This is a genomic window from Brevundimonas sp. (assembly GCF_032017145.1).
GTDB lineage: Bacteria > Pseudomonadota > Alphaproteobacteria > Caulobacterales > Caulobacteraceae > Brevundimonas.
In genome coordinates, this window is record NZ_DALZQC010000017.1 from 1 (window position 1) to 41312 (window position 41312).

Here is a 41312-nt window from a genome sequence, read left to right on the forward strand (position 1 = left end):
CCGGGACAACCTGGGCCACGGCGCCGGACGCGGCGCCCAGGGCCGCGACAGTCGCAACGGCTGCCAGAAGCCTGCGGTTCAGGGGACGGGAGGAACGCATTGATCTCTATCCTTGGGTTGACGGGGACCGAGGCGGCCACGCCCCTCGGCAAGGCCTCTGCTCTCGCCCTGTCCGAAGGCGCCGCTGCGACCCCGACGTATCGGCGTGTATCCAGATCGCCGTGAATTGTGTCGGCATGTGTCGATGCGATGGGCGACAAGAATCGACATGAAAAACTCCGCGACAGACGCATCGCGAAGCGCCACACAGAAGCGATGACCCCGTCCGCCACCCTTCTGGTCGTCGATGACGATCGCGACATTCGCAGCCTGCTGGCGGAACGGCTGGAAGGCGAAGGCTACGGCGTAGTCCAGGCCGCCGATGGCAAGGCCATGCGGCGCGCCCTGTCGGACCAGGCCGTAGATTTGGTGATCTTGGACCTCAACCTTCCAGGCGAGGACGGCTTGACCCTGTGTCGTGACCTGCGAGCAAGCTCGGCCGTTCCAGTCATCATGCTGACCGCGCGCGGCGAGGCTATCGACCGGATCGTGGGACTGGAGATGGGGGCCGACGATTATCTGGCCAAGCCGTTCGAGCCGCGCGAACTCTTGGCGCGCATCCGCAGCGTTCTGCGACGCACCCGGGCGCTGCCGGCCAATCTGGCGCCCACGACGCAAACCCGCGTCCAGTTCGCCGGCTGGACCCTGGACCGCGAACGGCGCCTGCTGAGCGCGGCCGACGCGCGTTTGGTCAGCCTGTCCAGCACCGAGTTCGATCTTCTGGACGCCCTGGCCGCCCATGCCGGGCGGGTGCTGAGCCGGGAGCAGCTTCGCGCCCTGGCCGCCGCGCCCGATGCCGACGACCGCGCCATCGACCTGAGGGTCAGCCGTCTGCGGCACAAGCTGGGCGACGACGCCCGCTCGCCCGAACTGATCAAGACGGTGCGCAATTTCGGCTATATGCTCGCTGCGACGGTTTCGAACTCTGACGCGGCGGCCGAGGGATGACGCGCGACACCCTGGCGCGCCGGATCTTCCTGATCCTGCTGATCGGGGCCGCCCTGTCGGCGGCGGCGGCGCTTTGGCTGTCCGACAGCCTCTACCGCCAGCGACAGGCCGACCATGATCGCATCCAGGCGGCGGCACGCATCGCCGCCGCACTTCCCGTTCTGATGACCGGCGCCGACTTCAAGGGCGTGGCGCGCGCGGCCGATGGGTTGGTTCCAGGCCCTGCTGACGTCGCCCTTACGCGACGATTGGCCGACACCTTGGGCCAAGGCCAAGCCGTGGCCTATCAGGCGGGGGCGGCTGACTGCGTGCCGCCCCCGCCTACTCACCTGCCCGGCCGAGCGCCGCCAGGACCGCCCCCTCCCCCGCCTGCCGCACAGCGGAATGGGGCGACCGCACAGCGTCCGTCGCCCATCGGACCCGCCGCGCAGAACTGCCGATTGGTCGTTGCTCAGACGTCTGAAGGGTCGATGGCCGTCACCATCGCCTTGCCGCCGCCTCCCGCGCCCCTGGCCGCCGACCGACTGGGACTGGTGTTTCTAGGCGTGATGGCCTTGGCCGCCGCTCTTCTGGCCTGGATCGCCGCCCGACTGGCGGTTCATCCCCTGCGCAGTCTCAGCACGGCCGCAGCGGCGCTCGGCGCCGACCTGGACCGCCCGCCGCTGCCCCTCGCCGGCCCTCAGGAATTACGCGATGCGGCCGCCGCCTTCAACACCATGCAGACGCGCCTAAAGGCCGCGCTTTCCGACCGCACGCGAATGCTGGCCGCCATCACCCACGATCTTCAGACGCCCCTGACCCGAATGCGCCTCAGGCTCGACAAGGTGACGGACGCCGACCTGCGCGCCCGGCTGCTCGCCGATTTCGCCGCCACTCAGGTCCTCATCCGCGAGGGGCTGGACCTGGCCCGCGAGGTGGAGACGAGCGAGCCCATCGGCCAGGTCGATCTGCCCTCCCTGGTGTCCGCCCTGGTGGAGGACATGGCCGACGCCGGCCTGCCCGTTCGCGTGACTGAAACCTGCGCCGCCGTCGCGCCGTCCCGGCCTCAGGCGCTTCGTCGCGCCCTGGGCAACCTCATCGACAACGCCGTCCAGCACGGCGGGTCGGCGGATGTCGCCCTGATCCGTGGACCGAATGGCGCCATCGCCATCACCGTGCGCGATCACGGCCCCGGCGTGCCCGAGGATCAGCTGAACGCCGTGCTGGAGCCCTTCCATCGCCTGGACGCTTCGCGATCGCGCGACAGCGGCGGCGCGGGCCTCGGCCTCACCATCGCCCAGAGAATGGCGGCCCGCAGCGGCGCCACACTCACGCTGTCCAACCACCCCGACGGCGGCCTGGAAGCACGTCTTGTGTTTGCGGCGCCCACACCGCAGAACCATGTCTGACGACGGCCTGAAGGGGAAAAGCTTTCGTACCTCTGGAAAACCAAGGATCGGCTAGCCGCCGTAACCCCGGCCCCCGCCGCCGAAACCGCCGCGCGAGACGACGGTGGTGCGGCTCTGCACCCGCGTCGGGGCCTGGCGGGCGACGTCGCCATGCTCGCGCGCATTGGTCAGGGTCTTGCCGGTGCGATAGTCGCGGTAGGCGTAGCCACCGCCGTAGCCGTTGGACAACCGCCCCTCGCGGTCGCGATACAGCGGTCCGCCGCCGCGATAGCCGCCGCCGTTCAGCATCTGACCGACGATGAAGCCGGTCAGCAGCGGCGTGAAGAAGGAGCCGCCGTTATTATTCGGCTGGCACTGCGTCGGTCCCCACTGGCCCTCGCACTCCTCGCGGGTGGCGTAGCGCGGCGCGGTCTTGGCGGCCTCTTGTTGAGCCTTGGTCAAGGCGGCGTCGCATTCGTTGTCGGGAATGTCGTTGGCGGCCTTGCACTCGTCCAGCGACTGATAGGCCAGGGTCGGTTCGGGCTCGGGCGCCGGCACGCGCTGGGGCGAGCCGCAGGCGGCCAGCGAGAAGCTGGCGGTCGCCATCAGACTGCTGACGTGAAGCACGCGCGAGCGCTTCAGCTTGCGCATGGTGTCGGTTTTGGGAAGATCGGTCATGGCGGTCACGACGTCATGCAGGCGGCGTTGAGCAGGCCAACGCAAATGGAGATGGAGGCCAGATAGACGGCTGCAGCAATCTCGCCCGCCTCGATGCGGGCGACCAGGTTGCGAAAGGCCATGCGGCTGATGGTGACGAACACCCCGATCTGGATCACGCCGGCCAGCAAGGCCCAGGCGGCGAACTCCATCAGGCTGACGGTGTGCGAAAGGGCCGAGGCCAAAGGCAGGACGTAGCCGATCAGCGCGCCGCCCAGCGCGATGGCGGCGGCCGTGTTGCCTTCGCGGATCAGCGTATGCTCGTGATAGGGCGTGACCCACTGGTAGATCAGTTTGAAGGCCAGGGTGAAGGCACCGGCCATGGCGAAGGCGATCAGGAAGGCGATCGCCCCCTGCTGAAATACGAACCAGTCGAACATCGGTCTTGCCCCTCGGATTGCGCGGTCAGGCGCGGAACTCGGCCATTTCCAACGGAATGCCGATCATGATTTCATGCGTGGTGTCGCCGCCGTCAGGCTGCTGCTCCAGAGCCAGCATCAGTTCGCGGCCGCCGCCCAGTTCGCGCGCATACAACATGCAGGTCTGAAATATCTTGGCATAGGGCGTGGTCGCGGCGCGGTCGTCCCAGATCGTCTCCCATAGGGTGACGGGCGGCTGGATGGCGTCGCTCTCGGCGAACCAGAAGCGGGGATAGTCGGGCAACTCTTCGGCCGCGCCGTGAAACACCGGCGCCGACAGCCGGTCGCGCCAGATGCGGCGTTCGCGCTCGCCCGGCGGATAGGCTGAGGTCCACGGCACGAACAGGCTGAAGTCATAGCTTTCCAGACCCGCCTCGTCATCGCTCATGGCCTGAAGCATGACGTGGTCGTCGGTGTAGAAGCGATGCACGAACTGACCGCTGTGCAGACTGACCAAACCTTGCGCCGAGATGTCCAGCACGTCGCGATCCAGGGTGAAAGGCGTCTCTCCGCCCAGCCGGCGCCAGGCCAGCGGGTCCAGCGACACGGTGCGGCCCACTGTGATGTTGCGCACCGTCGCCAGCCGATTGGCGGGCGCGGCGTTCTCCGACGATCCGAAAAGCTTCTTGAACATGGGCGACTATCTAAGCCCGATCCACGCCGACGGCGAGCGGACAGCGACGATGCGACCGAATGAGGCGGTTCATGTCGCGACATGTCCGTCCTATCTTGCGCCAAGTCAAGCGTTCATGTTACGCGTTTCATGTAACGATATGCCGAACGACACATCGCCCTCTTCCGCCGCCACCGACCGCATCCGAGCGTGGCGACAGGCGCGCCGTGAGGCGGGCCTGGTGAAGCTGGAGCTTTGGGTGCCGGCCGCCGCCCGCGAGGACGTCAAGGCGGCCGTGCGCGCCATCGTCACAGATTCCACGCGCGGGCCGCAGCTTGCCCAACGCCCGCGCCGCCCCACTTCCGATTCCATCATCCCCGGAGACGACCATCAAATGGACGCCGTGATCGAGACCCCCTGGACCGTGCCGACCATCAAGGCGGCGCTGGACGGGTCCACCCTGTTGCGCGAGGGCGAAATGACCCTGCGCGTGGTTGAGGGCGCCGAGCCCGTTCTGTTGGCGACCATGCATGAGTACGGCGACCTGCCGGTCTATCTCAGCGTCGGCGGCGCCCAGATCGTCTGCTCCGTGCTGCTGTGGCCCGTGTCGGAACAGACCGACCGCCACGCCTTCAACGAGTTCCTGCTGAAGGCCCAGCGTGTGGTGCCCCTGTCCAACTTCGCCATCACCAACGTCGGCGGCGAGGATGTGTACGAATTGATGGGCGAACTCTCTTGCAAGACGACGCTGCAGACCATCCTGATCGAACTGCGCACCCTGGCCGAGAATGCGATCGACGCCACCGAACTGCGTGAAACCTTCGGCGCCGACGCCGCCTGATCCCGGAAGACCGACCATGTCCATGCTCAGAAAACTGTCCGCCCTGTTTCGGGGTTCGGCCCATGACGCGGCCCAGGGCGTCGTCGACGCCAACGCCCTGAAGATTCTCGACCAGGAAATCCGCGACGCCGACAATGCTCAAGGCAAGGCGCGCGACGACCTGGCCGGCCTGGTGGCGCGGCGCCGCATGGCCGAAAACGAGATGGCCAGCTTCCGCGACCAGATCGCCAAATACGAAAGCTCGGCCCGCACCGCCCTGGGGCAGGGAAAGACGGACCTGGCGCGCGAAGTCGCCGGCCGCATCGCCGAGCTGGAGGTCGAGATCACCAGCCGCGCCCCGCTGATCGAGGACATGAAGACGGCCGAGACGCGCCTGCGCACCGCCATCGCCTCGACGGACCAGAAGATCGAGACGCTTCGTCGCGAGATTGACATCGTCAAGGTCAACGATTCCGTCCAGCGCGCCCAGACCTCGGTGGCTTTGAATTCGGCCGGCACCCAGTCGCGCATCGGCTCGGCCGCCGACAGCCTGCAACGTATCAAGCAACGTCAGGCGATCCAGGAAGAGAAGCTGAACGCCAGCCAGGCGCTGGAAGATCGCCGCACCGGCGCCGACCTGGACGCAAAGCTGCGCGAGGCCGGCATACTGCCCGGTCATTCGTCGGCCGACGACGTCCTGGCCCGCCTCAGCCAGCCGGACGTGACGGTGATCACGCCGCGTATAGGCCAATCTGCGCCTGACAAAGACCCGGCCTGATCCATGGAGCGTCTGCGCTTCGATCCCCGCACAGATTGGGACGCCAAGGCCGAGGAGCTCGGTTTCACCTGGCGCCACACCGACGGCAAACCCTATTGGGACGAGACGGCGGCATACGCCTTCTCCTTGGCCGAGATCGAGGAGGGGATCGAGGCGCCGACCGAGGAACTGCACGGCCTGTGCGTGGAACTGGTCAACGAGGCCGTCCAGTCCGAACGGCTGATGGAGCAACTTGATATTCCCGAGACCATGCGGGACTATGTGGCCGACAGCTGGAAGCGGGGCGATCCCTCCCTCTATGGCCGGTTCGACTTCGCCTACGACGGCGCGGGTCCGGCCAAGCTGTACGAATACAACGCCGACACCCCCACCAGCATCTATGAGACGGCGGTGTTCCAGTGGTTGTGGCTGGAAGATCAGATCAAGGCCGGCGCCCTGCCGGCCGATGCGGATCAGTTCAACAGCCTGCATGAGAAGCTGGTCGATCGATTCCGCGCCATCTTCCCGACCAGCGGCTTCGTGCATTTCTCCTCGGACGCCGACTTCGTCGAGGACCGTCAGACGGTGCGCTTCCTCGAAGACCTGGCTCAGCAGGCCGGGCTGGAGCCCCAGTTCGTCGCCATCGACCAGATCGGCCTGAACGCAGACGGCCGGTTCGTGGATCACGACAACTGGATCATCCAGGCGCTGTTCAAACTGTATCCGTGGGAGCAGATGCTGCGCGACGAATACGCCGCGCCCCTGCCGACTGCGGACGTGACCGTGCTGGAGCCGGCGTGGAAGAGCATCCTGTCCAACAAGGCCATCCTGCCGCTGTTGTGGGAACGGCATGCGGGCCACCCCAACCTGCTGGAATCCTATTTCGAGGGCGATCCGGCCGAGAGCACGCTGGGGTCGTCCTATGTGCGCAAGCCGCTGTTTTCGCGCGAAGGCGACAATGTCGAACTGATCGACCAAGGCCAAAGCGCAGCCGAGGTCGTGGACGGCGGCTATGGCGAAGGCCGCTACATCCGCCAGGCCCTGCACAATCCGCCGAACTTCGACGGCAACCACGTGATCGTCGGGTCGTGGGTGGTCGGAACGGAACCGGCGGGAATCAGTCTGCGCGAGGATATCGGCCGCATCACCCGCAACACCTCCCGCTTCGTGCCGCACTTCATCCGGGGCTGAGGTCGAGCCGTCCGCAATAATGCGCTTTCGGGCCGGAAGGTCGATTTGTCCGCTTACGGCGCAGGCTCGTCTTGCGTCGCGGCTTCGGTCTGGACATAAGGGCGAAACCGCACACGCGGGCCGGCTTAGCTCAGTTGGTAGAGCGCCAGTTTTGTAAACTGGATGTCGCGGGTTCGATTCCTGCAGCCGGCACCACCCTCTGTCGACCAATGGGGGCGATGCCCGACACCACCAACAAGCTGGGCCACAAGATCGGCGCGCGCGGAGGCAGAACCCGCCAGGCGATCCTCGACGCGACGCGACGCCTGTTGAACGCGCGGCATTACGGCGAGATTCGCGTCGCCGACCTGGCGTCAGAAGCCGGCGTGTCTCCGTCGAATTTCTATACATATTTCAAAACGGTCGAAGAACCTGTTCTGGCCCTATGCGAAGTCGCGGCGGCCGATTTCCAGGGACTGGCGTCGCATTTTCAGGCCGATTGGCCGGGCGACAGGGCCTTCGTCATCGCCCGCGCCTTCATCCTGGACGTCATGGCGATCTGGCGCAGCCACGGCCAGGTCCTGCGGGTCGAACATATGCTGGCGGACAATGGCGACGCCGCCTTCGTGGAAAGCCGCGTGCGCCGTCTGCGTCGACTGCACCTGGCCATCGAGCGCCGGGTGGCCCAGGCCCATGCCAGCGGCCTGCATCCCAAGGACTACAACCCCCGCCTGGCCTCGTACCAGATCGCCTCCATCGCCGAATCGACGGCGGCCAGTTTCGATCTGCTGCGCCGCGCCGACACGCCGGAGGCCATTCTGGACACGGCGGCGATCATCGTCGTCAAGCTGACCACCGGGCGTTAAATCCCCAGCGGGCCGTAAAGCCAGGTCAGCCAGATCCCCGCCGCCAGGAAGACGCCGAACGGCAGCCTGTCCGTCGCGCTGACCGAGCGTCGCACCACCAGCATCGCGAACACCAGGCTGAGACCCACGGCGCAGGCCCACAGAAGAACGCTGGGCAGGCCGATCCAGCCGACCCAGGCCCCTGCCCCCGCGAACAGGAAGGGATCGCCGCCTCCCAGTCCCTGACGTTTGCGGACGACCTGATAGAGCCAGCCCGCCAACCACAGCCCGCCAAACCCCGCCCCCGCCCCGATCAGATGCGTCAGGGCGACATTCCAGCCCGCGCCCATGGCCACGATCAGGCCGGTCGCGATCAACGGCAGGGTCAGGATGTCGGGCAGCCAGAGGTTCTCGCCGTCCACAATGGCGATCAACAGCAACTGCCAGCCCAGAACCGCCGTCGCCGCCATAATGAACAGTGACGCGCCCCCGCCGACGGCCCACAGCGCCGCCCACACGCCGATGCCGCCCGCCGCCAATTCAATCAGCGGATAGCGCCTTGAAATCCGCGTGTCGCAGCGCGCGCAACGACCGCGCAAGGCCAGCCAACTGAACAGCGGGACCAACTCCCACGGGCGCAGCGGCTGGTCGCAGCCCCGGCATCGCGACCGGGCCATGACGATGTCCTCGTCACGCGGCAGGCGCACGCTGACGGCGGCGATGAAACTGCCGAAAATCAGGCCCAGGCCGCCCATGACGGCGGCGGCGATCACAGGGTTCATGAGGAGGTCCAGACGGTGGCGACCGCCTCGGCTTAACCGCCTCCGAGCGCCACCGCCACATGATAGGTCGCCAGCGACGCCAGATAGGCCAGACCGAACATGTAGCCGATCATGATCCAGGTCCATTTCAGCGAGTTGGTCTCGCGCCGCACCACGCCCAGGGTCGCCACGCACTGGGGCGCGAAGATATACCAGGCCAGGAAGGACAGGGCCGTGGCCAAGGACCAGTGGGTGGCGAGCGTGGAGGCCAGCAGGCCGGTCGCATTCTCCGCATCCGCGATGGCGTAGGTGGTGCCCAGCGCCGCCACCGCGACCTCGCGCGCCGCCATGCCGGGGATCAGGGCGATGACCATCTGCCAATTGAAGCCGATCGGCGCGAAAATCGGCTCCAGCGCCCGGCCCAACATGCCCGCGAACGAATAGTCGATGGCGGGCAGGGTCGCGTTCTCGGGCGGATAGGGGAAGGTCGCCAGCACCCACAGAATGACGACGGCCGGCAGGATGATCCGCCCCGCCCGGTTCAGGAATATCTTGGCCCGGAGCCACAGGTTGAACCCGACGCTTTTCAGGTCCGGGACCTTGTAGGTCGGCAGCTCCATCATGAACGGCTCGACCGCGCCGCGCCAGAACACCTTGCGGATCACCAGCGAGACCAGAAGCGCGCTGAGAATGCCCGCCGCATAGAGGCCAAACATCACCAGTCCTTGCAGATTGGCGAAGCCCCATACCCGCTCGTTCGGGATGAAGGCGGCGATGATCAGCGTATAGACCGGGATGCGCGCGGAGCAGGTCATCAGCGGCGCGACCAGGATGGTGGTCAGGCGGTCGCGCTTTGAATCGATCACCCGCGCCGCCATCACGCCGGGAATGGCGCAGGCGAAGCTGGACAACAGGGGAATGAAGGCGCGGCCGTGCAGGCCCGCCCCGCCCATGATCCTGTCCATCAGGAAGGCCGCGCGGGCCATGTAGCCGAAGTCCTCCAGCGCGATGATGAACAGGAACAGGATCAGGATCTGCGGCAGGAAGACCAGCACGCTGCCGACGCCGGAAATGATCCCGTCCACGATCAGGCTCTGCAACAGGCCGTCCGGCAGCACATTGCCCACCAGACCGCCCAACCAGCCGATGCCCGCCTCGATGCCGTCCATCAGGGGCGCGGCCCAGCTGAACACGGCCTGGAACATCACGAACAGCAGGGCCAGCAGGATCAGCAGGCCGCCGACCGGATGCAGCAGGACGGAATCGATCTCGCCGGTCAGGGTGTCGGGCCGCTCTGGCGGGCGGACGCAGGCCTTCATGATCCGCTCGGCCTCACGCGCCGCGCTGCGCAGTTCGGCGGCGTCGGGCGTATGCCAGGCGTTTTCGCCGAGCGCAGCGGCGTCGGCCTGAACCTCGACGGCGGCGATCAGATCGTCGACGCCGCGCTTTCGCGTGGCGACGGTGGTGATGATCGGCACGCCCAACTCGGCGCGCAGCGCCTCCAGATCGATCCGCAGGCCCTGACGCTGGGCGATGTCGTACATGTTCAGCGCCAGCACCATCGGACGGCCGACGGCCTTCAGTTCAAGAATCAGGCGCAGCACAAGACGCAGATTGGTGGCGTCGGCGACGCAGACCACCACGTCCGGCGGCGTCTCTCCGGCCAGGCGGCCCAGAACGGCGTCGCGCGTGACCTCCTCGTCCGGGCTGCGGGCGCGCAGGGAATAGGTGCCGGGCAGGTCCAGCACCGACATCGTGCGGCCCGACGTGGCGCGGATCAGCCCCTCCTTCCGCTCAACCGTGACCCCGGCGTAGTTGGCGACCTTCTGGTGCGCGCCGGTCAGGGCGTTGAACAAGGCGGTCTTGCCGCTGTTGGGATTGCCGACCAGGGCGACGCGGGCGGTCTTCAGGGCGACGTCCATCAGGCGATCCCCCGGTGATCGAGCCGGATGGTCAGGCTCTCGGCCTCATGCCGACGCAGGGCCACGCGCATGTCGTCCACCTTCATCGCGATGGGATCGCGACCGAACAGACCCTCGTGCAGCAGTTCGACCTGCGCCCCCTCGACAAAGCCCAGCTCAAGCAGGCGGCGCTCCAGCTCCACGGCCTCGTTCTGGTGATGACAATGGGCGCCCACCTGGACGATGACGCCGCGATCGCCGCGTCGGGCCTGGCTCAGCTTTATGGTTTCGGTCAAAGTCTACGCTCGCACGGGCGAGGCCGCTCCCCGACGGCTCCGCGTTTCTTTGACAGTGATTATCAGGTGCGGACACCCCGCGTCCAGCGGGACAGCTTGACCAATTGCCGCGCGCCCGGTTTGCGCTATCAGACGCTGGAACAGGAGCCGTCCATGTCCCGCCTCTCCCTCGCCGCCCCGCTTCTTCTGGCCCCGATGTTGGCCCTGGCCGCCTGCGGACAGGATGCGCCCTCCACCCCGGCCATGACCCCCGCCAAGCCGGTTCGTGTCCTGACAGAGGCCGAGAAGGCCAGTCTGCTGGCCGCCCTGCCGCCCCCCTACGACACCGGCGATCTGGAGAACGGGCGACGCGCCTTCGCCCGTTGCCGATCCTGCCACACCATAGGCGAGGGCGGCGCGGACATGGCCGGTCCGAATCTGTACGGCGTGTTCGGCAGGAAGGCGGGCGACCGGCCGCGCTACAACTACTCCAACGCCATGCGGACGGCGGATTTCACCTGGGATGCGGAAAAGCTGGATCACTGGCTCCAGAACCCGCGCACCTTCCTGCCGGGCAACAAGATGACCTTCCCCGGCCTGCCCGACGCCAAGGATCGCCGCGACGTCATCGCCTTCCTGAAGGTGGAGACGGGCTACAAGCCGGAGCCTGCGCCCGCCTCCTGATCGGTCAGGCCTCGGGGATCGGCTTTTCGCCGCCGTCCCGCATCTCCTGCGCCTCCCATTCCTCGATCTTGCGGGCGGTCCATTCGGGCGACTTGGTGAAGCGCGCCAGTACGCCATAGATCACCGGCACCACGAACAGGGTCAGGACGGTGGCGAAGATGGCGCCGGTGAAGATCACCACGCCGATGGTCTGACGGCTGCCGGCCCCCGCCCCCTGCCACAGCACCAGCGGCAGGGCGCCGAAGGCGGTGGCGATGGACGTCATGATGATCGGGCGCAGACGCAACGACGACGATTCGATGATCGCCTCGCGGATCGACCGCCCCTGGTCGCGCAGCTGGTTGGCGAACTCCACGATCAGAATGCCGTTCTTGGCCGCCACGCCGATCAGGATGATCAGGCCGATCTGGCTGTAGATGTTCAGGCTGGACCCCGCCATCAGCAGGCCGAACAGACCGCCCGCCGCCGCCAGCGGCACCGTCAGCATGATGACCGCCGGCGTGATCCAGCTTTCGAACTGGGCCGCCAGCACCAGGAAGACCAGAAGCAGCGCCAGGCCGAAGGCCGCGACGACCGCCCCGCCCGCTTCCTGCTGGTCACGCGCGGCGCCGCCCCACTGGACCACGACCCCGCCTTGCGGCTGTTTGGCCGCCTCAGCGCTCAGGAACTGCACGGCGTCGTCGATGGTCGTGCCGGGGTTCAGATCGGCCTGAAGCGTGATGGCGCGCTGGCGGTCCAGACGCCGACGATCCGGGGTATCGCCGCTGGTCTTGGTCGTGACCACCGCCGACAACGGCACCAGCTGCCCGCCGCCGGTCGCGACATAGAGGGCCTCCAGGTCCGAAACCTCGCGCCGGTTCTCGCGGTCGGTCTGCAGGATGACGTCATACTCCTGCCCGCCCTTGATGTAGGTCGTGGCGCGGCGAGAGCCGAACATGGTCTCCAGCGTCCGCCCGATGGACTGTGACGACACGCCCAGCGCCGCCGCCTTCTGCGGATCGACATCGACCAGCAGGCGGGGCGAGTTCGGCTCATAGTTCAGGCGCGGGCGCGAGAAACCGGGGTTGCCCTGGGCCGCGGTCAGTATGGGCTGAAGCCAGTTGTAGATCTGCTGATAATCGCTGCCCGTCGCGATCAGTTCGATGGAGTTGGAGTTGCCGCCGCCGCGCTGGAAGGCGCCGGGGGTCGAGGCGTTGACCTGGGCGTCGGTCTGGCCGCGCAGCTTGCCGTTCAGTTCCTGCGCGATCTGGGCGGCCGTGCGGTCGCGCTTGGACCAGTCGGCCAGGGTCAGCACCGCATTGCCCGAGTTGAAGCCGCTGCCGCCGAAGCCGGGCGCGGACACCAGATAGCTGTCGGCCTCGCCGCTCGTCTTGTATTCCGCCAGCAGCGGCTCCAGCCCCAGCATGATCTTGCGGGTGTAGTCGAAGCCCGCGCCTTCCGGTCCGGCGACGCGAACGGTGACGCGGCCGCGATCCTCGTCCGGCACCAGTTCGTTGGGCAGCAACAGGAAGATGCCCCCCGCCCCCGCCGCCACCAGAAGGATCAGGGCGCCCACGCCGATCACGGCGATCCGACGCCCCAGCAGCATGTCCAGCGAGCGCGAATAGGACGACTTCAGCCGATCCATGCCCCAGTCGACCCGGCGCGCGATCCAGCCGCCGGTCTGGGCGGGCTTCAGGATCTTGGACGCCAGCATCGGCGACAGGCTCAGCGCCAGGAAGGCCGAGAAGGCCACGGCCGCCGCAATGGCCGCCGCCAGCTCCACGAACAGACGCCCGACGTATCCCGGCAGGAACAGCAGGGGCGCGAACACCGACAAGAGCACGATGGTCGTGGCCACGACCGCAAAGAAGACCTGACGCGCCCCACGCTCGGCGGCGACCAGCGGCGGCTCGCCGTGATCCAGCCGCCGCTGGATGTTCTCGACCACCACGATGGCGTCGTCCACCACCAGGCCGATGGCCAGCACCAAGGCCAGCAGCGTCAGCAGGTTCAGCGAAAAGCCTAGGGGCGCCAGCACGATGAAAGTCGCCAGCAGGCAGATGGGCGCCACGATCGACGGGATCAGCGCCGCCCGCAGGCTGCCCAGGAAGATGAAGTTGACCAGGGCCACCAGGGCCATCGAAATGCCGATGGTGATCCACACCTCGTCGATGGCGTGAGAGGTGAAGACCGAGTTGTCAGAGCCGATCTCGATGGTCACGCCGGGCGGCAGGGTCGGCCGGATCTGGTCGATCATCTTGTGAACGCCGTCGGAGATGGCCAGGTCGTTCGACTGGGCCTGGCGCGTCACGGCCAGGCCGATCTGATCCATGCCGTTGCCCCGGAACAGACGACGATCCTCTTCCGGCGCCTCCTCGACCCGCGCGATGTCGCCCAGGCGCGTGACATAGGTTGGCTGGCCCTGGATGATGGCCGAGGAGCCGCTGCCCGTGCCGGTGGCGACCGAAGCCGAGGTCGAGGCCGAACCACGCGTGCCTATGGGCAGTTGGCGGAAGTCGTCCGGCCGGGCGTAGGTGCGCGCCACGCGCACGGTGTAGTTCTTGGCCGTGGATTCCAGCGATCCGGCCGGAAGCTCGACGTTCTGGTTGGTCAGGGCCGTCTCGACGTCGTTGACCGTCAGTCCACGCGCCGCCATGGCCGCCGAATCCAGCCAGATCCGCATCGAATAGCGCTGCTCGCCATAGATGTTCACCTGGGCCACGCCCGGCACCGTCGCCATCCGATCGACCAGATAGCGGTCGGCGTAGTCGGTCAGCTGCAGCCGGTTCATGCTGGTCGAGCGCAGGAAGACGATGATGATCGGCTGGCTGTCGGAATCGGCCTTGGCCACCTCGGGCGGGTCGGCCTGGTCCGGCAGGCGGCCGACCACGCGGCTGACCCGGTCGCGCACGTCGTTGGCGGCGTCGTCGATGTTGCGATCCAGCGAGAACTCGATGTTGACGCTGGAGCGGCCGTCGCGGCTGGTGGAGTTGATCCGCTCCACTCCCTGGATGCCGGCGATCTGCTGCTCGACCGGCTCGGTGATCCGGCTTTCGATGACCTCGGCCGAGGCGCCGGCGTAGCTGGTGTTGACCGAGACGATGGGCGGATCGACGTCGGGCAGTTCGCGCACCGGCAGGAAGAAGAAGGCCGCCGCGCCGATTACGCACAGCACGATGGCGGCGACGGCGGCGAAGACCGGCCGCCGGACCGAGACATCGGACAGCATCATTGGGCGGCGCCCGACTTGCGCTGCGCCCCGGCGACGCTGACGGGCGCGCCGGGCTGGATGCGGTTCAGGCCGGACCCCACGATCCGCTCGCCGGGCTCGACGCCCGACAGAATTTCGACGAAGCCGTTCTCGACCGCGCCGGTCTCGACCTCGACCCGTTGGGCGGTCGAACCGTTCTGGCCGGGCGCGATGCGATAGACGAAGGCGCCCGAGCCTTCATACTGCACCGCCGCTTCCGGGGCCGCCGCCGTCTGCCGCTGGCCCTGCTGAACCACGACGCGCAGCAGCATTCCGGGCCGGATGCGGCCGCCGGGATTGGGGAATTCGGCGCGAGCGGTGGCGGCGCGCGTCGCCTCGTTGACGCGCGTATCGATCAGGGCGATCCGCCCCTGGAACGGCGCATCGCCATAGGCGTCGGCCGTCGCGGTGATCGCAGCCCCGGGCTGCAACAGGTTCAGATAACGCTCCGGCAAGGGGAAATCGACTCGGATGGTCGAGGTGTCGTCCAGGGTCGCGATCACCGCCCCCGGATTGATCAGGGTGCCCGGGGTCACGGTCGTCAGGCCCATCCGGCCGGCGAACGGCGCGCGGATCACCCGGTCGCCACGGCGCGCCTGCGCCGCCTGCAGCGAGGCGCGCGCCGTCTCCAGACCCGTCTCGGCCTGCTCCAACATGACCTGAGGCGCCACGCCGCGATCCGCCAAGGCCTTGTAGCGGTCGTATTCGCGCTGGGCCTGATTGACGTTGGCGCGCGCCTCGATGATGGCGGCGTCCTCTTCACGCGCCTGCAGTTCGACCAGCGGCGCGCCCGCCGACACCAGCTGGCCATCGGTGAACAGGACCCGCGTGATCAGTTCCGTGGTGGACGAGGTGACATTGACCGAGCGCTGGCCGCGCGCCACGCCCAGCACCCGAATCTGATCCGAGAACGGACGCTGGCTCACCACGGCTTCCGACACCTGCTGACCGCCCCTGCGTCCGCCGCCCGCGCCCGGCCCCTGGGCCGACTTGTCGTTGGAGGTGGCCACCTTGACCACGGCGGCGACGACCATCAGCGCCAACAGGATCGCGGCGGCGACGAGGAAGAAGTGACGTTTGATCACGCGGCGGAACTCTCGATCAGGGGACGCCGCATGCATTACCGGCTAATGCGGCTTGCGCAACGTAATCCGACACTAACGCGCCAAGCGGAGATTTCCGTCGCGGAAATCCGTCTTAGAACCGACGCCAGATCGCGATGACCGGGCCATGGGCCGCCGGCGTCTCTCGCCCTGCGACCGTTTGTCTCCATCCCGCCTGCAGGCTCCAGGACTCCAGGTCGCGCACTACCGACGCCTCCAGCGACAGCCAGCGGGCGCCGCCGTCCGCCGCCCCGCCGAAGGCCTGGCCCAGCGCCATCCAGCCGCCGCCGAACCGCGCGCCCGCCGTGGCGTCGATCCGGGTCTCGTCGGGCAGACCGTCGCGCAGACGCCGCGCGGCCTGAACCTCCACGAAGGACCGCTGCATCCCCCATCGCGGCCCCAGCGACCGGCCCGCCGACAACCGCGCCTCCCAGTCGTGTTCGCCCACGCCCGGCGGCGCATAGTCCGCGTTCCGTCCCTCCCCGGCCCGGCTGTAGCCGCCGTAGAGGCTGAGAGCGTTTCGGTCGTCGCGAAACACCTGCCAGGTCGCGCCGATCTCGATGGGACCGCGCCCCTCGTAGTCGACGAAGGCGTCCTCGCCCGCCTGCCAGTCGGCCTTGAGCTGCAGGGTCAGCCGATCCGTCACCCCGTATTCGGCGAACAGGCCCAGTCGCGCATCGCGTCGGACGGCCGGCAAGGTCGTCTCGTCCCCGGACGGATCGAAACCGCTGTCGGCCTTCAGACGCTCGTATTTGACGATGGCCTGGCCCTGCCCCTTGGGCTGGACCCAGGCGCCGGCCTGGGCCGTCTGGGCGACGCCGAGGGACAGAACGCCCCCCGCCGTCGCCAGGATCAGGCGTCGTAGCCCGGCGACTTGCGCTCCAGCTGCCGCAGCGCGCCCGGCCAGGCCAGGGCCGAGACGAAGCCGATGCCCCGCCCCTGCTCCTTGGTCTCCTCCTGCGCCGCATCCGGGGCCAGCAGAACGTGCTCGCGGCCGCCCGACAACGCCGCCACCTGCTGCGCGCAGGCCCGTTCCAGGAAGAAGATGCCGATCCATGCCTGCGCCGCCGTCTCCCCGACCGCCAGCGTGCCGTGGTTGCGCAGCAGCATCAACGGTTTATCCCCCAGGTCGGCGACCAGACGTTCGCGTTCGTCATGGTGGAGGGCCAACCCCTCATATCCATGATACGCAACCTGGTGCTGCAGTAAACAGGCGTTCTGGCTGATGGGCAGCAACCCTTCCGCCTGGGCCGCGACGCCGACGCCGTTTACGGTGTGCAGGTGGATGACGAACTTGGCGTCTTCGCGCGCGGCATGGACCGCCGAATGGATGGTGAAGCCCGCCGGATTGATGAAGTTGGTCGTGTCCTGAACGATATTGCCGTCCAGATCGACCTTCACCAGCGACGAGGCCGTGATCTCGTCGAAATAGAAGCCGTAGGGATTGATCAGGAAATGATGCTCCGGCCCCGGTACGCGCGCCGAGATATGGGTGAAGATCATGTCGTCCCAGCCGTGCAGCGCGACCAGCCTATAGAGGGCCGCCAGTTCGACGCGCGCCTGCCACTCGGCCTCCGACACGCGGGACCTGATCGAGGGATTTGCACCGTCCGCCATGGTTTCCTCCTGCCTCTGGATGGGCGTTTGGACCGACCGTCTGCCTCGCGGCGCGCGGCGTCAAGGGCGCGCGGATAGGCTGACGCAGCGTCATCTTGACCGCCCGAACGTGGTTAACCCGGCCTTTACGACACCGGCCTAAGGGTATGCGGGTCCATCGACGGTTCGGGGAGCCGCTGTGTCTGTCGTTCAACTTGAGCCGGCCCGCGATGGCTGGGACGACCGCACCGTGGCGCAGATGCTGACCCTGGCCAGCAGTCGCTCGGCCGAGGATCGCCAACGTCTTCTGCTCAAGGTGACTGGCCTGTGCGAGGCTGCGGCGCCGCCGCCCAGCGTCGCGCCGCTTCTCGCCGACATCTTCCTGACCCTGACCGCCCAGGCGGAGCGCGACATCCGTCTGGCCCTGGCCGAACGGATCGCGGGCGCGGATTGGGCGCCGCCCGCCCTGGTCAATATGCTGGCGCTGGACGAGATCGAGATCGCCCGCCCCGTCATAACCTCCAGCCCCCTGCTGAAGGACGCCGACCTGATCCGCCTGTTGATCGAGGCGACGTTGGAGCATCAGATCGCCGTGGCCCGCCGTCCGCGGCTGTCGGGCGATGTGTGCGACGCCATCGTCGATCGCGGCGAGGCCGTGACCATGACCGCCCTGGCCTCCAACCGCACCGCCCAGATCAGCGAGGCGACGATGCGCCGACTGGTCGATCAGTCGCGCCGCGTCGCGGGCCTGCGCGCGCCCCTGACCCGTCACCCCCGCCTGAACCAGGATCTGGCCCAGGAACTCTATCAGTGGGTCGGCCAGGCCCTGCGCCAATCCATCGGCGAACGCTTCCGCATCGACGACGCCCGGTTGAACGCCGCCGTGCAGCAGTCCGCCGCGATCGCAGCGGGCGCGCCGGAGTGGCGCGCCGCCCCCGCCGGCCGCCTGACGGAAAATCGCGAGCGCGCCGAGATGGAGCGCCGCCTGGTGAACAAGCTGCAGGCCGCCGGCCAGCTGCGACCCGGCCTCCTGGTCCGCGCCCTGCGCGAGCAGCGTTTCGAACTGTTCGAACAGGCCCTGGCCGCACTGGGCGGCTTCGGCGACGCTCAGGTTCGCCAGGCGGTGCGCGCACCCACCGCCGAGCCGCTTTACCTGGCCTGTGTCGCGGTCGGAGTGGACAAGGCCGTCTTTTCCTCCCTGCTGATAGAGGTGCGAAAGCTGACCGGGGGCCTGCCCGGCGACGGCGGCTGGACGGCCACGCCGATGAACGCCCATTCCGCCGCGCGCGCCTTCCGTCAGATGATGCAGAATCCCGCGATCGTTTGACTTCGCCGCCAAGCTCGGCTCACGTCGCGCCGTGACCCAGACCCGCCCCTCTCAGACCCCGACCACCCCCGCCCTGGCCTTCGTTGCCAGCGACCGACCCGAGGCGCAGGACGCCAGGGCGGCCCTGACCGCGCGCTATGGCGCCGTGGCGGAAGAGCAGGCCGACGTCATCGTGGCCCTGGGCGGCGACGGTCAGATGCTGGAGACGCTGCATGGCAATATGCGCCGCCGCACCCCGGTCTACGGCATGAACCGCGGCTCGGTCGGCTTCCTGATGAACGACTACGAGGAAGACGGCCTGCTGGAGCGGATCACGACCGCCGAACGCACCGTCATCCACCCGCTGCAGATGGACGCCTGGACCGAGGCGGGCGAGGTCCACACCGGCCTGGCCATCAACGAGGTCTCGCTGCTGCGCCAGACCCGCCAGAGCGCCAAGCTCAGGATCACGGTCGACGAACGGGTGCGGCTGGAGGAGCTGTCCTGCGACGGCTGTCTGGTGGCCACGCCCGCCGGATCGACCGCCTACAATCTGTCGGCCCACGGCCCCATCATTCCGCTGGACGCCCGCATCCTGGCCCTGACGCCGATCAGCGCCTTCCGCCCCCGCCGCTGGCGAGGGGCCCTGCTGTCGCACGGTGCCAAGGTGCGGTTCGATGTGCTGGAGGCCGACAAACGCCCCGTCTCGGCCACCGCCGACAATTTCGAGGTTCGTCGCGTGGCGCGTGTCGAGGTGCGCGAACGGCGCGACGTGGCCCTGACCATGCTGTTCGACGCTGGCCGGTCGTTCGACGAGCGCGTGATCGCCGAACAGTTCGCCAACTGACTGGTGACGGCTTCTTAAGCCAAGCCGTTTAGCGTCCGCGAAAGACCTATGGAGCCCGCCATGAGCAACCCGGCGCAAATCACCCCTCCGACCAACGCCCTGCGTATGAAGGTCGGCGGCGGATTCGGCATCAACGCCGACGCCATCGCCAAGGCCGAAGAGGCGTTGAAGGCCATGTCGGCCCAGTTCGGCCAGTGGCTGAACGACGAGATCGTCAAGCTGGACCAGGCCCAAGCCGACATTCGCAACCAGGGCTACACCCCCGCCACCGCCGAGGCCCTGTATTTCCGCGCCCACGACCTGAAGGGACTGGGCACGACCTATGACTATCCTTTGGTGACGCGGATCGCCGGTTCGCTGTGCAAGATGCTGGACGACGCCGAACGTCGGATGTCGGCGCCCCTTCCGATTTTGGACGCCCATATCGACGCCATTCGCGCCGTGGTCCGCGATCAGATCAAGACCGACGAACACCCCACCGGCCGCGACTTGGCCGAAACCCTGGAGCAGCGGGTCGCCCAGCATCTGGCGGGCTGACCGAAGCTGAAGAGCGCAAGGAAAAGGGCCCGTCATTCGGCGGGCCTTTTGTCGTCGGCTATCAGGCGGCGTTGGCGGCGGCGTGACAGGCGGCGGGCGACTGATCCAGTCGCTCCATCAGATAGGCCAGGTCGTCGCGCAGCACGTTCGGACGCTGGGTCAGGAAACGCTCCAGCATCTGTTCGCGGAACAGGGTGCTGGAGGTGTCGATTCCCTCGGCCGCAAGCGCGCGCCATGTGTCCACGCCGGCGCGGAAGGCGGGGAACAGGCGCGGCGGCAGGCCCGCCCGATCATAGACGGCCTTCAGCCCCAGCGGCCCGGCGTCATGCACCATCAACCAGGCGCGATGATGGGGCGTACTGGCCAGCTCTGCCAGACCATATTCGAACATGGCCATCTGCCCCCGCGCCAGTCCGCGCAGCAGCAGGGAGGCGTTCAGCACCCGGCGCGCATTCAACTGGGCCATGAAGGCGGCCAGATCCGCGCTGGCGCCCGCCTGATCGACCAGATCGACGGTCGTGCGCTCGCGCGCATACTGCGCCAAGCGTATGGCGGTTTCGGGCGCCACGGCATGGCGGCTGATCAGATGTTCGCGCACCGTGTCGCTGGCCAGTTCGATCAGCCGTTCGGTGACCTGCAGCGGCAGAACCTGGCGATAGGCGACGGCGGTGAGCACCTCCGGCGCCTCGGCGAACCGCTCGACCACGACGGCCAGCGAGCCTTCGGACAGATCGGCGTTGTCGTTGGCCGCCAGAACCCGCACCGCCTGCTCGCAACCCTCTCCGGCCAGAACATCGGCGACGTCGCGCGACACTTGCGCTCGCCCCGCCACCGCCACCTGCCGCACGACCGATCCCGCGCGCACGATCTCGATCAGGTCTTCGTCGCTGAAGGCGGGCGAGGCGGCGATGATCGGCAGGGCGATGCTGTCCAGGTCGCCGGCCAGCTTGCGCGCCACATCGTTGGGGATCAGGTCCGACGCCTTCAGCGTCACCGCCATGGCGCGCCGCACCAGTTCGGCCGCGTCGTTGGCCAGCATCCGCAGGATCTTCTGCGCCGCCTCCCGATCCTCCGCGCCCAGTTCCGCGCGTTCCATGTTGCGACACAGCTTGTGCGCCGCCTCCGCGCGCTCGTCGTCGTCCGCCGCCTTGATCAGGCGACGAATGTCCACTTCGGTCAGGCGTGCGCGATAGGCGGTCATGGACGGCTCGTCAGGGAATCGGGCGTTGATCCCAAAATGAGACTGCCATGCTTAACGGGCGGTTTACCACCGGTTGAAGTTCACCGACTCAGGTCGATTCCTTGCCCATCGGCGAAAATGCGCCGCCGAAACCGCTGCTGGACGACCCGTCCTGGCCCAGCAGCAGGGCCAGAAGCCCCTGATCCTGTTTCAACCGATCCAGCCGCGCCGCCAGCATCTGGTCCTTTTCGCTAAGATTGGGGGCGGAAAGGCGCGTCTCTCCCGCTCCCGCCGCCGGAGCGCCCTCGCCCGCCGTGCGCTGAAGATTGGCGTGAACCTCGGCCACCGTCGCCGCGCGACCGTCGCGATAGAAGATGCTGCGGTTGGCGCGCGCCGCCTGGGGGAACAGGGCCGCCGCGTTGCCGCCCGGATTGCGGTCCATCGCCTGCATCAGGTCCGCCGCCCCCGCCGGTCCCAGGAAGTGGGCGGCGTAGAGATCGCCCGCCCCCGGCTCCTTGCCCGTGCGGCCGCGCAGATAGGCGGCGTTCGACGCCGTCAGCTCCGCCGCCATGGCGGACGCCGCATGCGGATCGAACCGCAGGTCCAGCACCACATTGCGCGCCGAACCCTCGACCCGCCAGCGACCGTCCGATCCCCGATGGATCAGGTCGGCGTATTGCCCATAACCATGCTGGGCGCCGTGCTGCTTGACCGTGCCCAGCCAGGTTTGTTCGATGAACTGGAACAGCCCGGCCGCCGAAGATGTCGGGGCCTTGGCCGAGGGGTTCATCGCGCTTTCACGACGCGCGGTCTTGACCATGAAGTCATAGTCCACGCCCACGGCCGAGGAGGCGCGCCTGATCGCCGCCTCCACGCCGCCCGCCGATGGAATCGCTCCGATGCCCATGCGCGCGATGGTCAGCGAACGTGGTTAACCAATCCCTAATCCTTAACGGCGGCGTTAACGGATCGACGTTGGTCGAACACGCGCGGCTTGCCGCAAAGCCGCCACAACCTGCGCGCTCAACTTCACCTTACGGGCGCTGCGGGGGCGGTGAACGAGGGAGTTAGGCCATGATGATGCAAACCGCCGGCGGCCCCGGCTTGATCAGCCCCATCGACTTCGGGGAACGCAAGAAACCCATCCCGCGCTGGATGCTGGCCGCCATCGGCGTCTCGGTGATCCTGCACGTCGCGGCGGGCGTGGTGCTTTACAATCAACGGTTCGAGTTGAGCGGCCTGGCCGAACCGACAGAGCCTGACAAACCTATCGACATCTTCTTCCAACGGCCGCCGGAGCCCAAGCCGCTGCCGCCGACCGTCACGGCGGCCCCGCCGACGCCGATCCACAAGCCGACGCTGACCGTGCCGGTGGATGTGCCGACGGTGGCGCTGACCCCGCCTGACAACCCGACGACCACGGCGCCGGCTGGACAGGTCATCGTCAGCACGGCGCCCACCGGCGTCGAAGGCGGCACGGCGACGGTCGAGACCCCGCCTCGCCCGCCCTCGGTGATCAACAATCCGACCTGGGCCAGCCGTCCGTCGGCGGCCCAGATGGCGCGCGCCTATCCGTCTCGCGCGGCCGACAACGGCACGCCGGGTTCCGCCAGCCTGTCGTGCATGGTGCGGGTCGACGGCGGCCTGACCGGCTGTCGCGTCGTGGGCGAAACGCCCAGCGGTCAGGGCTTCGGTCGCGCGGCGCAGAGCCTGACGCGCGACTTCCGCATGAACCCGCGCACCGTCGACGGCCGCCCCGTCGACGGGGCCACGGTCAACTTCACCGTCCGCTTCGCGATGGAGGGCTAGAACCGACCGGGGTCGAGGGCGCGGGCGTGCGGCGACGCCGCCCGCCCCTCGATCGCATCGGCCACCACCTGGCCGACCACCGGTCCCAGCAGCCAGCCATTGCGGCGCGGCGCCAGGGCCATGAACAGCCCCGGCCCGCCCACCGCCGCGCCCGCCAGCGGCAGACCATCCGCCGTCGCCCCGCGCACGCCCGCGCGCCATTCGATCTCCAGCGGCTCGGGCGTCCGACCCAGCACCCACCACGCGGCCTGAACCAGACGCTCGCCCGCCGCAGCGTCCGGCGCCGTGTCGCGACGTCCCGGCTCCATCGTCGCGCCCACGACCACGCCCGTCCCCATCGGCGCGACATAGGCGCCAGGCCCGCGCACCACATGGGCCGCCAAAGCCTGCGTCGTCGACCCGATCTGACCGCGAATGGGCTGGATCGCCTCCACCCGTTGGCGCACCGCCCGGGGCAGGCCAGAGACCGCGCGTTCGGCGCCCGTCGCCAGCACCACGGCGTCGGTCAGCAGTTCGGCACGATCCGTCTGCACACGCCAACTGTCGCCCACGCGCGCGACCGCCTCCACGCGGCCGGTCACGACCGCATCGCCCAAAACCGCCTTCATCGCCGCCAGCGCCAGGCCGGGATCGACCTGATAGTCCTCGTCCGTGACGACCCGGTCGCCATTCATCCGCGCCTCGAATCCCAGCGCCCGCATCCGCGCGGCGATCCCCCCCGCATCCCCGCCGCGCCATTCCGCCGGTCGCCTCGCCAAAGTGATTCCGGCCGCCTGGGCGAAATCCGGCCAAAGGTCCCGCGACGCGCGGAACAGGGCGGCACGCTCCGCCGACGCATCGTCGATGGCCGCCTCCATCGCCGGGGCGATCATGCCCGCCGCGACCGCAGACGCATTCGCTTCGCCGGGATCGATCACGACGACGGATCGCCCGCGCCGATTCAGTTCGAACGCGGTGCACAGGCCCAGCACGCCGGCGCCGACGATCACGATGCAGGAGGAAGACGTCACGGCCCGTCTGATCGACCCGCGACGCCCTCAATGCAAGTGTCGGCGACCTATTCCGCCGCCATAGAGGCGCCTGCGGCCCGGTCGAGCCGCGTGACCAGCGCCGCGTGCTGGTCCCACAGGGCGGTCGGCAGCCGCTCTCCGAACCGGCGATAGAAGTCGGGGATCAGCGCCGCCTCCTCGGCCCAGACGGCGGCGTCCACGTCCAGCAAGATCGACAACTGGGCCGCCGTCAGGTCCAGGCCCGAAAGGTCCAGCGCCTCGGGCGACGGCACCCTCCCGACAGGCGTGTCCACGGCCGCCGCCGCGCCGTCGATCCGTTCAGAAATCCATTTCAGCACGCGCGCATTGTCGCCGAATCCCGGCCAGACGAACCGGCCGTCCTGATCCTTCCTGAACCAGTTGACGAAGAAGATGCGCGGCAGTTTCGTGGCGTCGCGCCCCTGCCCCATCTTCAGCCAGTGGGCGAAATAATTCCCCATATTGTAGCCGCAGAAAGGCAGCATGGCGAACGGGTCGCGGCGCAGTTCGCCGACCTTGTTCTCGGCCGCCGCCGTGCCTTCCGACGCCACGGTAGAACCCATAAAGACGCCGTGCTCCCAGTCGAACGCCTCCGTCACCAGCGGCACCGCGCTAGCTCGACGCCCTCCGAACAGTATGGCGTCGATGGGCACGCCCCTGGGGTCTTCCCATTCCGGCGCGATGGCCGGGCACTGGCCGGCGGGCGAGGCGAAGCGGGCGTTCGGATGGGCCGCCGGCTCGCCCGACGCCGGATCGTGCGGCTGCCCCTTCCAGTTGGTCAGGCCGTCGGGCGCGGTCTTGGTCATCCCCTCCCACCACACATCGCCGTCTTCGGTCAGGGCGGTGTTGGTGAAGATGGTGTTGGTCGACAGGGTCTCCAGCGCATTGTGATTGGTGTCGCGGCTGGTGCCGGGCGCGACGCCAAAGAAGCCTGCCTCCGGGTTCACGGCGTACAGCCGCCCGTCATCGCCGAACCGCATCCAGGCGATGTCGTCGCCGATGGTCTCCGCCTTCCAGTCCGCCAAGGTCGGTTGCAGCATGGCCAGATTGGTCTTGCCGCAGGCCGAGGGGAAGGCGGCCGCGACATATTTGGCGCGTCCCTTTGGATCGGTCAGCTTCAAAATCAGCATATGTTCGGCCAGCCAGCCCTCGTCGCGGGCCATGACCGAGGCGATCCTCAGCGCATAGCATTTCTTGCCCAACAGGGCGTTGCCGCCATAGCCGGACCCATAGGACCAGATCTCCCGCGTCTCGGGGAAGTGCACGATCCATTTGTCGTCGTTGCAGGGCCAAGGCACATCGGCCTGCCCCTCAGCCAGCGGCGCGCCCAGCGTGTGGACGGCGGGCACGAACACGCCCTTGTCGCCCAGTTGATCCAGCGCCGGCTTGCCCATGCGTGTCATCACCCCCATCGACAGGGCCACATAGCCGCTGTCGGTGATCTCGACGCCCAGGGCGCTGATCTCGGACCCCAGCGGCCCCATGCAGAAGGGCACGACATACATCGTCCGGCCCGCCATGCAGCCGTCGAACAGCCCCGCCAGACGCTGGCGCATCTCGATCGGATCGGCCCAGTTGTTGGTCGGCCCGGCGTCGGCTTCATCTTCGGAACAGATGAAGGTGCGGCTCTCCACCCGCGCGACGTCGCGCGGATCGGAGGCGGCGTAGTAGCAGCCCGGCCGCTTGTCCTGGTCCAGCGCCTTCAGCGTGCCCTTGGCCAACAGATCGGCGACGATGGCCTGTTTCTCCGCCTCGGACCCGTCGCACCAGTGAACCCGATCGGGCTTTGTCAGGGCGGCGATCTGCTCGACCCAGGCGATCAGCCCGGCATGATGGGTAGGCGCCGGACGCAATCCGGGCGTGGTGGAAATGGACATTGGACGTCTCCTGAGCAAAGGAGGGCTGGCGATCTGACGCCGCCATGACCCGAAAACACTGCGATCACGCACTGTTACAGGCGCAATGCGCTCCAGCGGTGTCGGCGTCAAATCGCGCACGAAATGGACGCATCGCCCGGCTTTCGCGGCAAGAAATCGCAGATGCTCGAAGCGCCCTTCGGGAGTATCAGGACATATGAACAGCCTGGATTCCATCGCCGCTCTGCCCGACGGCGCGCTGACCTCGCCGGCCGCGCGGCGCAACGCCCAAGCCATCCTGCGGGTCCTGCGCGCCCATCTGCCGGCCGCCGGATCGGTGCTGGAGGTCGCATCAGGATCGGGCGAACACGCCGTCGCCTTTTCATCCGCCCTGCCGGGCCTGCGCTGGACGCCCAGCGACCCGAGCGCGGAGGCCCGCGCCAGCATCGCCGCCTGGAGCCGCACGGCGGCCCCGCCAAATCTGCCGGCTCCGCTGGCCCTGGACGCACAAGACCCGGCGACCTGGCCGACAGGCCATTTCGACGCCCTCTATTGCGCGAACATGACGCACATCAGCCCCTGGTCGGCGACCGAGGGGCTGATGGATCTGGCCGGCCGAACCCTGCGGCGTCCGGGCGGGCTGCTCGTTCTCTACGGCCCCTATCGCGAGGCGGGGGTCGCGCTGGCGCCGTCGAACGCCACCTTCGACGACAGCCTGAAATCGCGCAATCCCGACTGGGGCCTGCGCGACCGCGACACTGTCCAGACCCTGGCCCGCGCGCATGGTCTGGTCGCCACGCTCAGGGTCCAGATGCCGGCCGAGAACCTGATGCTTCTGTTCAGGACCGCCTGATCAGGACAGGGCGGCGACCGCCCTGGACAGGTCCGTGCGTTCGTTCAGCACCGTCGGCTGTCCGCCGCTGAAGATCGCCGCATCGGCCTCGACCTTCACGCCGAACCGTTCCGCCGTCAGGGCGACGCCGTCAGCGAAAGCGACGACGGTCAGGTCGTTGGCCCGCGCCAGATCGATCAGCGAACGCACGGCGGCCAGAGACGCCTCGTCGGTCGATCCGCCCGGAACGACCAGCCCTTTCAGGCGGCCTTCGGCGATGTCCTTGCCCGTGGCGGTCGCCAGCACGGTCACGCCGCCCGACACCAGACTGGCCTCGCCGGTCGATATCGGCGCCAGCCCCACGCCCTCGGCCCGCAACGCACCCTCCACATCGCCCAGCGCCCCGAACTCCATATTGCGCCGCATCACCAGACCCATGCGCAGACGGGTGGGAACGGGGCGGTTGTAACCGGTGCGGCGAGGTCCAGCGGAAGATTTGTTTTGAGCGTACAAGACGTATCCTTTGTCGGTTTCAATAATGTCTCAGATTCACCGCTTCGAGCGCGCAAATCCTTCACCCACGAGGCCAGAAAAAAGAAAACCGACGGGTTCGACCGGCGTCGTCCCGCACTCTGGCTTATTTGGGGTGTGCGGACGGATATAGTGTCGAAACAATCCGCATCAACCCGCGCCCGCAAATGGGCCGCTTTCGTTTTCTGAAAAATGAGGGCCGGCTTGCCCGCCCTGCTGACCGGCTCTAGACAGCGGCATCGACTGGACGACGGAATCGCATGGCCTTCACCCGCACCTATGACGGCGACGAGCCCGTTCGCGTGAACAAATGGCTGGGCCAGACCGGCGTCTGTTCCCGGCGCGAGGCCGACAGTCTGATCGCCAACGGCCTGGTCTCCATCGACGGCGAAACCATCGGCGACGCGGGCCGCAAGATTCAGCCCGGCGAGACCCTGACCCTGAACGATACCGCCCAGGCGGCCCTGGCGTCCGGCATGACCCTGGTGCTGCACAAGCCGGTCGGCTACGTTTCGGGCCAGCCCGATCCCGGCAAGATCCCCGCCGTGCGCCTGCTGAAGACGCCCAACCGCATCGGCGAGGGCGAGACGCCCGCTCGCGACGCCTCCCTGCCCCCGATCGGCCGGCTGGACGAGGATTCGCGCGGACTTCTGCTGCTGTCGTCCGACGGCGTGGTGGCCAAGGCGGTGATCGGCCCGTCATCCGAACTGGACAAGGAATATCTGGTCGTCGTCGAAGGTCAGATCACCGAGAGCAAGCTGGGCCTGCTGCGTCACGGCCTGTCGCTGAACGACAAGCCGCTGAAACCCGCCCGCGTCACCCAGACCGGGCCGCAGGGCCTGCGGTTCATCCTGACCGAGGGCAAGTATCGCCAGATCCGCCGGATGTGCGAACTGGTCGGGCTGGAGGTCGTGGACCTGCACCGCATCCGCATCGGTCCGCTGCTGCTGGGCGACCTGCCCGAGGGGCGCTGGCGCCACCTGACCGATCAGGAACGCACGGCCCTGATCGCCGCGTCCACCGCCTCGGCCTGACGGCCTAATCGAGCGCCCTGAACCACCGATCCAGCAACTCCGCCTCGTCGCGGCGCGCCTGAGTGCGTTCGGCCGCCTCGGCGTCCACGCCCCACTGGTCTTCCTGAAACGCCTCGTCGATCCGCGACAGGTCGAAGGCTTCGCCGCCCGACAGCGCCCCCCGCTCGACCGCCAGCGCCAGCACCGCCGACCCCAGCAGCGGCACGGCCGTCGCCAGGCCCGTCAGGCGGAAATCGTCCAGCGTCAGGGCGTGGGCCTTCACCCGCCCGATGGCCTCGGCCGACTGGGGCCGGTGGACGATGCCGCTGGTCGGCTCCAGCACGACCCCCATCTCTCGCGCGGCCCAGGCGCGCCACGGCCCCCATTCGCGGGTCTGTCGTTCAACCAGCGCCATGGGATGCTCGGCCAGGTAACAGACCACGTCCGATCCGGCATAGGCCGCGATCTCGTCCGCCACCGCCTCGCGCGCGCCGCCGATCCGGTCGATGGCGGTCGAGGCCAGGCGGGTCGCCGGCATGGTCGATGGATCAAGAAACTGCCCTTGCGCCCCCCATTCGTCCGCCGCCATGCGCGCCGCCGCCTCGGTGGGCAGAACCAGCGGCGCCTTGTCCGGCGTCTTGGGCGTGCGGCCGTCCAGCAGCACGGCCCAGCCGCCTTCAGGGTGCGCGCCCACGCCCGCCTCGGTCCAGAAGCGGGCGATGCGGTCGGGCGAAAGCTCCACGAAGCGCGGGCGATGCGAGGCGGGCTGGTCGGTCATGGGGACTCCGTCGAAAATCAGGCCGGCACGACGTCGAACGCCAGCGTCAGGCGCGACGCCTCGCCGCCGAACGGCTGGGTGCCGTGCCACATATAGGAGGGAAACAGCACCAACGTCCCCGCCTGCGGTCGCACATGGTGCTGGGCCGGCAGGTGCGGCAGTCCGGGCGGCGCGCCGAACCGCAGCCAGCCCTCGCGCCCCTCGCCCTCGACCGAGGGCGGAACCTCGATATGACAGGCCGAGGACAGCCAGCCGTCCGAATGGATATGGTCGGCGTGAAACCCGTTGGGGCGCAGCCGCACCGACCAACTGCCCTTGATGCGATAGTGGCCGGTGTTGCGCGCCCTCAACGGATCGTCGCTTTGGCCCAGCGCCGCCATATAGGCCCGGATCGGCGCGTCGATGGCGGCGAAAAAGGCGCGGATCGCCGGATCGTCGCTCTGCGTCAGCGACATCGCCGTCTGCGATCCGCCGCGCAACGACTGACCAACCGGATGGGCCTTCAATCTGTGCAGCCGATGCAGCGCGGCCGCCAGATCGGTCAGATAGTCCCCCAACGTCGCCCACCCGTCCGGCGTCTCCAGCCGATAGGGCCGCACGAAGGCGTCATAGTCATAAAGCTGGGCATAGCGGGCATCGCCCAGCATTCGCCACGCCGTTGCTTGGTGCGCCAGGACGTGCTGGTTCAGCGGCTCTCTGGCCCTGAGCGCCGTGATCGGCTCCAGCGCCGCCTCGGGTCGGCCGAGCGCCAGCAGACATTCCGCCTGGGTCGTCATCACCGCCGGCACGGCCGCCCCTGCCAACGCCGCCGCCCGGTTCGCATGATCCAGCGCCCGCTGCGGGTCCAGAAACATAAGTATCTGCGCCGCCGCCAACTCGCCCGGCCCGTCCAGCGGCCCGGCGATCAGGGTGCGATAGGCTCCCTCCGCGTCGCCCGCATACTCCAGCAATCGTGCCTTGATCCGGCGCAGCCCCGCATCGCCCGGAGACGCCGCGATGGCGACGTCCAGCGGCGCGCTGGCGGCCGCAAGGTCGGCGTCGCGCATCCAGATCAACTGGCTCAAGTCTCTCAAGACCTCGCCATAGCCGGGCCGGCGCGCCAAGGCCCGGCGATAGGCGTCCTCGGCCACCTCGAACCGGTTCTGGGACTGCAACGCCCGCGCCAGCACCAGCCAGGTCTCCGGCGCATCGCCGCCCAGGGCCATGGCCTCGCGACAGACCGCCTCCGCCTCGGCCGCGCGTCCCAGATCGCCCAGCGTCGAGGCCAGATTGTGCCGCGCCGGCACGCTGTGTGGGCGCACCGCGATCAACCTCCGCGACAGCGCCAGACTGTCCTCCAGCCGCCCGGCCTGCTTTGCCATGTCGGCGTGGACTGCCAAGGCCTGCCACGGCGCATCTGCCCGCTGCGTCACGGTCGCCAGCACCGCCAACGCCGCATCCGGCCGCCCAGCGAGGGCCAGGGCCTGGGCGCGTTCGACCTCGGCCTGGGCGCCGACGGTCACCTGATCCTCTTCACGCCCAGGAAGGGATCGTCCTCGGCCTCGTCCTCGGAAAAGCCGAAGTGGGCGAAGCCGGCCTTCATCTCGGGGCTCAACGGCGCCGTGACCTTCAGCACGCCGCCGCGCGGGTGGTCCAACTCGATGCTGCGCGCGTGCAGTTGCAGCTTCAGCGGCCCCGACAGTTCGCGCGATTTCTCGTCGCCGTATTTCGGATCGCCCAGGATCGGATGACCGATCCCCGCCATGTGCGCGCGCAGTTGGTGGGTTCGCCCGGTGAAGGGACGAAGCGCCATCCAGGCGGCGCGGTGCGAGGCGCGGCTGACGGTCGAAAACGCCGTCTCGGCCGGTTCGGCGCGCGGGTCCTTGCGCTCGGCGGGACGCATCATCTCGAAGTCGTTGATGCCGGTCTTCTTCAACGGCATGTCGATCTGGCCCGAATAGGGTTTCGGATTACCGATGACGATGGCCCAATAGGTCTTCTTGGCCTGACGCCGCGCGAAGGCGCCGGCCAGACGCTTGGCCGCCTCCGGTCCCTTGCCCAGCAGCAGGACGCCCGAGGTGTCGCGGTCCAGACGGTGGACCAGACGCGGGCGCTCCAGCCCTTCGCCCCAGGCTGACAGCAGACGGTCAACGTGGCGGCTGGTCTTGGTGCCGCCCTGCACGGCCAGACCATGCGGCTTGTTGATGGCGATGACCATGTCGTCTTCATACAGGACCAGCGACTTGGCGAAGGCGATGTCCTTTTCCGACAGCGTATGCACGTCGCCCGCCTGACGCGAAGTGTCGTCGGGGATCGGCGGCACACGCACGGCGGCCCCGGCGGTCAGTCGGCCTTCGGGCTTGATGCGGGCGCCGTCCACCCGGATCTGACCGCTGCGCGCCATCTTCTGCACCTGAATGTTCGACAGATGCGGCCAGCGCCGACGGAACCAGCGGTCCAGGCGGATGCCGTCCTCGTCCTCGGCGACATAGATCGTCAGGACTTCACGCTTCGGGGCGTCGGCTGCGGGCGGCTGGTCGGTCAAGCGGATACTCCAAAGGCGCGGCGGGCGATCATCAGGCCGACGAACAGGGCCGCGATGGCCAGGACGACCGAGCCGACCACATAGGCCGCGGCCAGGCCGATCTGGCGGCGCTCGATCATCTGCACCGCCTCCAGCGAATAGGACGAGAAGGTGGTGAACCCGCCCAGCACGCCCACGGCGGCGAACAGGCGCACCGCCTCCTGCTGCGCCCCGCCCCGGAACGCCAGCCAGCCGACGAGCAGGCCCATCAACAGGCCGCCGGCGACATTGGCGGCGAATGTGCCGACCGGCCATCCTGCGTTCGGCGCCCATCGGCCGGCCGCGACACCCAGCCCATAGCGCGCCATCGAACCGATGGCGCCGCCGGCCGCGACGAGAAGAAAACGTGTCATCGTGCGGCCTTCTATACGCGGACCGCAGCGAAAGCGATGGTCAGCGCGGGATGGAGCCCTGCACCGACCTCGCATCATAGGCATAGGGGCTGTTGGGCTTGGCGCCGCGCCCCATGACTACCTCCAGCGTGGTCGAGGTTGGCTGCGGCCCGCTGAAGTTCAGACCGACCCCCACGCCCACGCCCGATGCGGAATAGCCGCCGTAACGGCTGCTTCCGCCGCCGATGGAGACGCTGGGGCTGACGCCGCCCGCGCCGCCTGGACGGCCGTCCGTCCAGCTTTGCGTCACCTCGAACCAGTCATAGCCCTGCTCGGTGGTCAGGTCCGCCGCGCGCACCAACGCCCAATCGGCGACGCGACCGGCCGCGCCCACGCCGTTGTAGGTGACCCGGTATCGGTTGGTTTCGATGCGTTGTTCCGAATACCCCTGCCCGCCCGGCCCGCGTTGGGCGCCATAGGGCGCCAGGCTGGCGCAGGCGGTCAGAGCCAGGGCGGACAGGCCGGTCAGGGCGATGGCGAGGCGCTTCATCAGATGAATCCTTTCAACGAGATAGCGTCGCAACGGGGTTCGTGTTCCCTCAACTACGCAGCGCAAGCGCAATCAGAGCCAGGGCCGCCGGAACCGCCTGCACCAGCAGGATCTTCCGACTGACCGTCGCCGCCCCGTAAAGCCCCGCGACCAGCACGCAGGCCAAGAAGAAGACCTTGATCTGAAAGCCGCCCACGCCCAACCACAGCCCCCAGGCCAGACCGGCGACCAGAAATCCGTTGTAGAGCCCCTGATTGGCGGCCAGCACCTTGGTCAGTTCAGCCTTCTCCACGCTCATGCCAAAGGCCCTGCGCCCGCTGGGCGTGGTCCACAGCACCATCTCCAGCACCACGATATAGGCGTGGATCAGCACGACGATGACGATCAGCGCGGTCGCGATCATGGGCGGCTCTCCCAGGTTCGATGGGTCTTATAGACCCAGGGCGGTCCGCAGCGTCTGGAAATCTTCGGGCGGCAGGGCCTCGACGGTCGTCGTCCCGCCCTCGGGATGCGGAAAGCTCAGCCTGGCGGCGTGCAGCATCAGGCGCGGCGCGGCGCCGACCGGCGTGGTCAGGGCCCCGCCATAACGCACGTCCCCGATCAGCGGCCGCCCCAGATGCGCCATATGCACCCGCAGCTGATGCATCCGTCCGGTCAGCGGCTCCAGCTCCACCACCGCCCCGTGATCGCCGGCGGCCAGGGTGCGGTATCGACTCTGCGACCCTTGCGCGCCCGGCGCGTCGAAGGCGACGACCCGCATATAGGATTCACGGCCGATCTCTTCGCGGCGCAGCGGCGCATCCACTGTGCCGGATCGCGGCTCGGGCGCCGCCGACAGCAGGGCCAGATATTGCTTCCTGAACCGCCGCATCTGCAGCGCCTTGCCCAGGAATCCCGCCGCCGGCTTGGTCTTGGCCGCCAGGATCACACCCGAGGTGTCGCGATCCAGCCGATGCACCAGTTCCGGCCGCTTGCCGTTCGACCGCGCGAACGCCCACAACAGATCGTCCAGCGTATGGGCCTTTATCCGCCCACCCTGGCTGGACAAGCCGCTGGGCTTGGAAAAGGCGATGACGTGCGCGTCCTCATGGATCACCCACGAACGGACGGCGGCGATTTCGTCTTCGGACAGGGCGACGGGCTGGCGGTCGGTCATCCGGGGCTTCTAGAGGTCAGCCGCCCGTCGCGTCCACAGCGCCGTCCACCGCCATCCGCGCCCGCATCGCAGCCCAGCGTTCCAGCCGCAGCTTGACCTTCTCCTCATGCCCCTCGCCCTTGGGCTTGTAGAAGGTGCGGCGCTCCATCTCGTCGGGGAAGAAGTTGGCGCCTGAGAAACCCTCGGGCGTGTCTGGGTCGTATTCGTAGCCCTTGCCGTATCCCAGCGACTTCATCAGCTTGGTCGGGGCGTTGCGGATATGGGCGGGCGGCATCAGAGAGCCGGTCTCATAGGCCGCCTTCCTGGCCGCCTTGAAGGCTTCGTAAACACCGACAGACTTGGGCGCCGTGGCCAGATGCACCACCGCCTGGGCAAGGGCCAGTTCGCCCTCTGGACTGCCCAGGAAGTCGTAGGTGTCCTTGGCCGCATTGGCGACCAAGATCGACAGCGGGTCCGCCTCGCCGATGTCCTCGACCGCCATCCGCACGATCCGCCGCGCCAGATACAGCGGGTCCTCGCCCCCGTTCAGCATCCGCGCCAGCCAGTAAAGCGCCGCGTCCGGGTCCGACCCCCGCACCGATTTATGCAGGGCGGATATGAGGTTATAGTGTTCTTCTCTACTCTTGTCGTAAGCGGGCGCCCGGCGTTGCAGCACCCCGGCCAGACCCTGCACGTCCAGCCTTTCGCCGTCGGGCAGGTCGAACAGCACCTCCGACATGGTCAGCAAATACCGCCCGTCACCGTCCGCCAGCGCCAGCATCGCCTGACGCGCCTCAGGCGTCAGCGGCAGAGCCTTCTCCATATGCGCCTCGGCCCGGCTCAGCAGCTGATCCAGCGCCGCATCGTCCAGCCGTTTCAGCACATAGACCTGGCTGCGCGACAGCAAGGCCCCGTTCAGCTCGAAACTGGGGTTCTCGGTCGTGGCGCCGACCAGGGTCACAACCCCGGCCTCGACGAAGGGCAGGAAGCCGTCCTGCTGGGCGCGGTTGAAGCGGTGGATCTCATCGACGAACAGCAGGGTCGACTGCCCCGCCGCCCGGCGCATCCGCGCCGCCTCGAACGCCTTCTTCAGATCCGCGACGCCGGAAAACACCGCGCTGATCGCCTGGTATTCATAGCCCGCCGCCTGGGCCAGCAGCCGCGCGATGGTGGTCTTGCCGGTGCCCGGCGGCCCCCACAGAATCATCGAGCCCAGACGTCCAGCCTCAATCATACGCCGGATCGGGCCGCCGGGGCCGAGCAGATGGTCCTGTCCCACCACCTCGTCCAGCGTGCGCGGGCGAAGGCGGTCGGCCAGCGGGGCGTCGGGGGGCAGAATGCCGGAGGCTTCAAACAGATCGCTCATGTGTGCGACCTATGTAGGCGTTCGCCAAAGGCTTTTCACGCGCTAGTATCGCGCCCTGCCACGGAGACCGCCTTGATGACCGACGCCAATCCCGCCCAGGGCCCGACCTCGGGCGTGACGCCCCACCTGACCATACCGTCGCGCGGGGCCTCGGCGGCGGTCGATTTCTACATCATCGCCTTCGGGGCCGAGGTGCTGGACCGCAGGCTGGCCGACGACGGCGAGCGCCTGATCCACGCCCATCTGAAGATAAACGGCGCCAGCGTCATGCTGGCCGACGAGTTCCCGGAATATACCGGCCAGTCCAACGTCCGCCCGGTCGGAGTCAGCCTGCACCTGCGTGTCGCCGATCCCGACGCCTGGTGGACCCGCGCCATGGTGGTGGGCGGCGCCGAGCCGGTTGTGGACATGGCCGACCAGTTCTGGGGCGACCGCTACGGCCAGCTCCGCGACCCCTTCGGTCATACGTGGTCGATTGGCGGACCGAAGAAGGGCTGAGAGGCCCTTCCCTTATCTCAACACGCCGCGAATCTGACGACCGCCGCGGTTGATGACGACCTCCCAGGGGCCTCGGCCCGCCCCGGCGGCTTCGATGTCGCGGGCCGAGGTGATGGCGCGACCGTTGATGCTGACGATCAGGTCGTTCTGGCGGAAGCCTGCCCGCGCAGCATAGCCGCGTCCCGACACGCCGGTGACGATCACCCCCGTCGCGAACGGATCGCCGCCCAGCCGGTCGGCCAGCGCCGGGTTCAGGGCCACGACCTCCGCGCCCGCGAACGGACCGGACGCGATGGTCACGCCGCCGCTGGGATCGGCGTCGCCCGGCAGGGGCTGGACCCGCGCCGTCAGGGTCTGGGCGCGGCCGTCGCGCAGAATGGCGACCTGCACCTGATCGTTGGGATTGCGAGAACCGACGCGATAATTCAGCCCGCCCTGGTCATTGATCTCCTGGCCGTCGACGGCGGTGATCACATCGCCCTGGCGGACGCCCGCGCGCGCCGCCGGACCATTGGCGTAAACCTCGGTGACGACCAACCCCTGCGGCCGGCTCAGGCCCAGGCTGCCGGCGATGTCGCCGGTCACGGTGTCGCCCTTCACGCCCAGCCAGGGGCGCACTACCTGTTTGGCGCCGCCCAGGGCCGAGTCGACCACCCGCTTGACCATGGCGGCGGGCACCGCGAACCCGACCCCGGCCGAGGAGCCGGATCGCGAGAAGATGGCGGTGTTGATGCCGATCAGGTCGCCGTCCATGTCCACCAGCGCCCCGCCCGAATTGCCGGGATTGATGGCCGCGTCGGTCTGGATGAAGGAGCCTGAATCCGAAATGCCCGTCTCGGTCCGGTTCAGGGCCGAGATGATGCCGTTGGTCACCGTCTGGCCCACGCCGAACGGGTTGCCGATGGCCAGGACCAGATCGCCCACCTGCTGCTGCTCTTGATCGTCGATGGCCAGGACCGGCAGCCGGTCGCTGACGTTCTCCAGCCTCAGCACGGCGATGTCGCTGCGCTCGTCGGCCAGGATGACGGTGGCGGGAAACTCGCGCCGGTCGTTCAGCACGACCTTGATCTGCTGGGCGCCCTGGATGACGTGGTTGTTGGTCACCACGATCCCGTCCGAGCGCACGATCACGCCAGACCCCACGGATTCCGCCACCCGGGCCTGGGGAACTCCGCCGCCGAACAGCTGCCAGAACGGATCGGCCTGCACCCGCTGCACGCTGCGCGCCGAGATATTGACCACCGCCGGCGCCGCCGAGCGGACCACGGGCGCGAAGCTGGACTTCATGCCCCCGGCGTCGCTGGGCACGTTTCGCGTCGGCTGGGCGAATTCGCCCTCCTGCGCCTTGGACGGTTGAGGGTTGCCACAGGCCGACAGGGCCAGTGTGGCGGCGAGCACGATCGATCGGGTCTTCATGGTCATCCGAGAAGGGTCAGGCGGTCAGCCACGCCATTCCGCACCCGGTTTCGGGCTGGATCAAGGCGCGCCGTCTTCTGAACGGCCAAGCTGTCGCCGCGTTCCCGGCCGGTCGAACGCCGCATGGCGCGAATCCCCCGCGCGCCCTATCTTCGCCTGCTCATGCCCATCCGTCGCCTCTCCCCCGAAACCGTCAATCGCATCGCCGCTGGTGAGGTGGTCGAACGGCCGGCCAGCGCCATCAAGGAGTTGGTCGAGAACGCCCTGGATGCAGGGGGCCGCAACATCGAGATTCAGGCCGACGGCGGCGGTCTGTCGCGCATCCTTATCGCCGACGACGGCAAGGGCATTCCGAAGGACGAACTGCCCCTGGCCATCGAACGCCACGCCACGTCCAAGCTGGAGCCGGACGACGCGGGTGACGTGGATCTGCTGCGCATCCACACCCTGGGGTTCCGGGGCGAGGCCCTGCCCTCCATCGGCTCGGTCGCGCGCCTGTCGATCACCACCCGATCCCGTGATGAAACCGACGCCTGGGCCATCACGGTCGAGGGCGGCGAGACCCGCCCCCTGGTCCCCGCCCCCTTCCCCGGCCCGCACGGCGCGCGGGTCGAGGTGCGCGACCTGTTCTACGCCACCCCCGCCCGGCTCAAGTTCATGAAGTCCGAGCGGTCCGAGGCCATGGCCATCTCGGAAGAGATCAAGCGCCAGGCCATGGCGCACGAGGCCGTCGCCTTCACCCTGTCGCTGGACGGCAAAATAACGCTGCGACTCCCCGCCGAACACCCCGGCGACGAAGGCCGGCTGAAACGCCTGTCCGCCCTGCTGGGCCGCGACTTCGAGGCCAACGCCCTCTTGATCAATCAGGAGCGGGACGGCGTGCGCCTGTCGGGCTATGCGGGCCTGCCCACCTATTCGCGCGGCAATGCGGCGCATCAGTATCTGTTCGTCAACGGCCGCCCGGTGAAGGACCGACTGCTGCAAGGCGCCCTGCGCGGCGCCTACGCCGACTTCCTGGCGCGCGACCGCCATCCGGCCGCCGTCCTCTTCCTCGACATCGACCCGCTCTATGTCGACGTCAACGTCCACCCCGCCAAGGCCGAGGTCCGGTTCCGCGATCCGGCCCTGGTGCGCGGCCTGATCGTCGGCGCCCTGCGTCACGCGCTGCACGCAGCGGGCCACCGCGCCTCCACCACCGTCGCCGCCGACGCCCTGTCGGGGTTCCAGCCCCACACCGGCGTCGCATCCGGCCCCGCCTACAGCCCCAGCGCCCCCTCGGCGCAAGGCTTCAGCGGCTGGACCGGCTGGTCCCAGCCCGCCGCCGCCGCGCAAGTTCTCCCCGGCCTCAACGAGCGTTCCGCCCGCGTCGAGCCGTCGTGGGACGGCCCGGCCTGGCCCTCGCAACCCGCTCAGAACACAGACCTCGCCACTCAGCCTCAAGACCCCCTCGACTACCCCCTGGGCGCCGCGCGGGGCCAGCTTCACGCCAACTATATCGTCGCCCAGACCCGCGACGGTCTGGTCATCGTCGATCAGCATGCGGCGCACGAGCGGCTGGTCTATGAGCGGATGAAGGCCCAGATGGCCGAGGGGTCCGTGACCCGCCAGGCCCTGCTGACGCCCGAAGTGGTCGATTTGGACCCCGCCGAGGCCGAGCGCGTCGCCTCGCGCGCCGAGGAACTGGCCGAGATGGGTCTGATCGTCGAGGCCTTCGGCGCCGGCGCCGTCCTGGTGCGCGAAACCCCGGCCATGCTGGGCGATACGGATGTTCAGGGCCTGATCCGCGACATCGCCGACGACCTGTCCGAACACGGCCAGGCCCTGTCGCTCAAGGAACGCCTCGCCGCCATCTGCGGCACCATGGCCTGCCACGGCAGCGTCCGCTCAGGCCGCGTCCTCTCGGCCCCCGAGATGAACGCCCTGCTCCGCCAGATGGAAGCCACCCCCCACTCCGGCCAATGCAACCACGGCCGCCCGACCTATGTCGAGCTGAAGCTGCACGATCTGGAAAAGCTGTTCGGACGGCGGTGAGTGATGAAACACAGCCGTAAGCCTGCTAGATAACGATAATGTCCGCCCTCGTTCTCATCGCTGCGCTGGCGTCCGCCTCGCCCGATCCTGTCGCGTACGGCCAAGCCGCTCAGGCGTCCTGTGCGCAACCCGCCGCCCTGCTTCCAAACGCCAGAGAGCGACGCGCGATTCTAGGCGCGCTTCGTCCTGTGGTGGAGCGGGAGTTGGGCGGGCCGATTGAGTTCGTGGTCACCCAGATCCGCGTGATCGGCCCCCACGCTTTCGCCATCGTGACACCCCAACGTCCCGGCGGCGGCGCGATCCGTCCCACCAACGACGAGATGGACGGCGTGCGCACCGAAGCCATCCTCGCCAAACGGAACGGTCGCTGGCATGTCGTCAAGCATGGCATCGGCGCCACCGACGTCTGGTATGCTGGCGAGATCGACAACTATCCCGTCAACCTGATCCCGGCATGTTGAAGCCCTCCGTCCTCTTCGTCTGCCTCGGCAACATCTGTCGCTCGCCTCTGGCGGAGGCGGCGCTGCGGGCTGAGGCTCAGCGGCTGCGTCTCGATCTGACCGTCGATTCCGCCGGGACCGGGGACTGGCATGCGGGCGAAGCGCCGGACCCGAGGGCGCAGGCGACGGCGCGGCGGCATGGGGTCGAGATTTCGGGATTGAAGGCGCGTCAGGTGACGCAGGCTGACTTTCGCCGTTTCACCCACGTCATCGCCCTGGACCACGAGAATCTGAAAAACCTGCGCCGCATCGCGCCCGCAGACGCCACCGCCGAACTCGGCCTGCTGCTAGACCATGTCCCCGGCCGCGAGGGCCAGGCCGTCGCCGACCCCTATTTCGGCGACGACGACGGTTTCGAGATCACCTGGGCCGAGGTGACGGCGGCGGCGCAGAATCTGGCGATCAAACTGCGCGCATGACTGGACGCACTTGTAAAGAGCGCTGAGTCGGCTCCTTGCCGTAAAACAACGCCAATCGACGCACGGCGCCGCAGCGCCCGTTTGTTATGGCCGCTTGTTTTGACGACTTAGGAAAACCGTCAGAAATTGCACCTTGTTGCACATTGCGCTGTTTCCGATGGTGCAGTGCAACTGGCGGCTGACGCTCAGGCCGCCGCTTCCGCGCGCAGGAACAGCACCCGCGCCGCGCCATAATCGCGCGCGTCCAGCCGTTGATAGCCGGGGATGTCGATCTCCGGTTCGTCGGACCCCCGCTCGAACACCACGATGGCGCCGGGCTTGAGCCAGTTCCCTTCCAGCAGCCGCGCCAGCGTCTGCTCCCCCAGCCCCTTGCCATAGGGCGGATCGAGGAAGGCGATGTCGAAGGCTTCCGCCACCGGGCCGGGCCGCACGCCCAGATCGGTGGCGCTGCGCCGATGCACCCGCGTGCGCCCCATCAGCCCATAGGCGTCGGCGTTCTCGCGGATCGCGCCGCGCGCGCCGTCGTTCGTCTCAACGAACAGGCAGAAGCCCGCGCCCCGGCTGATCGCCTCGAACCCCAGGGCGCCGGACCCGGCGTACAGGTCGATGACCCGCGCGCCCTGAAGCGGCTCGGCCCAGGCGGCGTGCTCCAGAACGTTGAACACGGCCTGACGCGCGCGGTCAGAGGTGGGGCGCGTGCCCTGCCCCTCCGGCGCGACGATGGCCCGGCCCTTCAGGCTGCCTGCGACGATCCGCATCAGGCTTCGGGCGGAGCGAACTGGGCGTACAGTTCATCCGTGGTCAGGCGCGGCCGATCCCCCGCCAGGGCGTAGGTGTCGGGCTTGCTCTCGATGCAGACCTCGTCCTCCAGCTCGAAGGCGGACGGGTCGTCGAACGCCTGGGCCGACACCATGGTCACGGCCCCGTCGTTGGAGCGCCAGAACAGGCCGGTCCCGCACGCCGGACAGAACTGGCGCGTCGCCCAATCGGACGAGGCGTAGGTCGCGACTGTCCCCTGAACATCGACGCTGTCGCCGCAGTCGACGCTGAACAGGATGCCGCCCGACAGGCGCCGACACGTGCCGCAATGGCAGGCGTGCATCCCGCCCCTGGGGGTGGCGCTGAACGTCACGGCGCCGCACAGGCACCGGCCGGTGGAAGAAGACGTCATGCCTCAACTCTCCTCGGCGGCGCGTTTCAGCGAGGCGCGCGCGGCTTGCCGCCAGGGGCGCGCCCGCTGGTCCCGGATGGACCCGCCGGCTTGCCGCCGGAACGCGGCTTGAAGTCGCGCCCCCCCGAACTCGCGCCAGGACCGGCGCGTCCGCCAGGCTTGGGGCCGGGTTTGGCCCCTGCGGGCTTCCTGCGGTCGTCGATGAACTGGTCGTCGCGCGGCTTGAAGGCGCGCTTGGGCCGGTCGCCGTCCCCGCGCGCCGGACGCGCCCCGGCGGGGGCTGTGCGCTCGCGCGGCTTGAAGGTCT

43 protein-coding genes, 1 tRNA gene and 1 pseudogene are annotated in these 41312 nt (G+C 68.4%); 18 read left to right on the forward strand and 27 right to left on the reverse strand.

Going from position 1 to position 41312, the window contains the following annotated elements; genetic code table 11:
* Positions 1–315 precede the first annotated feature (315 nt).
* Positions 316–1047, forward strand: coding sequence for a response regulator transcription factor (locus tag RTU05_RS04810; protein ID WP_312596200.1), 732 nt, complete (start codon positions 316–318; stop codon positions 1045–1047).
* The gene (locus RTU05_RS04815; RefSeq protein WP_312596202.1) at positions 1044–2435 is read left to right on the forward strand and encodes an ATP-binding protein; all 1392 of its coding nucleotides are present in this window, start codon (positions 1044–1046) and stop codon (positions 2433–2435) included. Before RTU05_RS04810 ends, RTU05_RS04815 begins: the two co-directional genes overlap by 4 nt.
* 51 nt (positions 2436–2486) lie before the next feature.
* On the opposite strand, the gene RTU05_RS04820 is transcribed toward RTU05_RS04815, so the two are convergent.
* The 3 genes from RTU05_RS04820 to RTU05_RS04830 are packed head-to-tail and all read right to left on the reverse strand — an operon-like array spanning position 2487 to position 4184.
* Complete coding sequence (locus tag RTU05_RS04820) at positions 2487–3092, reverse strand: DUF1190 domain-containing protein (RefSeq protein WP_312596204.1); 606 nt, start codon at positions 3090–3092, stop codon at positions 2487–2489.
* Positions 3093–3097: 5 nt separating this feature from the next.
* A complete protein-coding gene (locus RTU05_RS04825) occupies positions 3098–3511 on the reverse strand; it encodes a DUF350 domain-containing protein (RefSeq protein ID WP_312596206.1) in 414 nt (137 codons plus the stop codon).
* A gap of 25 nt (positions 3512–3536) precedes the next feature.
* Positions 3537–4184: a DUF2491 family protein gene (locus RTU05_RS04830; protein ID WP_312596208.1), complete on the reverse strand. Its 648-nt coding sequence runs from the start codon at positions 4182–4184 to the stop codon at positions 3537–3539.
* Positions 4185–4323: 139 nt separating this feature from the next.
* On the opposite strand from RTU05_RS04830, the gene RTU05_RS04835 reads away from it, so the two are divergent.
* The 5 genes from RTU05_RS04835 (at position 4324) to RTU05_RS04855 (ending at position 7776) form a co-directional block, all read left to right on the forward strand.
* The gene (locus tag RTU05_RS04835; protein WP_312596210.1) at positions 4324–5004 is read left to right on the forward strand and encodes a DUF2170 family protein; all 681 of its coding nucleotides are present in this window, start codon (positions 4324–4326) and stop codon (positions 5002–5004) included.
* A gap of 16 nt (positions 5005–5020) precedes the next feature.
* The gene (locus tag RTU05_RS04840; protein ID WP_312596212.1) at positions 5021–5761 is read left to right on the forward strand and encodes a PspA/IM30 family protein; all 741 of its coding nucleotides are present in this window, start codon (positions 5021–5023) and stop codon (positions 5759–5761) included.
* A gap of 3 nt (positions 5762–5764) precedes the next feature.
* Positions 5765–6931, forward strand: a complete 1167-nt coding sequence (locus RTU05_RS04845) for a glutathionylspermidine synthase family protein (protein WP_312596214.1) — start codon at positions 5765–5767, stop codon at positions 6929–6931.
* A gap of 119 nt (positions 6932–7050) precedes the next feature.
* Positions 7051–7126 (forward strand) — tRNA-Thr (locus RTU05_RS04850).
* 23 nt (positions 7127–7149) lie between these two features.
* On the forward strand, positions 7150–7776 hold the full coding sequence (locus RTU05_RS04855) for a TetR/AcrR family transcriptional regulator (protein WP_312596216.1): 627 nt from the start codon (positions 7150–7152) through the stop codon (positions 7774–7776).
* On the opposite strand, the gene RTU05_RS04860 is transcribed toward RTU05_RS04855, so the two are convergent.
* From RTU05_RS04860 to RTU05_RS04870, 3 genes are read right to left on the reverse strand one after another with little or no spacing between them, the layout of a single operon-like run.
* A complete protein-coding gene (locus RTU05_RS04860; RefSeq protein ID WP_312596218.1) occupies positions 7773–8537 on the reverse strand; it encodes an A24 family peptidase in 765 nt (254 codons plus the stop codon). The two genes, RTU05_RS04855 and RTU05_RS04860, sit on opposite strands and share 4 nt — an antisense overlap.
* A gap of 32 nt (positions 8538–8569) precedes the next feature.
* Positions 8570–10438: a ferrous iron transporter B gene (locus tag RTU05_RS04865; protein WP_312596220.1), complete on the reverse strand. Its 1869-nt coding sequence runs from the start codon at positions 10436–10438 to the stop codon at positions 8570–8572.
* Positions 10438–10713, reverse strand: coding sequence for a FeoA domain-containing protein (locus RTU05_RS04870; protein ID WP_312596222.1), 276 nt, complete (start codon positions 10711–10713; stop codon positions 10438–10440). Before RTU05_RS04870 ends, RTU05_RS04865 begins: the two co-directional genes overlap by 1 nt.
* A gap of 153 nt (positions 10714–10866) precedes the next feature.
* Here RTU05_RS04870 and RTU05_RS04875 point away from each other — a divergent pair, with 153 nt between their 5' ends.
* On the forward strand, positions 10867–11376 hold the full coding sequence (locus tag RTU05_RS04875) for a cytochrome c family protein (RefSeq protein ID WP_312596224.1): 510 nt from the start codon (positions 10867–10869) through the stop codon (positions 11374–11376).
* Positions 11377–11380: 4 nt separating this feature from the next.
* Here RTU05_RS04875 and RTU05_RS04880 read toward each other — a convergent pair whose 3' ends face one another.
* The 4 genes from RTU05_RS04880 to RTU05_RS04895 all read right to left on the reverse strand — a co-directional run bounded on the left by RTU05_RS04880 (position 11381) and on the right by RTU05_RS04895 (position 17328).
* Positions 11381–14587, reverse strand: a complete 3207-nt coding sequence (locus RTU05_RS04880) for an efflux RND transporter permease subunit (RefSeq protein WP_312596281.1) — start codon at positions 14585–14587, stop codon at positions 11381–11383.
* Positions 14587–15693, reverse strand: a complete 1107-nt coding sequence (locus RTU05_RS04885; protein WP_312596227.1) for an efflux RND transporter periplasmic adaptor subunit — start codon at positions 15691–15693, stop codon at positions 14587–14589. The genes RTU05_RS04880 and RTU05_RS04885 overlap by 1 nt, the downstream gene beginning before the upstream one ends.
* 112 nt (positions 15694–15805) lie before the next feature.
* Positions 15806–16408, reverse strand: a complete 603-nt coding sequence (locus RTU05_RS04890; RefSeq protein ID WP_312596228.1) for a hypothetical protein — start codon at positions 16406–16408, stop codon at positions 15806–15808.
* Positions 16409–16563: 155 nt separating this feature from the next.
* Positions 16564–17328 carry a class II aldolase/adducin family protein gene (locus RTU05_RS04895; protein WP_312596230.1) on the reverse strand — a complete coding sequence of 255 codons (765 nt, stop codon included), beginning with the start codon at positions 17326–17328 and terminating at the stop codon, positions 16564–16566.
* 178 nt (positions 17329–17506) lie between these two features.
* On the opposite strand from RTU05_RS04895, the gene RTU05_RS04900 reads away from it, so the two are divergent.
* From RTU05_RS04900 to RTU05_RS04910, 3 genes are read left to right on the forward strand one after another with little or no spacing between them, the layout of a single operon-like run.
* The gene (locus RTU05_RS04900; protein WP_312596232.1) at positions 17507–18634 is read left to right on the forward strand and encodes a DUF2336 domain-containing protein; all 1128 of its coding nucleotides are present in this window, start codon (positions 17507–17509) and stop codon (positions 18632–18634) included.
* A 31-nt stretch (positions 18635–18665) separates the two neighbouring features.
* On the forward strand, positions 18666–19460 hold the full coding sequence (locus RTU05_RS04905; protein WP_312596234.1) for an NAD kinase: 795 nt from the start codon (positions 18666–18668) through the stop codon (positions 19458–19460).
* Positions 19461–19520: 60 nt separating this feature from the next.
* On the forward strand, positions 19521–19997 hold the full coding sequence (locus RTU05_RS04910; protein ID WP_312596236.1) for an Hpt domain-containing protein: 477 nt from the start codon (positions 19521–19523) through the stop codon (positions 19995–19997).
* 61 nt (positions 19998–20058) lie between these two features.
* Here RTU05_RS04910 and RTU05_RS04915 read toward each other — a convergent pair whose 3' ends face one another.
* Positions 20059–21198 (reverse strand): DUF2336 domain-containing protein, encoded by a 1140-nt coding sequence (locus RTU05_RS04915; RefSeq protein WP_312596238.1) that lies wholly within the window; start codon positions 21196–21198, stop codon positions 20059–20061.
* Between the two features lie 88 nt (positions 21199–21286).
* Positions 21287–22084 (reverse strand): transglycosylase SLT domain-containing protein, encoded by a 798-nt coding sequence (locus tag RTU05_RS04920; RefSeq protein ID WP_312596240.1) that lies wholly within the window; start codon positions 22082–22084, stop codon positions 21287–21289.
* Positions 22085–22251: 167 nt separating this feature from the next.
* Here RTU05_RS04920 and RTU05_RS04925 point away from each other — a divergent pair, with 167 nt between their 5' ends.
* Positions 22252–22986, forward strand: a complete 735-nt coding sequence (locus tag RTU05_RS04925) for a TonB family protein (protein ID WP_312596242.1) — start codon at positions 22252–22254, stop codon at positions 22984–22986.
* On the opposite strand, the gene RTU05_RS04930 is transcribed toward RTU05_RS04925, so the two are convergent.
* Both RTU05_RS04930 and RTU05_RS04935 read right to left on the reverse strand, forming a co-directional pair.
* Positions 22983–23996, reverse strand: coding sequence for an FAD-binding oxidoreductase (locus RTU05_RS04930; protein WP_312596244.1), 1014 nt, complete (start codon positions 23994–23996; stop codon positions 22983–22985). The two genes, RTU05_RS04925 and RTU05_RS04930, sit on opposite strands and share 4 nt — an antisense overlap.
* A 47-nt stretch (positions 23997–24043) precedes the next feature.
* Positions 24044–25891 carry a phosphoenolpyruvate carboxykinase (GTP) gene (locus RTU05_RS04935; protein WP_312596246.1) on the reverse strand — a complete coding sequence of 616 codons (1848 nt, stop codon included), beginning with the start codon at positions 25889–25891 and terminating at the stop codon, positions 24044–24046.
* A 196-nt stretch (positions 25892–26087) separates the two neighbouring features.
* Here RTU05_RS04935 and RTU05_RS04940 point away from each other — a divergent pair, with 196 nt between their 5' ends.
* Positions 26088–26723, forward strand: coding sequence for a DUF938 domain-containing protein (locus RTU05_RS04940; RefSeq protein ID WP_312596248.1), 636 nt, complete (start codon positions 26088–26090; stop codon positions 26721–26723).
* Here RTU05_RS04940 and RTU05_RS04945 read toward each other — a convergent pair whose 3' ends face one another.
* A complete protein-coding gene (locus RTU05_RS04945) occupies positions 26724–27215 on the reverse strand; it encodes a hypothetical protein (RefSeq protein WP_312596250.1) in 492 nt (163 codons plus the stop codon).
* A 278-nt stretch (positions 27216–27493) separates the two neighbouring features.
* Between RTU05_RS04945 and RTU05_RS04950 the strand changes: the two genes are divergently transcribed.
* On the forward strand, positions 27494–28267 hold the full coding sequence (locus RTU05_RS04950) for a pseudouridine synthase (RefSeq protein WP_312596252.1): 774 nt from the start codon (positions 27494–27496) through the stop codon (positions 28265–28267).
* A gap of 4 nt (positions 28268–28271) precedes the next feature.
* On the opposite strand, the gene RTU05_RS04955 is transcribed toward RTU05_RS04950, so the two are convergent.
* The 8 genes from RTU05_RS04955 to RTU05_RS04990 are packed head-to-tail and all read right to left on the reverse strand — an operon-like array spanning position 28272 to position 34970.
* A complete protein-coding gene (locus tag RTU05_RS04955) occupies positions 28272–29024 on the reverse strand; it encodes an ATP12 family protein (RefSeq protein WP_312596254.1) in 753 nt (250 codons plus the stop codon).
* 17 nt (positions 29025–29041) lie between these two features.
* Positions 29042–30526, reverse strand: coding sequence for a putative 2OG-Fe(II) oxygenase (locus tag RTU05_RS04960; RefSeq protein WP_312596256.1), 1485 nt, complete (start codon positions 30524–30526; stop codon positions 29042–29044).
* Entirely contained in the window at positions 30523–31548 is a 1026-nt protein-coding gene (locus tag RTU05_RS04965; RefSeq protein WP_312596257.1) for an RluA family pseudouridine synthase, read from the reverse strand. Before RTU05_RS04965 ends, RTU05_RS04960 begins: the two co-directional genes overlap by 4 nt.
* Positions 31545–31940: a fluoride efflux transporter CrcB gene (crcB, locus tag RTU05_RS04970; protein WP_312596259.1), complete on the reverse strand. Its 396-nt coding sequence runs from the start codon at positions 31938–31940 to the stop codon at positions 31545–31547. Before crcB ends, RTU05_RS04965 begins: the two co-directional genes overlap by 4 nt.
* Positions 31941–31980: 40 nt before the next feature.
* A complete protein-coding gene (locus tag RTU05_RS04975) occupies positions 31981–32469 on the reverse strand; it encodes a CC0125/CC1285 family lipoprotein (RefSeq protein WP_312596261.1) in 489 nt (162 codons plus the stop codon).
* 49 nt (positions 32470–32518) lie between these two features.
* Positions 32519–32872, reverse strand: coding sequence for a DUF1304 domain-containing protein (locus tag RTU05_RS04980; protein WP_312596263.1), 354 nt, complete (start codon positions 32870–32872; stop codon positions 32519–32521).
* A 27-nt stretch (positions 32873–32899) separates the two neighbouring features.
* A complete protein-coding gene (locus RTU05_RS04985) occupies positions 32900–33625 on the reverse strand; it encodes an RluA family pseudouridine synthase (protein ID WP_312596265.1) in 726 nt (241 codons plus the stop codon).
* Positions 33626–33641: 16 nt separating this feature from the next.
* Complete coding sequence (locus tag RTU05_RS04990) at positions 33642–34970, reverse strand: replication-associated recombination protein A (RefSeq protein WP_312596267.1); 1329 nt, start codon at positions 34968–34970, stop codon at positions 33642–33644.
* 75 nt (positions 34971–35045) lie between these two features.
* Between RTU05_RS04990 and RTU05_RS04995 the strand changes: the two genes are divergently transcribed.
* Entirely contained in the window at positions 35046–35468 is a 423-nt protein-coding gene (locus RTU05_RS04995) for a VOC family protein (protein WP_312596269.1), read from the forward strand.
* A 12-nt stretch (positions 35469–35480) separates the two neighbouring features.
* Here the strand turns inward: RTU05_RS04995 and RTU05_RS05000 are convergent, their stop codons facing one another.
* A complete protein-coding gene (locus tag RTU05_RS05000; RefSeq protein WP_312596271.1) occupies positions 35481–36884 on the reverse strand; it encodes a Do family serine endopeptidase in 1404 nt (467 codons plus the stop codon).
* A 162-nt stretch (positions 36885–37046) separates the two neighbouring features.
* Here RTU05_RS05000 and mutL point away from each other — a divergent pair, with 162 nt between their 5' ends.
* From mutL to RTU05_RS05015, 3 genes are read left to right on the forward strand one after another with little or no spacing between them, the layout of a single operon-like run.
* Entirely contained in the window at positions 37047–38915 is a 1869-nt protein-coding gene (gene mutL / locus RTU05_RS05005) for a DNA mismatch repair endonuclease MutL (protein WP_312596283.1), read from the forward strand.
* A gap of 38 nt (positions 38916–38953) precedes the next feature.
* Positions 38954–39376, forward strand: coding sequence for a hypothetical protein (locus RTU05_RS05010; protein WP_312596273.1), 423 nt, complete (start codon positions 38954–38956; stop codon positions 39374–39376).
* Entirely contained in the window at positions 39370–39834 is a 465-nt protein-coding gene (locus RTU05_RS05015; protein WP_312596275.1) for a low molecular weight protein-tyrosine-phosphatase, read from the forward strand. The genes RTU05_RS05010 and RTU05_RS05015 overlap by 7 nt, the downstream gene beginning before the upstream one ends.
* 185 nt (positions 39835–40019) lie before the next feature.
* Here RTU05_RS05015 and rsmD read toward each other — a convergent pair whose 3' ends face one another.
* From rsmD to RTU05_RS05030, 3 genes and pseudogenes are all read right to left on the reverse strand, one after another.
* The gene (gene rsmD / locus RTU05_RS05020) at positions 40020–40592 is read right to left on the reverse strand and encodes a 16S rRNA (guanine(966)-N(2))-methyltransferase RsmD (protein ID WP_312596277.1); all 573 of its coding nucleotides are present in this window, start codon (positions 40590–40592) and stop codon (positions 40020–40022) included.
* On the reverse strand, positions 40592–41005 hold the full coding sequence (locus tag RTU05_RS05025; RefSeq protein WP_312596279.1) for a GFA family protein: 414 nt from the start codon (positions 41003–41005) through the stop codon (positions 40592–40594). The genes rsmD and RTU05_RS05025 overlap by 1 nt, the downstream gene beginning before the upstream one ends.
* A 26-nt stretch (positions 41006–41031) precedes the next feature.
* Positions 41032–41312, reverse strand: a pseudogene (locus RTU05_RS05030) (pseudouridine synthase); the annotation flags it as partial.

What these genes read in the sequence shown, in the direction of transcription:
- RTU05_RS04935 (WP_312596246.1), bottom strand. Translation starts at nt 25,891, where the DNA reads ATGTCCATTTCCACCACGCCCGGATTGCGTCCGGCGCCTACCCATCAT.
- RTU05_RS04860 (WP_312596218.1), bottom strand. Translation starts at nt 8,537, where the DNA reads ATGAACCCTGTGATCGCCGCCGCCGTCATGGGCGGCCTGGGCCTGATT.
- crcB (WP_312596259.1), bottom strand. Translation starts at nt 31,940, where the DNA reads ATGACACGTTTTCTTCTCGTCGCGGCCGGCGGCGCCATCGGTTCGATG.
- RTU05_RS04840 (WP_312596212.1), top strand. Translation starts at nt 5,021, where the DNA reads ATGTCCATGCTCAGAAAACTGTCCGCCCTGTTTCGGGGTTCGGCCCAT.
- RTU05_RS04815 (WP_312596202.1), top strand. Translation starts at nt 1,044, where the DNA reads ATGACGCGCGACACCCTGGCGCGCCGGATCTTCCTGATCCTGCTGATC.
- RTU05_RS04920 (WP_312596240.1), bottom strand. Translation starts at nt 22,084, where the DNA reads ATGGGCATCGGAGCGATTCCATCGGCGGGCGGCGTGGAGGCGGCGATC.
- RTU05_RS05015 (WP_312596275.1), top strand. Translation starts at nt 39,370, where the DNA reads ATGTTGAAGCCCTCCGTCCTCTTCGTCTGCCTCGGCAACATCTGTCGC.
- RTU05_RS04810 (WP_312596200.1), top strand. Translation starts at nt 316, where the DNA reads ATGACCCCGTCCGCCACCCTTCTGGTCGTCGATGACGATCGCGACATT.
- rsmD (WP_312596277.1), bottom strand. Translation starts at nt 40,592, where the DNA reads ATGCGGATCGTCGCAGGCAGCCTGAAGGGCCGGGCCATCGTCGCGCCG.
- RTU05_RS04940 (WP_312596248.1), top strand. Translation starts at nt 26,088, where the DNA reads ATGAACAGCCTGGATTCCATCGCCGCTCTGCCCGACGGCGCGCTGACC.
- RTU05_RS04950 (WP_312596252.1), top strand. Translation starts at nt 27,494, where the DNA reads ATGGCCTTCACCCGCACCTATGACGGCGACGAGCCCGTTCGCGTGAAC.
- RTU05_RS04915 (WP_312596238.1), bottom strand. Translation starts at nt 21,198, where the DNA reads ATGACCGCCTATCGCGCACGCCTGACCGAAGTGGACATTCGTCGCCTG.
- RTU05_RS04875 (WP_312596224.1), top strand. Translation starts at nt 10,867, where the DNA reads ATGTCCCGCCTCTCCCTCGCCGCCCCGCTTCTTCTGGCCCCGATGTTG.
- RTU05_RS04955 (WP_312596254.1), bottom strand. Translation starts at nt 29,024, where the DNA reads ATGACCGACCAGCCCGCCTCGCATCGCCCGCGCTTCGTGGAGCTTTCG.
- RTU05_RS04855 (WP_312596216.1), top strand. Translation starts at nt 7,150, where the DNA reads ATGCCCGACACCACCAACAAGCTGGGCCACAAGATCGGCGCGCGCGGA.
- RTU05_RS04825 (WP_312596206.1), bottom strand. Translation starts at nt 3,511, where the DNA reads ATGTTCGACTGGTTCGTATTTCAGCAGGGGGCGATCGCCTTCCTGATC.
- RTU05_RS05000 (WP_312596271.1), bottom strand. Translation starts at nt 36,884, where the DNA reads ATGAAGACCCGATCGATCGTGCTCGCCGCCACACTGGCCCTGTCGGCC.
- RTU05_RS04895 (WP_312596230.1), bottom strand. Translation starts at nt 17,328, where the DNA reads ATGGCGGACGGTGCAAATCCCTCGATCAGGTCCCGCGTGTCGGAGGCC.
- RTU05_RS04830 (WP_312596208.1), bottom strand. Translation starts at nt 4,184, where the DNA reads ATGTTCAAGAAGCTTTTCGGATCGTCGGAGAACGCCGCGCCCGCCAAT.
- RTU05_RS04845 (WP_312596214.1), top strand. Translation starts at nt 5,765, where the DNA reads ATGGAGCGTCTGCGCTTCGATCCCCGCACAGATTGGGACGCCAAGGCC.
- RTU05_RS05025 (WP_312596279.1), bottom strand. Translation starts at nt 41,005, where the DNA reads ATGACGTCTTCTTCCACCGGCCGGTGCCTGTGCGGCGCCGTGACGTTC.
- RTU05_RS04925 (WP_312596242.1), top strand. Translation starts at nt 22,252, where the DNA reads ATGATGATGCAAACCGCCGGCGGCCCCGGCTTGATCAGCCCCATCGAC.
- RTU05_RS04990 (WP_312596267.1), bottom strand. Translation starts at nt 34,970, where the DNA reads ATGAGCGATCTGTTTGAAGCCTCCGGCATTCTGCCCCCCGACGCCCCG.
- RTU05_RS04865 (WP_312596220.1), bottom strand. Translation starts at nt 10,438, where the DNA reads ATGGACGTCGCCCTGAAGACCGCCCGCGTCGCCCTGGTCGGCAATCCC.
- RTU05_RS04835 (WP_312596210.1), top strand. Translation starts at nt 4,324, where the DNA reads ATGCCGAACGACACATCGCCCTCTTCCGCCGCCACCGACCGCATCCGA.
- RTU05_RS04985 (WP_312596265.1), bottom strand. Translation starts at nt 33,625, where the DNA reads ATGACCGACCGCCAGCCCGTCGCCCTGTCCGAAGACGAAATCGCCGCC.
- RTU05_RS05010 (WP_312596273.1), top strand. Translation starts at nt 38,954, where the DNA reads ATGTCCGCCCTCGTTCTCATCGCTGCGCTGGCGTCCGCCTCGCCCGAT.
- RTU05_RS04880 (WP_312596281.1), bottom strand. Translation starts at nt 14,587, where the DNA reads ATGCTGTCCGATGTCTCGGTCCGGCGGCCGGTCTTCGCCGCCGTCGCC.
- RTU05_RS04820 (WP_312596204.1), bottom strand. Translation starts at nt 3,092, where the DNA reads ATGACCGATCTTCCCAAAACCGACACCATGCGCAAGCTGAAGCGCTCG.
- RTU05_RS04995 (WP_312596269.1), top strand. Translation starts at nt 35,046, where the DNA reads ATGACCGACGCCAATCCCGCCCAGGGCCCGACCTCGGGCGTGACGCCC.
- RTU05_RS04980 (WP_312596263.1), bottom strand. Translation starts at nt 32,872, where the DNA reads ATGATCGCGACCGCGCTGATCGTCATCGTCGTGCTGATCCACGCCTAT.
- RTU05_RS04910 (WP_312596236.1), top strand. Translation starts at nt 19,521, where the DNA reads ATGAGCAACCCGGCGCAAATCACCCCTCCGACCAACGCCCTGCGTATG.
- RTU05_RS04975 (WP_312596261.1), bottom strand. Translation starts at nt 32,469, where the DNA reads ATGAAGCGCCTCGCCATCGCCCTGACCGGCCTGTCCGCCCTGGCTCTG.
- mutL (WP_312596283.1), top strand. Translation starts at nt 37,047, where the DNA reads ATGCCCATCCGTCGCCTCTCCCCCGAAACCGTCAATCGCATCGCCGCT.